We start from the raw sequence: 57,671 nt of genomic DNA, 5'->3' as shown, positions 1-57,671 counted from the left end.
AAATGAAAAGAAGAGATTCTTCGACAGGCTCAGAATGACAAAGTCCGTAATACTTAATAAAACCTATGTTTCTATTGTGGTTAAAGATAGAATTGATAACAAAACGTTAAGCGTATAACGTAAAATATAACAAAAAACCCCTTTCCCAAAAACNNCTCCTTTTAATTTCAAATTCTTAATTTCAAATGTTTTTTTGGATGAGCTACCTGAAGACATATGAATACCGATAATTAGAATACATAAGCTATGAATAAAAAAAGTGACAAAAGATTTCTCGATACCTCGAAATGACATATTGAATGTGATTCTGAGACAAGCTAAGAATGACAAAATCCGTAAAACGTTAAGCCTAGAACATAAACGTAACAAAAACCTATGTTTTTATTGTGGTTAGAGAAATTAAGTGTTAAAAAGTGTTAAATTCCTGTATCGGTGTATATCGAAAATGACACTTTTCTGTATCGGTTGTGTATCCGCTCTGTATCCATTCTGTATCCATTGTATATCCGTTCTGTATGGTTTGTTCGGTGTTCGTGTATCGATATGTAGATATTAGTATTGAGATATTAGAATTGTATTATGTAGTATGTAAAATGTACAAAGTAGATGTTAGAGATGAGATATTAGTATTGAGAGAGGAGGTGAAATGCGAACATTTTTAGTAGAGAGGTTTACAGCCTTGTCTTTTTGGTTACTTTTTAGTCAAGTAAAAAGTGACATTAAAAAAAAGGAATACCTGAGCCACACAGTGGCTCCTCCTCTTAATCTCAAATGTTGTTAAAAGAGAATTTGAATTAAAAAAGAGAAATAAACTATTTATTTCTCTTTTGTTATTTATTTGACTAAATGTGTTAGAATACCTCTGATAATATCGTGTTGTAAGTAAAGGTTTCGCTTGCCTACTTGATACACGTTAAAATACTTTTTTAAGCAATACCTTCGTAAGGTGGATTTTGAAATTTGTAATAAGGTTGTTACTTGATGTTCTTCCATTAAAATGGAATCGCTGAATTGGATAATATTATTTTTCCAATCTTGTTCTAATTCATCTATTTTTTTGATAATAGAATTGAACCATTGAACCGAGAATATAGTTTTATCGTTCATAATTTTTTTGTTTTTAAATTGATTCTTGAAAATCGAGGGGATTAATGTTGTATACCTCACAGAATTCCCTTAGACTTAACATGTCTTCTTTTGATTTACCAACAGTGTTTTTGGCTTTTTGTAATAAACGAAGACTTTGTCTATAACTTCTTCCTGTAGCATTTTGTATGTCTTTTGCATAAATGATAATTCGTTTGTTTTTTTTCATATTTCATTTTTTTTTAGTTGTCGAATTAAATTAAATAGAACTTAATAGCTTGTTGTTCCTGATGGTTTTATTTGTTTAGTTTTTTTAGAAAATGATCTATTTTTCTAAAAATAATTGTTGTTGTATGACAAAAATGTATAAAAATGTTTTTCATTGATTATAAAAGACATATGGTTTGAAGTGATTTGTTTAATATGGAAATAGATTAGAATTTTATGAAAAGTTTATGCAGAAGTGGATGGGCGATTATTAAAATATCTAATGATATCTGTTGTTCCTTTTGAATTAAAATTTGTGAGTTCGAGTTATTTTTTGAAATTATACTTCGATAAACTCAGAACAAGCTTGAGAGAAATTTTACTCAAAATATATTTTTATTTATTAAAACCTTATTCTCGATACGAAATTCTATCAGAATTCCACTCGAATTGACGGTTTTATCAATTAAATAATCAAAATGAATAACCAGATAACAACTAAAAAAAATAGAAAATGGATTTAGTTTTAAAAAGAAAGTATTTATCTGACGGAACCAATGGACAACTTTGGTTACAGCAACAACTGATTTGCATGACAATTGAATTACCATGGAATGATAATTTGAAACGTAAATCATGTATTCCAGAAGGTAAATATCCACTTAAAAAACGTTTCAGTCAACGTTTTGGGTGGCATGTATGGATCGATTTGGTTCCGAATCGATCGTTAATTTTGTTTCATCCAGCGAATGATGCACTGAAGGAGCTGAATGGATGTATAGCTCCTGTTACTTCTCTGCAAGGAGAAGGAAAAGGTATTGACTCTCGTAAAGCATTTGAACGATTGAAAATGGTTGTTTATGAGTATTTACAGAGAGGTGAAGAGGTTTTTTTACACATTCAAAAACAAACGCTATGAATATAGTTGAACGTTTGCAATTACCAACACCCAAATTATTTCAACATATCCGAACAATAGGATTAGTCGCTGCCAGTATAGGTGGTGTATTGATTGCCGCTCCTGTTGTATTACCAACATTATTGGTACAGTTAGGTGGATATTTGGTTGTTACTGGTGGTGTTTTAACGGCTGTAAGTCAATTAACGGTTGATCATGATGCTGTTGATGAATCCGATTCCGCCACACGATCACACAAAATATAGTGTGATTTGCGGAACAATGTGCGGTATGTATGCAAGTATACAATGGCAAGATGTTATTTCAACAATTTTACTTTCGCTTGTAGGAGCGTTAAGTAGTTTTTGTTTATCGTTGCTGTTGCAGAAATTCAAAAATGAAAATTTGTTTTAATCTTTAGAGGCTACCCAAGTAATGGGTAGTTTTTTGTTGGGTAAAAAGTAGATATTAGTATTGAGACGGCTGTGAAATGTACAATGTAAAAATTATGATTTACAATGTTTTAGATGCTAAATAACGAATTATCAAGCTGATTTCATTTTATATGAATACAGAAAATAAAAATAGATAAGAGGTATTAAGGGTAATAATGAATCTGTAAATTATATACATTGTCTTCTAAATTGTGTAATCTTTTGATATAAAGTTATATGAAATTTGTAGAATAATATTTGTAAATTTAAGTGGAGTAAATCGCTCTTCATGTTGATAGAAGTACGATTGAAACACTAAAATCATCTAAAAAAAACTTTTTTTCTATGAAATATACTTGTCCCATGCATCCAGAGATTGCAAGTAATGAAGCTGGAAAATGTCCAAAATGCGGAATGTTTTTGATAGAAATTCCTGAAAATTCAGAAACACCAACAGCTGAAGTTCAATCAGCACAGGATTCAGAATCAAGTTCGCATAAAACAATGGAAAGTGATGCAGCTGAATACTATTGTCCGATGTATTGTGAAGGGGATAAGACCTACAATAAACAAGGTGATTGTCCGGTTTGTGGGATGCATTTGGTAAAAAAGGAAAAAGAGAATTCGGAAACGAAACCCAATGATAATCACGCTTCGTGTTCACATAAAACAGAAGAAATTAAAGAAACGTCAAAGCATGATCACGCGAGTTGTTCGCATGGTCAAGTTAAAGCACCTTTTGCAGCACTTCCTAAGAAAACAACTACTGGCGATGTGTATTATTGTCCGATGCATTGTGAAGGGGATAAAACCTACGATAAACCTGGTAACTGTCCGGTTTGTGGAATGCATTTAATAAAAGAAGAAAAATTGAGTTTAGCAAACGAATATACGTGTCCGATGCACCCCGAAATCATCAAAGATCAACCTGGTTTTTGCCCGATATGTGGGATGGATTTGATTCCTGTTGTACAAACCGATTCGGCTGATGATGTTTATCATCATACCCGAAAAATGTTTTGGATTTCTATGGTATTAACTGTTCCTATTTTTGTATTGGCAATGGGTGAAATGCTTCCAGGTAATCCAATTGGTAAAATTGTAAGTCCACAAGTATCAGCCTATATTCAGTTTGCGTTATGTTTACCAATTGTTTTTTATACATGTTGGTCATTTTTTCAACGTGCTTGGGTTTCTTTCAAAACATGGAATCTTAATATGTTTAGTTTAATTGGGTTGGGTGCTGGTGCAGGCTTTTTGTATTCGGTAGTGGGTTTATTTTTCCCATCTTTATTTCCTGCTGAGTTCAAAACGCATCATGGTCAGGTAGCTTTGTATTTTGAGTCGGTAGCGGTAATTTTAACTTTGGTGATGTTAGGACAAATGTTGGAAGCCAAAGCGCATTCTAAAACGAATTCTGCTTTAAAAGAGTTGATTAAATTATCTCCGAACGAAGCTTTTAGAATCGTTAATGGAAAAGAAGAAAAAGTAAGCATTGATCAGATTCAATTAAATGATATTTTACGTGTAAAACCAGGTGATAAAGTACCTGTAGATGGAATTGTGACCGAAGGTTTTGCAGATATTGACGAAAGTATGATTTCGGGAGAACCAATTCCTGTTTCAAAAACGATTGATGATGAAGTGGTGGCAGGAACCATCAACGGAAGTAAAATGTTCTTAATGAAGGCAACAAAAGTTGGAGGTGAAACTTTATTGGCTCAAATTATTGATATGGTCAATCAGGCAAGTAGAAGTCAGGCTCCAATTCAGAAAGTAGTCGATAAAATCTCCAAAATATTTGTTCCTACTGTGATGGTTATTGCGTTGATAACCTTTTTGGCATGGTGGATTTTTGGCAGCGAAAATCGTGTAGCTTTTGCCATTGCGAATGCATTGGCCGCGCTGATTGTGGCTTGTCCTTGTGCTCTTGGTTTGGCTACGCCTATGTCGGTGATGGTAGCAGTTGGTAAAGGTGCTAAAAATGGGGTTTTGGTGAAAAATGCTGAAGCTTTGGAACGATTGAATAACGTAACGACTTTAACAATTGACAAAACAGGAACGATTACTGAAGGAAAACCAGCGGTAGTGAATATTATTCCGTTTGAAGGATTGAATAAAAATGATGTCTTGCTATTGGCAGCAAGTATGAACCAAAACAGTGGACATCCATTGGCGCAATCTTTTGTTCATGCGGCAGAGAAAGAGAATTTAAACTTGCATTCTATTCGAAATTTTGAAGATATTGCTGGTAAAGGTGTGAAAGGAGAAGTGGATGGAAAAGAAGTGTATTTGGGTAATGAAGGGTTGATGACGTTTGCAGGTATGCAAGTGCCGAAAGTGGATAGTACGAATACGTTGTCTTTTTTGGGTGTAAATGGAAAAGTCTTGGCCGCGTTTGAAATTTCGGACGAAATAAAAGCATCGTCGAATGAAGCGATTCAAAAAATAAAAGAACAAAAAGTAGATGTGATGATGCTGACGGGTGATAATGAGCAAACGGCTCAGAAAGTAGCCAATGAAGTTGGTATAGCACATTTTAAAGCGAAAGTATTGCCGCAAGATAAATTGAATACTATTAAAGATTTGCAGAGTAAACAACAAGTGGTTGCGATGGCTGGTGATGGAATTAATGATGCACCTGCATTAGCACAAGCTGATGTATCGATTGCAATGGGAACAGGAACTGATGTTGCCATAGAAAGTGCAGATATTACTTTGTTGAAAGGTGATTTGATTGGTGTGTATAAAAGTATTGTATTAAGTCATAAAATGATGCGAAACATCAAAGAGAATTTAGTTTTTGCATTTATTTATAATGCATTAGGTATACCTGTTGCAGCAGGATTATTGTATCCTTTTTTCGGAATTTTATTATCTCCAATGGTAGCTGCTGCTGCGATGAGTTTGAGTTCGGTATCGGTGATATTAAATGCTGCTCGATTGAATAGAGCTAGGATTTAGATTTTAGATCTGAGAATTGAGATGTAAAAAGTATTATGTATTAAGTCTTTTGTGATGGATTTGGGAATGTGGAGTTAAGATTTTAAAACGAGTTCAAAATGACAAAATTTGTTATCAAACTAGAATTTGAAATTAAAAAGATAAACTCTAGTGGAGCTTGGGTAATATGTATAATGTTATGATGTAAAGATTAGATTTTTCGATCCCTCGAAATGATAATGAGATGAGAATTTAAAACCTCTATTAAATAACAGAGGTTTTAAACTATATAAGATTATAAATCGAGTTTCAATCCAAGACTAGCAGTGGTACCACTACCTTTTATATAATATCTTCCGTCATTAGTAGCGCCTCTAACTTCGGCATGAATAGGGTAGTAGTCGGCATTGAATAAATTGTTAAAAGAAAGATTAAATGTTATATTCTTTAGCTTATAGCTTGTATATAAATCACATATTGTATAACCAGAAATAGGGTATTTATCATAGTTATATTGTGATTTATCAAAAACATCACGACCTGATAAATTCGTTAACTGAAAAAATACATTCCATTGGTCTGTAATTTTAGTGTCTAAGTTGAAAGATAACTTAAGTGGTGTAAGGATAGAATTATCTAATTTATCTTTAAATTCTCCTTCATTCTTCAAATCTTGACGACCATCCATATATCCCATTATTCCACCAACTTTCAACCATTTTATTGGTTTTACATTAACTACGGCTTCTAAACCGTATATACGTTGTGGAACTTGTGATAATTGATAATTTCCAGGAGCTCCAATTTCGGCGAAAGTTGTTCCGCGATCTGATGTGCTGTAATATCCTGTAAGTTGATAGTCTAATTTCCAGAAATTACCACTTATTCCAGCTTCGTAATTATTAACAGAGACTGGTTTAGGATCAATTGCATCTAAAGCAACATTATTTCGTAATACTAAACCGATATCTCCAATAGAATATCCTTGCGAAAAACTAACGAAAGGTTGTAAATAGCTAAGTTTATTATATCTGGCTGCGATATTGAAAACGAGTGCATTTGAATTATTTTTATCACCGGGTGTAAATTTATTTGCTTTAGTTAAATCACCAACTTTAAATCCTAAAAACTCATGACGTATTCCTGCTTTTACAATCCAGCGTTCGGCCAAGTTAAATTTTGATTGAATGTAATAAGCAAAACTATTTAAATCCATATCAGGAGTAACATGGCTTTTGTCTAATCCTAATTGAACGGCATGATCTTTCAGAAAATCAACCCCATAAATTAAGGTTACTTTACCTGCTTTTCCTAATTCAAAAGGTGTTGTAAAGTTTAAACGTGCTCCTTTATGATCAGAATAAATTTGATTATAGGTTTCGAAAACGGAATTCATATCTTCGTAATAAAGGACTGCATTTGCACTTGTTTTTCCAAATTCACCATCATAACGTAAACTTACATTTTTACTATACGGAGTACCTCCATTTGCAGGATTATCAGTAAGAACTGCTATCGAAGGACTTTCTCCAAAAATACCTTTTGTTCCTTCATACTTACTATCTTGCATACTACGGTAATAATTTCCCATTAACTCGATATGGTGATTGTCACTTATCTGGTATCCAATTTTAAGCAAGGCATTATAACTTTTAGTTTCTCCTATACCATAAAATGGACTATTTATTTCACCATCGGCCGATCTAACCACTCCTGTATTCGCTATTTTGCCTTGAAGCAAATAAGTAAATTTATCTAATTTTCCTGAAAATACTTGTGAAATATTATATCCAAAAGTTTCCTTAGGATTGACTAAGCTTAATGTATTATTGAAATAAGTTGACGAATTAATTTTCTTCTTGTTATTTGCTTTTTTTGTAATGTAATTTACAATTCCACCTGCAGCACCATTTCCGTACATAGAAGACGCGCCTTGTATGACTTCTATATGGTCAATAGCAGAAGCATCTATTGATCTTAAATCTCGACCTCCATTTCGTAAAGGTGTAGATTGTGGAATACCATCGATTAACACAAGAAAATTACGACCTCTAATTTTACCAATAAAATTATTTTGACTTTCTTCACTAGGAGAAATACTAGGAACTTTTTGCATCAAAATATTGGGTAAATTATCATTAATTTGGGATTGTATCTGCATGTCTTTAGCAGAAATATATGTTAATGTAGAAGGAACTTCGTCAATACTTTCGGGCATTCTACTGGCAGTTACAACGACTTCTTTTAACTGATTATCTGTTTTTAATACAATTGATAATGTTGCATTTGTTTGATCAGTAATTGTAACGTCCTGAATTATTTCGTTGTAATTGAAATGATTGATTGTTAGTTCATAAGTTCCTTTTTCAATATCTGTAAAGACAAAAGTTCCATCCGAACTGGTTTTTGTTTTCATTCCATTAGATAACGAAACATAGGCATCTGCAATAGGAGATCCGTCCTCTGTTACTACATAACCATGAATCTCACCTGTTTCTTGGTCATAATTTATTGTGTTTTCCCAATATATTTCGTTTAGATTAGTAACTTTTGCATCAACTTGATTGACCATTAGTACAAGTAAGAATGCTTTTCCTACTGTTTTTAACGAGTAATATTTTTTTCTCATGTGTTCTATTGAGTAAATATTATTTATTTAGACTAATTATTAATAAGTCAAAAATAAATAAATCTCAAAAAACAATGAAGGATTAAACGGTTTATTTTGATTCTATTTGGAGGAGAACTTTTTAAATCAGTAGAATTCTTTTCTCTAATTCATCAAGCTATATTTTTTGATGTATGATCTATTGAGTAAAATGCATTATGTGCAACAAAATATTGATTGGATTTTGAAGAGAAATTTCATTCATTTTCCAATCAAATTAGGATGACTGACTAAAATTTAATGATTATAAATTAATATTTTACGAGTAAAATTAGTTTAATTAATCGTTTAAAGATTTAAATTTACAGACCGAAAACTTTTTACTAACCCAAATTCTTATTTTCTATTTAGACTACGTCTCTAAATTTTTGCAAGTACTACGCTAAATTTTAATTGAATTATACTTCAATTATCATAAATAATCTTAATGCAAATTATTTAAAATGAAAAAAATACTCTTTACTCTTTACATGTTATTTAGTTTTATTACCACCATTGCTCAAGTTGGAATTAATACCTTAACACCCAATTCAACTCTTTCTATAGAAGGTTCTATTGAAAAGGGCTATAGTGAAACTAAAACTAGTTTAACACTTAATAATTCTAACTATTATGTAAGTTATACAGGTACTGAAGCAGGAATCCTGACATTACCCGTTATAGGAAACGACGCAACAGCTTATACAGGAAGACTGTATAAGATTAAGAACTTATCAAATTATAATTTGACCGTTATTCCTTCTTCTGGCAATACTATAAGAAGTGAGAATGTACCTGTAGCTTCCTTTCTTCTTTCACCAGGAGCATATATAGAAATAATAAACAATGCAAATACTTCTAATGGTACATGGGATTTATCTTTTTTAGGAGAATCTATCTCTAGTAATGTAGAAGTTTATGGTAATCAACTCTATATACCTCCTCATGCTACGTTTACTGCTGATTTTGCTTCGCATAACAATTCTTCATACGATTCTAAAGACAAAGATTGGTGGGTAATTAGTAAAACTTCAACTGCATCAGTAGCTAATCAAACAACAGCCCGAATGGTGATCGTGTATGAATATCAAGGAAAACCTTTTGAACTTGATAATATGTATTGTATTTTGTCAACAGGCAATAACAGTAATCTTCCAGATATTTTTACCCCATCTTTTGTTTCTTTAAAAAATGATGGAACTGATGGAAAAACAAGATTAAGTATTTCTGTAGCTAGAATCGATAATCAGGTGAATTCATGGCAAGAGACCTTTCTCTTAAATTTTTTATTAGCAAAAAAAACATATTAAACAATATAAAGGAATCTTTAGATTCTATCAACACTACCAATTATTTCTAAAATAATAAAAATGAAAAAAATTATCTTATTCACTACATCTATTTTATTTCCTAGCGTTTTTTTATTTTCTCAAGTAGGGATAAACACACAAAGTCCAAATTCTACATTATCTATTGAAGGTTCTTTTGAAGCAAATTATCGCGAAGTAAAAACGACAACCACATTAACCAATTTAGACTATTATGTTAGCTATACAGGGAATACTATTGCAACTTTTACACTTCCTGTAGTAGAAAGTGGTACAAAATCATTTTCTGGGAGAATTTACAAAATAAAAAATTTATCTACGAATAATCTCACGTTAACAGCTGCTACAGGAAATACGTTAAGAAGTACAAGTATAGCTATTGATAACTTTATTATTCCGCTTGGATGCTTTGTTGAGGTTGTAAATAATACAAATACTTCTGGTGGAACTTGGGACCTTTCTTTCATTGGTAAACCAGTCAATACAAATGTGGAAATATATGGAACACATTTATACATTCCTCCGCATGGAAGCTCAGTTGCCTCTAGTACTGATAAAGCTGATTTTACAAATCATGCGATAACAAAATATGATACTCCATCTACAAATACTGATGCTGGATGGTGGCTTGTGAATAAAACATCTACAAGCGTAAATACATCTAGCAAAACAAATAGTAGAATGTTATTGGTCTATGAATATCGAGGAAAAGCTTTCAATATTGATAATATGTATCCTATTATTACCGCTGGGAATGATCAAAGTTACCCAGATGTTTTTACTCCATCTTTTGTTAAATTAGAAAATGTAAATAATAAAACTAGGTTAACTATTTCTGTTCGACGCTCTGATGATTATTCGAGCTCTAGTAATTGGGCTGGGACTTTCTTGATGAATATCTTATTAGCTAGAAAAACAAATTAAGATTTATCGTAATACCAATAAAAAGCATCTATATCTTCTGATATAGATGCTTTAAGTTATTAATAATCTGTATTCTGTTCATTATTTGGATTAATTGAAATACGTATGATTATTTTTTTCCTTGATTGAACAAGTGTACACTTGTTTTGCTGATAAGATTAATTAGTTCAAGTTTCGAATAAAGGTGTCTAAATCAATCTCTTTTGATAAATTGAGTTTTTGTTTTAAGCGGTATTTAGTTACACTCACTGTTTTAGGATCTACACTGAGAATAGATGCAATCTGAGAATTATCCATATTCATGTAGATATATGCTGCGTATTTGATATCGAGATTGGTTAATTTAGTTGTCGTCATCTCATTTAATTTCTTGAAAAAATTAGGATGCACTTCTTTTACAATATCATGAATATTGGTTAAATCTTTATCAATAATTAGTTCGTTTTTTAAGTAATTGTTCAAATTAAATTCTTGATTTTTTTTTAAATTTTCTTTTAATTCTTCTAAAAATTTATTCTTTTGTTCTAATTGAATCGTTGTTGCCAAAACTTGTTTCTGATAATGTTCTTGTTTTAAATCAGAAATCTCTTTCTCCATTTTTAGTTTTTGCTTTTCTGATTCGAGTAATTTAGTTTTTTGTTTGGCTTGTTTTTTATGGTTGTAAATTATATAAACTAATAAAACGATACTAAAAGTTGTAATAACAATTAATAAAAGGTAATATTTTCTTTTCTGCTCATAGGTTTTCTGTAATGCTAATTTCTCATCATTATATATCAGAGAAGACGCATTATATACTGTTTCGTTATTTAACCTATTGTTTAATTTAGTGCTTAATTTTTTTTCGAAATAATAGACCGAACTATCCGTTTTGTTGAGTTTTGCATATGCCATCCCTAGTAATTCATCTGAAGTATAAAAAGTTGTACTTGAATTATTTTTTAAAGTATTGATAGCTTTTTGATATTCATTTGTTTTGATGTAATACAAACCTTTTACTCCACTTAAACCTCCTTTAATTGTCAAATACATACGTTTTTCTTGAATAAAATGAATATTGTTTTCAGCAATATTCAGGTATTTTTGAGCGGAATCGATTTTATTCGTTATGAGATAAATCTCTGCAATATTAATACTTGTACCTACTTTATGCATTGTATCTAAGGAATTAAAATTTTTATAATAATTTGATAATGCGTAGTCGTATTTTTCAAGAAGGAAGTTAATATTCGCAATATTAATATTAGATCTGTCAATATATTTTTTGGCTTCCTTTTTCCTTTTTAATTTTTCTGCATATTCTATTACTTTTCTGAATTTTTTTTCAGCTTCATCATAGGAATGTGCTTGAAATAAAATAAGTGCTTTTAAGAATGTAATTTTAACCATTAATTCTGGATTGTCTTGAGCATTTTGTTCAGCTAAGAAAATATATTGGCTTCCTTCATAAGGCATAGATAATTCGTAATAACAATTGGCAGCTTGTAAATAAGCTTCTGATAAACCTTTTGTATAATTTACTTCTTTTCCTTTTTCTATAATTTTCTTGTAAGACGTAAGTGCCTTATTTATTTCTCCTTTTTCATACAACTCTTTTGCTTGATTATTTAAGTTATCGATTTCAGCTATAGAATTGGGTTTATTTTTAATGTCTTGTCCAGATAATAAAATTGATTGTATTAAAACAAAAATAAAAAATAGGTATTTATGCATGTTGATTGGTTTTAACAGGTAGGTATTAGTACGAGAGTATTACAAATATAGTAATAAGTAAAAACTTCATTCATTTTATTTCTTTTTAAAAATATTATTTAAATAATTGGTATATAATTAAATACAATTATTTGTATAGATAATGTATAGGTGGTTTTTTGCTTTGTATAGGTTTTATAGTTGTAAAAATGCAGTGCGAAATTTTTTGAAAATTGAATTTTGTCAAAAGAAAATGATCAACCAAAAATCAATCTATTCTACTCCTTTAGAAATTTCAAAAACAATCAAAATTAAAACCTATGATTAAAAAATTATTTACAATTTCATTAGTACTTATTTCTATTTCGTCTTATTCACAAGTAGGAATTAATACATCAAATCCGCAAGGATTATTGAATGTTGATGGTAAATCATCAACCGCAACTACAAATCCTTTGACAGGAACTCCGACTCCTAAACAAATGGAAGATGATTTTATTGTGACACAATCTGGCGCAACAGGCATAGGAACTACACCTAATCCATATGCGATGCTTGATATTTCATCTAAAAATAAAGGAATGCTGGTCCCAAGAGTTGATTTAACTTCAAATACAATGGATCTTAATTCAGATGGAGATAATGATATTTCTAATCAACCTCAAGGATTATTTATTTATAATACAGGAGCGACTATTCCGAAAGGTTATTACTTTTGGAATGGAAATGAATGGAGAAGCATTGAAGATAATACTTCTGTAAAAGGATCTGCAACAGTAAATTGTATTGCTTCTACAATTGATCCTTCTCAATCTATTGATGGGAATACTCCAAAGCCCATTATTTCAGGAAGTATAATTAAAGTGCCTTATTCTGGAGGTAATGGAGGTAAGTTTGTAGGGGCTTCATTTACTTCGGTTGGTAATCCAAACATTACTGCAACTATAGCCGATGGTAAATTGGAACATGGTTCTGGGTATCTTGTTTTTGCCATTCAAGGGATGCCCAATGCATCACAATCTTCACCAATTGGAATTTCATTTGATTTAACTCCGTTTTTTGCAGCAAATACAGATATAAAAGGTTGTAAAGATGTAACTGTTGGTACCCAAGTAAATGCAGATTACAAAATTGTAGCTGTGATGGATTATATGAAGTTTGTAACAGATCCAGATACTGGCACTAAAGGATTTACTGTGGATGCGACTACTCCAGATGGACTTTATACGATAAAAGTCTTTATGAGACATTCACTTCAGACTGCAGCTGCAACATCCACTAATAATACAACTTCTACTGCTAGTGGTGTTGAGAATAATGTCTTATTAAGAAATAACAGTAATGAAGGTAAAGTACTTATGTGGAATTATTCAACTTTTTATGGAGGGCAAATAACTGATGCAGGAGGTAATTTAAAAGTTCCGTCTAAAACTCCAGGAGGAGGGACAGGAAATACATGGAGAACCTTGACACCTACAGGTTCTACAGGAGCGTGGGGAGACCAAGGAATCTACAATGCTAATAGTGGAGGTCCAGAATATAGATATTATTCGTGGATAGACACATCTTCTATAACAAAGGTTGCATACATAGTAACTGTTATGGCGGGTATGGATCCTACAGCTAACATTACTGATGTAACAAAACAAAAAGTTTTTATTCGTATAGAACAAATTACAGGACAATAATAAAAATGAACTACAAAGACTTTCATATAGGAAATCTAATTGAACTTTTGGTTGCAGAACGAGGTATTGACTTACCTCGTATCTGTAACTTTCTAAAATGTAATGAAACTGAAGTTTTGGAAATGTATCAATCAAAAAGTATCAATACAGATAATTTATTAAGATGGAGTAAACTCTTACAATATGATTTCTTTAGGCTTTATACTCAACATCTTATTTTATTTTCTCCAAAAAATTATGATTCAACGAAATCTGATGAATTATCAACAGTACCTCAATTCCGAAAAAATATTTATACAAAAGAGATCATAAATTTTATTTTAGAACGAATAGAAAAAGGTAAAATGACAAAAACTCAAGTTATCGAAGAATACAAAATACCCAAAACTACCTTATACAAATGGATCAACAAATACCAAAAATAACACCTAACTACAAACAAATATACTTTGATCTAGTGGTGGAGAAGTTTCCAACTAAATTAAAATTTGTGAAAAATTTTTTAGAAAAAGAAAGTTTTTCATCACTAGATATTATACGTGTAAACAAGATTATTTTTAATACTTCGTACAATATTGATCATGAAAATCAAAAACATAGAGCCTATGAAAAATCAGATATTATATATATGTTGAATTATCAAGAAGAGCATAAGTTATCCAATTCAACTGTTGCCAAACATTTTAAAGTAAGTAGAAATTCAATTAGTAAATGGAAAAAGATGTTGAATTTATAGGAATACTTAAAATCTGTTTTAATTATAGTTCTCTATTTCAAGATTTATTTTTATATTGGATTTTCAATAAAATCACAAGTATCATATAAATATGAACAAAGAACTTTTTAAAAATATATTGACAACTCAAATTCCGATTGCATGGATTGCGGGTGTTCGTTTGGAATCGTGGGAAGAAAATAAAGTTTCGACACGAGTAAAATATGGATTCCTTAATCAAAATCCATTCAAAAGTATGTTTTGGGCAGTGCAAGGAATGGCGGCAGAGTTTTCTTCAGGTTTGATGGCAAATGCTAAGATTTCGAAATCAGGAGAAGATATTTCGATGTTGGTTTTGGGAATGCAATCGAAGTATTTGAAAAAAGCTATTGGTAAAATTGTGTTTACTTGCGAAGATGGAGAAAAAATAGATGCGGCTATAAAAGAAGCGATTGAAACCAAGAAAGGTATATCACTAAATGTGACAAGTAGAGGCGTAGATGAAGAAGGAGATGTTGTTTCAGAATTTCAATTTACGTGGACATTCAAGTTGAGAGATAAAAAATAAAATATAAAAGCTGAAATTTATTCAGCTTTTTTTATGATTTCTTGTTTCAAAATTGAAATTACTTCATCTATTTCTTCAAAATTTAGATGAGCAAATCCAAGACGAATTCCAGTTTGATGTTGGGTTTGATATAAAATTGTTTGCGGAATAAACAATTCATTTTTTGCACAATTTCGTTTTAATTCCATCAAATTTATAGGTTGATTAAAATTAATCCAAACCGCTAAACCTCCATTTGGACTCGTAAAACTGATTAGATCGTTTAATTCCGTTTTTAATTTATGACAAAAATAATCACGGCGTTCTCGATAAGTTTTACGATGTTTTTTTAGAATTCGATTAATTTCACCTTCGCTAATCATTTCACCTAAAACTTGCTCGATAAATGGATCAACTTGCTGATCAAGAATAGACAAATGTTTCTTCGCTTCGAGAATTAGATTTTTCGGTGCGACAATAAATCCAATTCGATAACCTGGTGCAAGATAATGACCAAATTTTCCTGTGTAAACAACCATTCCATTTTGATCCGAACTTGCCAAAGGTAAAATAGGATGATTGCTGTAATGGAAATCAAAATCGTAATCATCTTCTACAATTGCAAACCCAAATTCCTGCGAAAGTTGCAGTAATTCAACTCTTCTTTGCGAACTTAGCGTAACCGTTGTTGGATAATGGTGATGGGGTGTAACATATACAATTCGTATTGGAAATTGCTCGCATAATTTTCTTAAATCATCGGTGTCAATTCCAAATTCATCCGTTTTTATTTGTTTGATTTTAGCAAATTGGGTCTGAAAAATCATGTTACTTTTATAATAACTTAAATTTGCGACAGCAACAACATCATTTTGTTTTAGTAGAATTTCAGCAATCAGAAAAAGTGAAATTTCTGAACTTCTCGTTACCAAAATATTCTCTTTCGAAATATGTAAACCTCGTGTCAAGTTGAGATAATTTGCTAAATTCTTTAAAAAGTACTCATTTTTGGACTGATTTACCTTCGAAATTGACGTTTTTCGTTTTAAAATAGCTGAATATAATTTAGCAGGAAGTTTTAGTTCTGCTAACCGATGATCGATTATTCCATCGGTTAAATATAATCGTTGATTAAAATTTTCGTATGGATTATCCAAAAGTATCGATTGTTCAAATTGAAAACCCGTTTTATCAGGATACAAATTGATTGAAAATTGTTTTGGAACAATGGTTTTTTGAAATTTTTGAGAAGTTTGACTTAACACATAACTTCCTTTATTTGGAACGATTTCTATCCAACCTTGAGCTTCAAGTTCCTGAAAACTATTGACAATTGTATTGCGATGAAGCGTTAAAATCTCACTTAATTGCCTCGTTCCAAGTAATTTTGTTCCAGTTGGAATATAGCCTAATTGTATAGCTTTAGCCAGTTGATTCGCTAATTGAAGATAAATCGGTGTATCCGAATTGCGTTCGATTTTGATAAAACTTTTGTATGGTATTTCAGCCGGACTATTCATTATCTGTAAACTGGTATATTATGATAGGTCGGAAAGGTACTACTTTCGCATCAGATTTAACTCAATTAATTAAATAATTAGTCAAAAATGAAGAAGATTACTATGGTATTGTGTTTAGCTGCACAAAGTATTTTTGCACAAAATGCGAATGATACCATTGCAATAGGTGAAGTTTCTATTTTAGATAACCGTCTGAATACGCCACTTTCTAAAGAAAATAGAAACATTTATGTGTTAAGTAAATCAGAAATAAACAAATTACCTGCACGTTCTTTACAGGATGTGTTGCAGTATGCATCTGGAATAGACTTGCGTCAACGAGGACCGTTTGGAACGCAAGCTGATATTTCGATGGATGGCGGAAGTTTTGAGCAAACATTGATTTTGTTGAATGGAGTAAAAATTATGGATCATCAAACGGCTCATAATGCGTTAAATCTTCCCATTCCTCTAGAAGCGATTGACAGAATTGAAGTGGTACGTGGTCCGGCTGCTCGTGTTTACGGAAATAATAGTTTGACAGGTGTTATTAATATTGTCACGCGTCAACCAAAGAAAACGGGCGTTTATGCGAATACCTATTTTGGAACAAATTTTAAGAAAGATACCGAAGATACAGGCGATACCTACACTAGTAGAGGTGTGCAGCTTGGTGCGAATTTGGCAAAAGAAACGCATCAACATCAGTTGTATGTGAGCCATGATTGGGGAAATGGATACCGATACAATACGGCTTACGAGAACAATAAATTATATTATCAAGGAAACTTTCAGTTTGATGATGCCAATAGTTTAGTTGCTTCGTATGGTTATGTAAAAAATGGATTTGGAGCAAATGGTTTTTATGCTTCACCGGGTGATAAAAATTCGAAAGAATTGATTGAAACAACATTAGTTAACATTCAATCTAAGCATCAATTATCGAATCGAATTACGTTAGCACCACGAGTGAGTTATCGTTACAATTTCGATGATTATCGCTATTATAAAAATGATTTGAGCAAAGCTCGTTCTCTGCATTATTCAAATTCTATTTCGGGAGAAGTGAATTCTACGTATCAATTGAATAAAGGGCAAATTGGAGTAGGAGCTGAATACCGAAATGAGCAAATTTCGTCCACAAGTATCAAAAATCATACTCGCGATAATATTGGATTTTATGCGGAATATAAAACGGATATTACACCAAAATTGAATGTAAATGTCGGAACGTATGTTAACTATAATTCGCAATATGGTTGGCAAGCATTTCCGGGAATTGATGCTAGTTATGCGGTAAATTCGAACTTGAAATTGATGGTAAATGCAGGGACAAGTCAGCGAATTCCTTCGTTTACAGATTTATATTTAGATCAGCGACCAGGAAATATAGGAAATGCAAATGTAGAATCTGAGAAGGCTTTTCAAACCGAAATTGGATTCAAATACAACAAGAGAAATTGGACGTTTAATGCCTATTATTTTTATCGTTCGATCACAGATTTTATCGATTGGGTACGTTTAACATCTAACGAACCTTGGGAAGCGCAAAACTTTGGAGACTTGAGAACGAATGGATTTAATACGAAGATTTCGTACTTAGCAAATCTTTCTGCGAATCAAAATTTGAAGTTTTCTTTGAGCTATTCTTATCTTGATCCTGAGTTTAAAAATGTGGATGATCAATACAATTCTAAATATAAAATAGAAAGTTTAAAACATCAGCTAATCAATACAATAGATTACACAATCGGAAGAACTACTTTAAGTTTTGCAAATCGTTATAATACACGTCAATCGTATAAATCTTATTGGATTACTGATGCAAGAATTAATCATTCATTCAAAAATAATTTGAGTATTTATTTTGATGCGCAAAACATTTTTAACACAACATATAACGAAGCTGGAGCAATTCCGTTACCAACAACTTGGATGAGTTTAGGAGTCAAATTTACAGGAATTTAGATGATGACAAACATTTAAAATTCTCTTTAATAGTTTATATTATAAATGCGGTGAGACAACTTTTTTAGGAAAGTTGTCTCTTTTTGATTCCATAAATTTCTTCCTAACTTTGCAAAAATAATTTGTATGATTATCATCGATTCGCCATCTCACGATGCGTATTTCAATATAGCTTTAGAAGAATATTTATTGTACCATTATCCAACGGAAGATATTTTTTTGTTGTACATCAATGCACCGTCAATAATTGTTGGGAAATTTCAGAATACATTGGCCGAAATTAATTTGGATTATGTGACCGAAAATAACATCAAAGTTGTTCGTCGTATGTCGGGTGGTGGAGCTGTTTATCACGATTTAGGGAATCTAAATTTTTCTTTCCATACCTTATTGGGACAGAATGATTTTATGGATTTTTCGACTTTTACAGAACCTGTAGTCAAATTATTAAACGATCTGAATGTTCCTGCAAAATTGGAGGGAAGAAACGATTTGTTGGTTGATGGTAAAAAGTTTAGTGGAAATGCGAAATTGGCTCGTAATGGCAAAATGATTCAACACGGAACGATCCTTTTTAATTCGGATATGTCTGTTTTAGGCGATGCATTAAAAATTAATCCCTTAAAATATGTGGATAAAGCCATAAAATCTAATCGCGCGCGTGTGATTAATTTGATTGAATATTTTCCAAATGAAATGACGACGGATGAACTGAAAGCTTTGTTGATTGATGAACTGTTAGCAACAAATGAAGGAGCAACAATTTATCATTTAACAACCGAAGATTTGAATGGTGTAGCGAAATTGATTGAAGAAAAATACCAAACATGGGATTGGAATTTTGGTTTTTCACCGAAATATAATTTCAAAAATGCGAAGAAAATTCCAGCAGGTTTTATCGAAGTTCATTTGGATGTTGAGCGAGGCGGAACAATAGAAAAAGCTAAAATATTTGGCGATTTCTTTGCTTCAGAACCGATAGAAGTATTAGAAAATAAACTAGTTGGTGTAAAACATAACGACAAAGAGATTGCAAAAGTTCTGAATTCTGTTGATGTAACAGATTATTTTGGAAAGGTTACAATAGACGAGATTTTAGAATTATTTCGATAAAATGATAAGCCAAATTTCTTAGGAAGTTTGGCTTATTTTTATAAAACTTCAATCAATAATCGTGCTCTGTCATAAGGCGTTTCCCAAAATCGTCTAATTGTTGTTACTAAGTTTTTTCGCTTTGTTAACGCATCATCATAGGAGTCTTCTGTGAAGATATCAACATCTGTTGATTCTACTGAAATCGAAATATTTTCAACTTGATCTTCGAAATAATTGTCATTTTTTAGTTCTCGTAAAACGTCTAAACAAAGTAAATCCAAAGCTTTTTTATTCGTTAAGTTAGATTCTTGTTTTAGAAAACTAAAATCCAATTTTCCTTGATATTTTGATGTTTTTGCATTAAACAAGTCATCATAATTGATGTTCTCAGAATCTGTTTTGGTTTTAAAATCATTGAAACTTCCACCAGAAACATTGTAATTTCCATTTTTATCGGTTGAAATTATAACAGAATACAATTGATCGTCATTTTCTGCTGCTTCATTAATTAGTGTATTCAAACTATCTATTAATGCAGTTGTAATTTCAGTTTTACGTTCTAACAAGACTTTAAATGAAGACTCAGTGTTTTGTAGCGCATCAAAATCTGGTAAATCGAACGTTGAAATGGCTTCATGTAACATCTGTTTAAAAGTGGTTTTAAGATCAATCAAAAGGTCATCTTCTAACAAATAAAGTTGTTGCGTTCCGGTATGTGTAACAATTAAATTTTCGGCATATTCATCACCAATTGCAATGAAATTAGTATGTCCAAGTTCTTGAATGAGTTCATTTTGCTCCACAAAATCATCTTCTTCATTAAAAATGCTCCAAAATACGTTTTCATTGAAACCGAAGTATTTAAGATATTCTTTGAAAAAATCGGGGATTTTAGAATTCAACTGATCTTCTAATTCATTGATTTTGACTTTTTCGAGTCCTAAATTATCTTCAAAATAGCCTTGTTTTTTTAATTTTTTGATTAATTCTTTCATCGTTTATAGTGTTTATTTAGTTATATTAGAGATCGTAGAAGAAAGTGAAATTTGTCTTGAGAGTTACTCAACCAAATAATTTTCATCAAACCAAACATCTTCATAACCCTTGCGATCAATGATAACCATCTATTGTTACATTCAAATAATCAAAATCATTGAATATTTCGATGTTTCGTGTTCCGTTTTTATCTGTAAATGTTCCTTGGCAAATTGGCATTTTATGTAATAGTATTGCTAATTTTTTTTGAAATAGAGATGATTTTCTTCATTCGATTTAATATTTTAAGGACTTTTAGATAATGTTATTGTTACCAAATAATATGGAACTTCATTACGATTTACATGAAATTATTTTATCCGTTTTCATTTGTCCGTTTTTAATTGAAAATTGATTGAATAAATATCCGAAATAATTCAATAATATTTATCCCTGATAATAGCGAATTTTTAGATGGATGAAATAATTATTAATGCCAAATTGACATCTTATTACATTGATTTGTAGAGGATTTGTCTTGAACTTAATTTGTTTTGTAATAACTGTCATATCAATGGGTTAATTGGTGATTTGGTTCACATTTTGAATACGTATTTGTACATTAAATCAATACATATGAAAGTTAAAAATATAAATAAAGTTGTAGGCCCAATGCCAATTCGTGATCCATTTATTTTAGGTGCATATCATTACGATTTGTATCCAAAAGGAAATGGAAAAATGGGGGTTGATGCCGAATTATTAAAAGGTAAAAACATTGGTCAAGATTTTGACAGAAATGCAGATTGGCGAATGTATCATGGCGAAACAATTCCAGGTTTTCCACATCATCCACATAGAGGTTTTGAAATTGCAACGATTGTAGAAGAAGGTTTTGCTGATCATTTTGATTCGAAAGGTTCAAAAGGTCGTTATGGAAATGGCGATGTGCAATTGATGAGTGCTGGTTCTGGCGTTTTGCATGGCGAAATGTTTCCGTTGTTGAATGATGAAACTGAAAATCCATTCCGATTATTTCAGATTTGGTTAAATATGCATTCGTCAGATAAATTAACAGAACCAACGTACAAAATGCTTTGGAGTGAAACGATTCCACAAAAAGATGTGAAAGACGAGGAGGGAAGAAACGTGAATGTTCGAGTGGTTTTGGGTGAATATGCAGGTGTAAAATCGCAAGATCCTTTAGCGCATTCGTGGGCGAGAAATCCAAAACATCATGTCGGAATTGCTTTATTGAATATGGATCCTAATGCTTCGTTTACGTTGCCAGCAGTTTCTGAAACGATGAATAGATTTGTGTTTTTTTATGATGGAGTAGATGTAATTTCGATTGATAATTACAAAATTCAGCAAAGACATTTAGCAGACTTGAATGGAAATGAGGAAATTATTATTCAAAATGGAAATTCGCAAGCTAAAGTTTTGATTTTAGAAGGTGAACCTATCAATGAGCCTGTAGCGGCTTATGGACCTTTTGTAATGAATACGGAGCAAGAAATTCGTGATGCTTTTGCAGAGTATCAAAAAACACAATTTGGTGGTTGGCCTTGGGGTGACAAAGAAACCGATATCGTAAATCCGAAAGAAGTGGGACGTTTTGCAAGTTATAATTTTGGAAAAGAGTTGGATGAACCAGCTTTGAAATAAGTTTTAAAAAAAATGATGATGTCAGAAGTTATTCTGACCTTTTTTATTGATTAGTATAAAGAATTTTATAGTTTCTAATCAAAATAAAATATAAATTAGTAGTAAATAAATTACACTTTATGAAACTATTAAAACGACTACTTTGGATTGTTGCAGGACTATTTGTTGTATTAACTATTACGATGTTTGCGATTGGGAAAAAATATCATTTTGAAACAACAAGAGTATTGAATGCGCCTATCGAAAAGGTGTATGAACAAGCGAGTTCTTCAAAGAAATTTAACGAATGGAATCCTTGGATGGATTTAGACCCTAATTTGAAATTAACTTATTCTGGTACGCAAGGACAGCCTGGAGATGAGTATTGCTGGGAAGGAAATGACGATGTTGGACAAGGTTGTCATGTGATTACGGCTTTGGTTCCGAATCAAAAAATTGCAACCAAAATGATGTTCAAAAAGCCTTTTGAAAGTGATGCTACTTCTGATATCGTGGTAACAAAAGAAGGAAACGGAACGAAAATTACGTGGAGTATGGATTGTGAATTGGATTACCCAATGAATTTGATGAAACTGATGATGGATTCGCAAATGGAAAAATCTTATGGAAAAGGTCTTGATAAATTAAAAACTTTAGTAGAAAAATAATCAACAAAAATGGGAAAGCAATTAATCTTTCCCATTTTTTATAGACTATCTTTTTAATATTCTTTTTGCTGCTTCGGAAGTACAAATTAGTCCACCTGCCATCATGATAATATCTTTTATTACTAATCTTCCAGCACCTGATAAATAAGGAAATCCGAATTGTGGAGTAGGGAAGTCGCCTCCCAAATTAAGTACATATACTTCTGGAGTCGTAATTAAAAATGAAAGCGTCACAATGGACATTCCGAAGGTTAATAATCCTCCCCAAAAACCTATTTTCGGAAACCATATTCCCAATAGAACTAATATTCCGATTCCTACAATCACAGCTCCTAAACCATAGGAAAACACATAAGTTCTGTTTTTTGTATGCCAATCAATATTTTTTTGAACTGTTTTTCCTTCTGGATTTTTATATAAAGTATAAGCAGCAACCGTTTTTCCGTTTTCATCTACCGAAGTTTCGTGAACATTTTGATAAAAGAAACTCATAAACGGACTGTTGATTACGAACGGAACAATGCCATCGGCTTCGTATTGAAAAGCTTTCAAGCCACCAATCCAAATCATCACAATAGCGATTGCAATTCGAAGAAAATGAACAAATTTTTGAGAAGAATTCGCGAAAAATAAAAGAAAGTGATTCATAATATTATATATTTAAATCACAAATTTACAGCCAATTAATCTTCAAATGAATGGACAAAAAAGGTTATTCAATGGATTTTTTAGCTACAATTGATACTCCAACTTGTTCTCGAAAAGTTTTTGGTGAAACACCTACTTCTTTTTTAAAATAACGGCTAAAATAAAATTCATCTTCAAAACCTAAATCACGAGCAATTTCTTTGATGCTTTTATAGGTGAGATGAATTTCTTTTTTTGCTTCTAAAATCAATCTTTCTTGAATTAATTTTGAAGGAGTTTTTCCATAATTTTTCTTGATTTTTTTACTAAATGCATCTACAGATAAATGATAATAATCGGCATAGTACGAAACAGATTTTTCGTTAATAAAACTATTCTCTAGAAGATTATAAAAGTTTAACGAATCGGTTATTTTGGTAGAATTTGTTTCGTTCTGAATTTGTTTTTCTCGACTACTCAAAGCCAAAATGAGTTGCAAATAGGTTTTAGAAACTGCGACATTGTATGAAAGTTCGAGGTTTTGTAAAGATTTAAACTTATCAATAATCCATTGAATTTCTTCATATATAGGATCAGAAACTCTAACAAAAGGTGTTTCGTAAATAGAATTGAACAAAATTCCATTACAAGCAACTTCCTTTTTGTGGTATTCGATGCAATAAAAATCCCCATGAAATTTAAGAATTTTTACATCCGTAAAAGCTGTTTTTTTCCATTGCAACAATTGGTATGGCGAAAGAAAAATCAAGGTTTTTCCTGTAGTTGAATATTCATTAAAATCAATTGAAAAATTAGCCATTCCATCCATGATCACAATAAAATAATAAGGAGAAGAAATATCTTTTTTGTTAAAATTTTCTGGATCAAACAATTGCAAATCGATATTCAAAATAGAGTTTTTTACGTTTTGATCAAATTTAGTAAGTTTAAAATTAAATCTTCTATAAATAGATTCTTCAAATCAAATCATTTTTTGATTATCGTATATTTATAATTTATTAAATAATTGAAAGTTATGTATTTAATAGTGTTTTTGTTATGTCGTTAATGAAATAAGTACTAATATAATTAAGACTTGTTAAATCTCTGTTTTTGTCCATACAATTATTAAAATCACTGCACTTACAAATAGTCCAACAATTCCACTTATTAGAAACGAAACAAAATAATAAGTACTTTTTTTCGGTTTATTTTGTATAGTATTGACAATAAGTGCAAGGATGGTATATAAGATTCCTGATCCAAAAAATAGCATTAATACGAGAGAGATTAAAGCGCCTTCTATATTTAAGTTTGCAGATGATAGCATATGGTTGTTAGTTTGGATTTGTGATATTCTTCTTAGTAGACAAATCAAATGATTTTTCAGCTACAAGTTTCAATTTCGGAAGTTTTGAACCTGTGCGTTGCGTGACGCGATCTTCATACAGTTCAATTTTAATTACTTTCGCATTTTTCGGAATCGTATATGATTCCATTTTTGAATAATTATATCCTTGTACCGTTGCACCTTCTTTTCCAGCAATATTGACAATTTCTGTAAAATATTTTAATGTGATGGAATCTCCAATTGGTTCAGATTTTTCGAAACGTATTTTTTTAACTTTATTGATAGAAAGTCCACCAGAACTAATATTTCCTTGTAATTGAAAAATTAGTTTATTATCCGATTGATTTTGCATTAAAATAGCATGTTCCAAACGAGCTGTTTGGGGTACGTATCTTGACTGTGAATAGATTCTGCCCGTTTCAGTATTTTGCGCAGTTACTCTGGCAGGAGCCGCTAATATGGTTTCTATTTTCAGTTTGTTTTGTGCTGAACAGCTCAAAAAAGGGAATAACATCAATATATATAATAATTTCATTTTTGATAAATTATTTATGGTAAACTTTTAAAGCTTTGATTTCATACGTTTCTTTATCAAGTGTATTAACTTTAAGAGAAACGTATTTTTGATTGAACTTATCTAAGTAACTATTAGTGTTTTTGTCATATTTGAATGCTTTATTTAATTCAGATTTTGAGATTATACGTGAAAAATCGTTTTGAAAATTGACTTGATCTAGTTTTGAAACTTCATATTTTTTGAATGAAGTTGAATCATAAAAATTATTCTTTTCGAAATATAAATCCAATCCTAATGATTTGTTAGAGAATTTGTAGGTAATAGTATATAGATTGTAATCGTTTCCGCAATATTCTAAAGTATCATTTGTTTGATAATTGTTTTGAATCGAATCTTTCTCGAATGTGATATGTTTTGTTTTACTAAAATTTTCAAAATCTTTTATTGTTGATTGATTTAATTTTAACCCTTCTATTTCCCAATTTTTATCAATTGAAATTTTATCCGTTTCTGTTTGTAGTTTATTACATGATATAATAACTAAAGAAAAAAACAACAGTACTATTTTCATAATTTAAATAATTAGGAGAATCACTTACTAGCTTAGTTAATAATGATTTATTTTTAATAACTATTTATCAAAATTGCAAAAAATAAAGAAGGAAGAGGTCACTACTTTTAGCTAATTTGTAATAAAAAAATCGCTTAAGTAGAGAACTAAGCGATTTTTCAATAGAATGTAGTTAAGGTAATAAGAATTGGTTAGTAATCTTATTTTGGGTTGTTTAGTCGGTTGAAATATAGGTTGTTATTTCTTTTTCAAAATTGATGAAAATTTTAGAATTAAAATATCCCTATTTATAGGTATTTTTTAAGGTTTTGAAATCAATCCATATTCTATGGCTGATGTGATTGCCGAACTTAAATTTGATGTTTTAAATTTTTCGATCAAATTCTTACGATGGCTGTCAACTGTATGTGTACTGATAAATAATTTATCTGCAATTTGTTGTGTTGTTAATCCTTGCGCAGCTTCAATTAAAACCTCTTTTTCGCGACGTGTCAATTTCGGGATCGTATTCAAACCATCTTTTTCTTTTTTGCTCATCACACTTTTGGTTTGCGAACAAAGAAATTTCTTTCCATCAAAAATAGAATTAATTCCTTCTAATATTTCATCAACAGAAGCGTTTTTCTGAATATAACCAGATGCACCTTCTTCCAAACAACTATTAATCACAGCGTATTCATTGTGCACGCTCAACATAATAATGTGCATTTCAGGATATTTTTTCTTGAAAGGTTTAATCAATTCAATACTATTAGTGTCCGATAAATTGATATCTAATAAAAGAATATCAATTTCTGTGGTTTTTAAAGCTTCTTGTAATTGTTGAGCCGAAGCATAACAATCGACCACTTGTAAATTTGGTTGATTACTCAAAATATTTCGCAAACCTTCTAATAATAATGGATGGTCGTCTGTGATTGCTATTTTTATCATAAGTTATATTTTAGGAAATTGGAACTCTATACTTGTTCCTAAATCGATTTCTGAATGTATATTTAATTGTCCTTTTAAAAATTGGACACGCGACTGAATATTATGTAAACCTGCTGATTGCGTTAGTTTTGTATTATTCATATCAAAACCTTTCCCGTCATCTTCTACAGTGACAGAATAATTGTTTTCATCTTCAACAAATTGAATGATAATTTGTGTTGCATGTGCATGTTTAATGGCATTATTTACTAATTCTTGAATGATACGATAGACCAATAATTGATGCTCTTTGTCAAGTGAATTCGTATAGCTCAAAAATTGAACATCAATATCCAATTGTTCATTCGACATTCGGATTGCATATTCTTTTAAGGCTTCTTCCAAACCATATTTCAACAACAAATCTGGCATTAAATTATGAGCTACGCGACGTAATTCATCAACAGCTCCATCTAATTGTTGAATAGATTTTGCCATGTCCTTTTTAGAATGATCGTCAATTTTATCGTTTAAATGAGTGAGCTGAATTTTTGTTCCAGAAAGTAAACCGCCCAAACCATCGTGTAAATCACGTGCAAGACGAGCTCGTTCTTGTTCTTCACCATTAAGAAGAGCCGTTAAAGTGGATATTTTAGAATTTTGACGTTCTTGTTCGATTTCCAACTTGTATAATTCTTCACGTTGCTTTAGATGTTTGTTACGTTGTTTTAAAGCATAAAGCAATAATCCAAGTAAAGCAATAAAGAAGATGATAGAGAAAATGTAATATTTGTTTAATTTATTCTTGAAATTAAGTTCGGTGATATAATTAACCAATTCATCTTTTCTATTTTTATTTTCGAGTTTAGAAAGCCTTAAATTTTGTTCAGAAATCGTTAATTCTTGAGAACGTTTATCAGATTCTAATCTGGTTAATTTTAATTGCTTACGTTGAAATTCTTCACTTAATCTAGAATTTTCTAATTCTTGTTCTTGTTGAATTCCTAATGAATGCATCAGTTGAATTTGTTGTTCTTTTTTCTCGGCTTCTAATTGCAAACGAATCATTTGTTGTTGTTGACGTTCTTTATCAAACTGAGCTTCCAAACGTTTACTGATTTGCGCTTGCTCGTTATCATAAATTTCTTTGTAAGTGGAAGTGTACAATTTATAATAACGCAAGGCTTCTTTGTAATTTCCTTCACGATCTTCAATATCAGATAAACTCAAATACAGCGAAAGTAGAATATTCTTGTCTGGAATTGTATTTTCATGAACTTTTATAAGCGAATTAAGTAAATAGTTTTTTGCAGTAGAAACTTCATTATTTTGCAAAGATAATTCTGCTAAAATACCATTGGCGGCGGCAACGTGATCGGATTGATTATTTTGTTCTCCAATCTCTTTTGCCAAATAAGCATATTTGATAACTTTTCCTTGATAGTTTTTGGGATAAAATTGAAGATATAAATTGGCTAGATTAATAGCTACAAACGACAAGTCTGTTGCGGTAGCCATTTCATTTTTGTTTTTATAATACGTATTTATGGCGTTAGTATAATATTTTTCGGCTAAATCTCGTACTAAAATATTTTTCTCGTTTTGCATAAATTTTTGCTCATACATGTATCCAATCGACATATAAGAAGCAAAAATTAAATTAGGATTATTTTGTTTAAGTGCTACTTCTAGAGCAAGTTTGCTGTATTTTTCTTGTAATTCATAATCATCCCATCTCGAATAAATTCCAGTCAATTCGTTATAAATAGAACTCATTCGTGTAAGAACAGTTGGCGTAACAGTAGCTTTATCTAGAAATTTAAGACCATCAATAAAGTTTTTTACAGCCTTAGAGTCTTCATTGTTTCTTAAATTCAACCATCCTTCGCAATATTTAACATATCCTTTTGTTGAATAATCAGTTGTGCGTCCGCTGTAATAAATTGCTTTTTGCAAATTATAATTTGTTGCACTCAAATTATCATCAATACGATTATTCATTGCAGAAACAGCATGTAAATATGCAGCATATTTTCCGTCACTCAGTTTTTCGGCGCTAGAAATATTTTGTTTCAAAACAGCGAAAGCTTTTTCTTTTTGATTATTAAACAATAAAGCTTGCGCATATTTTCCTGTTATTTCGTATCGTTCAATAGAATTAGGAGCTGTTTTATTATATTGATTCTCAAAATTAATCAGTACTTCTTGTGCATTAGAAATTCCACTAATAGCAAATAAAATGATGACTATAAGTTGGAAAAAATGAATTTTTAAAGCACTGTTACTTTTTAACATATTGTGATGTTGAGTTTATTTGAGCTAATATAATGTCTTTTGTAGAATCAAAGAAACTAAAACAATCCGCAGACTGTTTTAGTTTACACATAAGTTGAGGTAGGTTGAGGTATAGGTTATTGTTATTTCTTAAAATTAATATGAATGTTAAAGAATTCACCCTTTTGAAGAATTCCGTCTAAATTTCGATCAATAATTAAAGCAATATGTACTTGATCGTTGTCGTAAATATTCCAATCCATTTCAGCGTCGTATTGATAGACACCTTTTAATGTCCATTTGTAGATATCCCAATTTCCTGATGTTCCAATTTTATCCACACGTTTTTCATTATTTGAAACATAATATAAATATTGATGTCCATCATACGATAAAAACGGATAATATATGACTTGGTTTTTCTCTGCAGCAAAACCACTACCAGATTCAAAATATGGAATGCTTTCTATTTTTATTCCTTCTTGAAAATTAACATCAGCCGAACTATCAGTTACTAATGCTTGTGCAGCATAAAACAGATTTTTCTTCTCTTGATAAGGTTTATTTAGATATTCAATACTAAATTCTTCAGGACGAAGCGTAATTATTTGATCAGCTTCATTAATAGTATATGTTTTATTTCCTTGTTTTATTATAAGATTGTTAGTTGTATATTCTTGTGCATTTCCAAAAGAAGCCAAAAGACTACAAACCATTAGAACCATTATTTTTTTCATCTACTTTTCTATTTTGATAGTGCTAAATTATCTCGAAAATTCTTCAAAAAACTCACTATAATTATTGAATTTACTAGATTAAATGGTAAATGAAAGTAATAACGAATTTAGTTTAACTAATGGTACAAGAATAACAACTGTGTACAAATATCAAAAAGTAGATGAAAATACGCTGGAGCTGATAGAATATCGTGATAAAAATAATGATGGAAAAGAAGATAAAGTCTTAAATTATTATGAACGTAAATAACGCAAAAAGACAACTTAATTAGTTGTCTTTTTATTAAAAATTATTTCAATTCTGCGAGAAAACAATATAATTCCCTGCTAATTTATCTTTGTCAATATCAAACAAATGCAATTCAATTTCTTGTTGAATTTTCTTTAAATCTTTAATTGGTATTAATATCGAAGTCTGAAAAATAACTTCTGGTAATTGAGAATCTTCTAAATAATCAATGAAAACTAAATCTCCAACATCTAAATCATTTTCATTTTTAATTTTCTGAATTGCAAAATCTAATTTTGAATACTTCATAGAAGAATATTTTGTTTGATATAAACCAAAATCTCGATTATAACTAATTGTTTTATTATTTATAATAATATTCTCTTTTCCATAAATATTCCACAGAAAATATCGAATAATAAAATAGAAAATAAGGAAGCTGATTATAGAAATTGGAACAATGAAATTTTGTGGATCCGAATCAATTATTGTGATTAAACTAATCGGAATTGAAATCATCAATAAAATGCAAAAGAACAAAAAGAATTTTCTCCTTTTAGAAGGATTAATTTCTAAAGTGACGTACAAGTTAATGTTATCTTTTGCTATTTTATATTGATTTATCATCTATTCAATTCTTTTATCCTTGCTTTGTTTCTTCCGTCCAAAAGTGACGCAACAGCCCAAATTGCTGCGGGCAACCATCCAATTAAGGTGATTTGTAAGATTAAGCAAATAACGCCTTGTATTATTTTTCCTCTTAAAATGAATGATAACCAAGGTAGGAGTACGGCTAATATGATCTTTGTGTTGTATTTATTGAATTAATTATTTCGTTGTAATGTAAAATTGAAACTTTATTTGATGTTGAATGCAAATCATTTTCAATAAGTGATTGTGCAACTTTTTCAGCTTCAATTGATTTATATTTAGATAGGCTTCCTCGCAAAAAGAAATTAATTAAAGGAAAAACTTTTGCACTTATATTCTCAGCCAAACGATATTCCGCTCGATTACCAATTAACAAAGATGGACGATATAAGAATAATTGTTTGATAGTATTCTTTTGCAAAGTTTTTTCGGCTTCGCCTTTCATTTTTAAATAAAAATTAGACGAGTTCGCATTTGCACCAACTGCCGAAATATAATGAAACTTAGTTAATCCTTTTTGATTCCCAAGCTTTGCAAATTGATTCGGAATATCGACTTCAATTTTATGATAAGCATCTAAATCAGGCGTCTTTTTTCGAGTTGTTCCCAAGCACGAAAAAATAGAATCTATTTGCTCAATTTCATCTAAATTAATTTCTGAATTGAAATCAGTTACGATTTCAATTAAATTTGGATCATTGATTTGTTGAGGTTTTCGAACAATTGTGACAATAGTAGAATAATCAGGATGATTGAATAACTTTTTTAAGAGAAGAGAACCAATTAAACCTGAGCTTCCTAAAACCAATGCAGTTTTACTCATTGTCTAAATTTTCATTAACAACCAATACCACGCACCATTTACATCACCTTGTTCCAAAAGTTTTGCTGCAACTTGATGACGTACTTCTGCAGATTTAAATTTCTGAATATCTAATCGTTCTGTCAATTGCTCTTTGAAATTACGAATCATTTCATTAGTTGGTAATTTTTCCACATTTCCTAATTGACCTAAATTGTTACTAGTTAAATAATTAGAATGCTTTACTTCATCTGGAAGTTGATCTATTCCCAAACCAATTGTACGCGTAGGTTTTTCGACTTCGAAGATAGATTCTGGAATAACTCGGCAATAATAATCGCCTCCCATGCGAGCAACTAAATCCAAATCATAAGGCGAAACTTTATCATTTTCATCCAATAAATCCTCTTGCACATGCATGCGCACAATTTCAGCAATCACCAAATTAGCTGCACCTGGTTGATCTGTAACAGAAATTACTTCACGCACTTTACATTCAAACTGAATCGGAGATTCTGCTACACGAGGCGGTTTTACCAACTCTGAAGGTAATTCTGTAAAGCCAGCTTTTACAAATTCATTTACACCTTTTGGATATTCCACACTTGCTAACGATTGTTGCTGAACCATGTTATAATTGACAATATTAATCACACATTCTGGGTGTTCCCAAATGTTTTCTAATGTATGTTTTGTCGATCCATCTCTCATTTTTCGAAGTGGTGAAAACACGCAAATAGGTGGATTTTGTCCCATCATATTGAAGAATGAAAATGGACTCAAATTCACATTCCCATCTTTATCTACCGTACTTGCAAAGCAAATAGGGCGTGGAGAAATGGCGTGTTTGAAAATGTCATCAAATTGACTTGTATTTGGCTCAAAAGATTTTGTATGTTGCATAAGTTGAGTTTATTGGGTATAAAGATGAACAGAATTTACTAATTTTCCTAATCCTGTAACAGACATTTCGATGGTATCATTTGGTTGTAACCATTGTTCTTGATAAGCTGGATTCTGACGTTTCCCAGTGCCATTCAATTCAAGAAAACAACCTGTACCAACAGTTCCAGATCCTATAATATCGCCAGGATAAAGTTTTACACCGTACGAAATACGTTCAATAATTTCCGCGAAAGTCCAATGCATATCTTTGAAATTTCCACGAGAAACTTCGATATTATTAACAGAACAAGACATTTCTAAATCATAGCAATTTCCAATATGTCCTTCTTTAGGCTCAACTTTATATTTTTCGATTTCGGTTGGAGTGACTAGATATGGACCAAACATAGAAGCAAAGTCTTTTCCTTTTGCTGGACCAAGATTCAGTTTCATTTCTTCCATTTGTAATGCACGTGCACTCAAATCATTTAAAACCATAAAACCACCAATATATTCGTCCGCATTTTCTGCTTTGATATTGATGCCTTCTTTTTTGATGACAATAGCCACCTCAAGTTCAAAATCCATTCGATCGAAATGTTTTTCCATTGCATAAACTTTTCCTAGACCTTGAATAGCTTGATGATTAGAAAAATAAAATACAGGAAATTGATCAAACTCAGGAATCATATCCAAACCTCTGTTTAAGCGAGAAGTTTCTACATGTTGTCGAAATGCATACGCATCTCTAAAACTTGCTGGATGAGGTATTGGTGCTAAAATTTGTGGTTCTTTTACCACCGTATTTTTATATTCACCACGTGAAATTTCGTGTGTAATCTGTTGACAGATTAATAGTGAAAACTCGTCATCTGCTAAGATTTCGATTAGAGTAGAAGGTAAGTTGTGATTAATTTTTGTCAAATCATAGATAGCATCTTGCCAAACAAGACCTACTTTTTCTTGCTGATTTTCTAAGAAAGTAACGAATTTCATTATTTGTTGTTTGAAATGTGAAGATACGAAGATGATTTTAATGTTGAGGTAATTTGTATCATTAAAGATTTTAAAAATCATACGGGCTAAAATATTTTTAACGTTATCCGTTGTGCATTTTGATAATTTTAGCAATTAAACCGTCAATTCGAGTGAAATTCTTTTAGAATTTTGTATCGAGAATAAGGTTTTAGAAGATAAAATTCTATTTTCGATACAATTTTTCTTCATTCTTCTACGTCGTTAATTAAAGTATTGTACCGAAAAATCACTCCAATCAACAAACTGCATTTCATGACTATCCTTATACAACTGTATGCTCGCCAAGGTAGATACTGGTACTCGCCATCGCCTTTGTTTCACTATTCAGAAACGCCCAAAAGTTAACCTTTTTGCCATTGTAATAGGTTGGTAAAGCAATATCTATAATCATAGAATTACGATTCTCAATATTTTGAAATACTTCAAACGAATTTAGTTCTTCACAATAGCAAATAACATTCACAAGATCCGAAGGCTGCGCATTGCCTTGCCCAGAATTATCTTCCCAATTCATTTGGAAAGTATCCCCACCAGCCGTATCTATCGTAGGTTGCAAAAAGCCAACCAGATCACCTTTTGATACCAACACACGCTCCAACACAATAACAGGCAAATCATTCACCATGTCCAATGCATTGCTCAGCGTATAAGACGTCGCAATGTTGTAGCGCGATTTTAACCCAACTCTATTCCCAAAATACAGATTAAGAACTGGACGAATTGGTTGCAAGAAACCAATCACTTTCTTGAATTTGATCTGCTGCATCAATTGCAAATCAGTAGGTCGCTTTTTCGATTTTTTTGGTAAACTGCGAATAATGTCTTTGCCACGCCAATTAACGCCTACTACAGTTCCCACTTTTCCTGAGAATCCACCAAGGATTCCTTTTTTAATTTCTGCCATAATTGCAAGTTTTTATTGTTAATATTCATAAAGTTAGCAACAGAAACAACACGATTTACAAAAACGCCATTTTGTGTCCACATTTGTCCGCTTCTGTCCACNNAAACCTCTATTCATCATAGGTAGATAAGATTCGTGTTTTTGGTCGATTTTTAGCTTGTTCGACCATCATTCGACCATTGTTCGACAAATCTTCGGAAAAACGGCATTCTCGTCGAAGAACGGTCGAAGAAAACACGAATGAAAGTGGGAGGAAATTTGGGATATTTTAATTTCACAACAAAGGGTTTGATTGTGATTTTTTTGTAAATTCGTTTTACATTTTACGAAATGTAGACATAGGGATATTTCACGAAACTATACTATATTTTACTTCGTAAAAACAACATTAGTTACAACATAAAACAACCGCACGAATGAAACGAGTTATCTATTTTTTGTCACTATTAATTTGTATAAAAACGTATAGTCAAAATACTGAAAAATTAACTAAACCTATTATTGAAGAGGGAAAGCGACTTTATAAATCGGAAATGTCATCATGGCATGGAACTGATTTATTTTTGTCTAAGTATCAAAATAGAGATAATATAGGTGGTTATTTTTCCTATACTCAAAATGATGAAAATATTAACGTTTTTTTCTCAAAATCTGAAACTCCAAAAATTATTGGAACAATCAAATTTGATGATACTTTTAATTTAGAAAAAGCAAATATTGATTTAACTGAAAGATATTTAACACAAGGAGAAAGTGAAATTTATTTGCTTAGAAATAAAGCATTAAATATCATTCAAAATGATACGATTTTCAAAACTTATCAAAATACAAATTTGAATTTAATACCATTGATTGATAAAAAAGAAAATAAAGTATACGTATTAACTGGACCTTCAGTGAATGGTGTTATTATCTTTGGTAATGATTATCTTTTAACATTTGACAAAAAAAACAACTTAAAATCAGCTAAAGCTCTTCACAAAAATATAATTCCAATCAATTACAAAAAAGGTGATGAAGTTGAAATGACTATGCATTCTCATTTGCCAGATACAGGAGATTTTATTACTGCAACAGATATCTGTACGCTAATGTTATATGGAAAAGCAACTGGCTGGAAACAACACAACGTGATTTCAAAAAATTACATGAGTATTTGGAATATTAACACAGACAATCTATTTGTTTTGACTATGGATGCTGTAAAAAAAATTAATGAATATCAAGAAAAACGAATAAAAGAACGAGAAAAAAGTCCTAATTAAAATGGCTGCATCTAAAATTGTCTTAGCAAAATGCGGAATTATAGGTATAATAGAAAGATTTGTAATATTTACACGCCGCTGCTTTTGAGATTTTACAATTTTGTATGTAGTTTATAATACTTTTTCTCTTAACAACAATTTTATGCGAACAATTCATGAAATAGAACTCTTAAAAGAGATATATGATAACCCTTATCCGTTTATTGGACAAAGAAATTTTAATCTTTTATATTGTTTTATGTGGAATAACTTTGAAAAGAATATTGAGGAGAAAAATTTTGAAAATAAGGACTTTGCAAAAATGCCGAGCTTTAGAGAGTTTGTAGAGAATAAGACTTCGATTAAACTTGCGTTAAGCGAAAATTGGACTTGGGCATTAGGTTTTGGTGTGGAAGATGAAAAAGAACTTTTTTTGAAATTTTATTCATTGCTATTTGAGTATGAAAAAGCATATCCGATTGAATATTCTACTATCGTTGAGAAGGATAAAGTGATTTTGGATATTGATCAAATAAAAGCAATAAGCGAACGACCTGAATTGTTTTGTATCCGTGGAGTTTCGAGTATTCGAGCTTATATAGATGGTGCTATATTTTTTAAAGAAAGGGCAAAGCAAATTTTGACCGAAGAAGAAAAGAAAATATTGGCTTTTATTAATTCATATAAATCACAAATAATTTCGGGAAACAATTTTGAAACTTGGGATAGAGTTCTTCTAAGAAAAAGAATGAATATAAATGAATTTACTTGTGGTAATTATCCAAATTCTTGGGTTATGAGTAGATTTTTTAAAATTTTAGAAGAAGAAACGCAACTAAAATTAAAAAGTTGGGATGAAATAAAAAATCACAGTTAATATGTGTACAAGAGAAAAAATTGAGCTAATTACGTAGTGTTGTTTTTTATATAGTATTTTTCTTATTTTAGAGAATCTGAAAAAGCATCGGCTTGGCTTGGTCTGAACTTTTAGTTTTTTGAAAGCCTGTATTTAGTCAATACTTTTTCCGTTGTACTCAATTTTATATCAATACTCTTACTCTACAAAATGGAAAGAATTAACAGACAGATTTATAATTCTAGAAGATTATTCTCAATAAATGACGAAATTATTAATTGGGATTTAAAAAAGCGTCACGGAATGCAAAAATGGATGGGGCATGACAGATATGGATTCATTGAGCTTAATATTTATGAATTAGAAAATTATAAAAATGAAGTAAATAAAGATTTTTCTTCTTATACTTCAAATATAGATTGGAATGTAGATGAAAGAATTTTCCCAAAAGAACTTTATCAAATTCATATTGAAGAACTAAAAGTATATGCTGATTTTATTAGTTCTTATATGTCTGCTTTAAAGGGAGATGACTTAGATTTTATTTTTGAAATTACATTTGCGGGTTTTCATGTTATTGATAGCTATAGAAAACATACTTATGGAAAAGCATTGATTGAAGCAATTGTTAGTTGTTTCGATGAAGAAAGTTTTAATATAGGAAAAAAACATAAAGAAAATTATCATTCCAATGAAGAAGTAAAATACAGAATATCCCAGTTCAAATAAAAACTGCGTAAACATTTACATTATATTAATAAAATATGGGATTTAAAGTACAATAGAAAAAGTAGAAATATTTAGTCATCGCTATTTATATTGTTTTTTTCTTTAAATTAGTGTAAATGAAAGAGTATTGACTAAATCTTATGAATACTTTTTTAAACATCTACAACCTTAAAAAATGCGTCAATGAAACATGTATTTTATCTTTCTTCGATTTTATTTACGATTTTTTCTTGTTATAAAAATACTACTGAGAATGAAATTCTACGCACAACATCTGATACTATTTTATCTTTCTTCGATTTTATTTACGATTTTTTCTTGTTATAAAAATACTACTGAGAATGAAATTCTACGCACAACATCTGATACTATTTTTATTTTCTAAGACAAAAAATTAGGTAGTAAGCAATCTATTTATAACGATAATAACAAGAATAGTGTTGATTATAAGAAGGTTTCTTATTTTAATTATAATTATTTGAATGATGATACTTATAACTTTTCTTACAATAAATTGAAAGAGGAAGGTGCTACATTTCAATCTCAAAAACCTATTTTGGAGATAAAGAATTGGATTCAACTTCATAGGTACAAAAACGACTATTATGTATATAAATCGTGTGATTTTCTTAATCATCAAATTGCAATAAATGACTCGGCTTTAGTTAATTGGACGATGGAAGGACCTTTTGCAAATAAAATTGTATCACAAAAGAAAGTAGATTCAAACAAATATGAATTTGAGTTGAAGGGTTCTGAGGATTGGAAGATTAAGATTTACCTTATTGATGAGAATAAAAAAATAGCCATTTTTGAGGAAACTTATATGAATGAAAAACCTACATATTCGCTTATGACTGATGCGGATACGATGAATCAATTTCCAATAATCGTAAACAATTGCGAACATCATAAACAATCAGAATTAGATTTTGACACGATTAATTATTTAGAATTGTTGAAGAAGAATGGTTATAAATGATAGTTTGTAGTCATTTTCTTTTTACAATAATATCCTAAGCTATATGAAAACTATATTAATCACAATTGCTCTTTTTTTGATGTCAAATTTTTTGTTTGGTCAGACTATAGAATCTGGAGAATACGAATTTGGATTTAAATTAGCATTTGACCAAAAAACAAAAAAGCTAACTGGTTATTTTGAAGATTACACAGGTTGGAATGAAAAAACAAGCAGGCCTAATTTTTCATATATATTTTACATAGAAGGGCAGGTTACAAATAACAAATTTGTTGTATTGACATATTATCCTGAAGATAAAAAAGAAGATGCAATAAAGGGAGAAATAGAAATTATTGGAGAGAAAGCAATAAGAATTAAGCTTTCTAGTGAACATGGAGGTTGCTGGAATGTTCAACATTTTGCCGATGAGCCTGTCTTGTTTAATATGATGAACCAAACTGAATGGAAGCAAATAAAATATGTGGTGACAGATAAAACCTATTTTTATTCGGAGAAATTAGAAAATAAAAAACTGAAAGCTTATTTAGTTAAAAATGACTTTGTGAGCATTGATAGGATAGAAGGCAATTGGGCTTATTGTACATTTTACGGAAATAGAATAACGAAAGGTTGGATAAAAACGACGGATTTGAATTAAGTTATCAATCAAATCAACAATATTATACTGATTTGTTTAAGTATTTTGTTTAATTTAGATAATCAGAAACTTTCCAAATTCTATGCAAAAGATTTTTACAATATTTTTCTCCGCTTTATCAATTTCACTATTAAGTCAAGAGTATTTAAACAAAACTGAAAAATATGATTTAGAATTATTTAATTACTTGGATAGTATAACTGTAAATAATAAAATTGCAATTGAAACTTATCTAGAGTTTTCTAAACCTTTTTCTAAATGGGATATAAGACCAATTAAATATGAAAAGATATGGGCTTTAGAATCAATTAGAACGTCAAGTGAAGTTACAAATTTCTTTTGGGGTGGTTTTTCACAACGATATGGATTAACAGAATTTGAAGCAAGAGATAAACCGAATCAATTCTTAAGACAGGGACAAACTGATGAAAATTCAAATATTACATTTTTGAATGACAATATCAATAAATTTAAAACATTAGTATCATTAATTGGAAAAAGTAAAAATCAATTATTTCTAAATCAAAATACATTACAAAGAATTGATAACATTTTTAAAGAAAATGATTCTTATTGGTCATTTATAATACCAGACAAATCACCTTTTCCGATTTCAACAAAAGTTAAAATTGAAAAGAAATATAATTTTGATTCTCTTCAAAAACAAATTTTAGAAAAGATGATTGAGATTAATATCTATTCAATTGTAAAAACTGAAAATGGAATTTTCTTTTTAATAGATGGATTTACGGATAATTCTTATGGTTTTTATTTTTCCAAAACAAAAAATATTGAAATGAATAGTCATCTTTTTGAAATAATGATTTCAAAAAAAATAGATGATGAATTCTTTTATTACATCGCAAATTAAGATAATAGATAGCATCATTTTATCAAAACATGTGATTACATAAAACCAAAAAATCCGAGTCAACAACTCGGATTTTTTTATGTTTAAATGTCTAATTATTTCGCTTGTTTATCAATTTCGTTTTGAATGATTTGCCAATCATAAACTTGAAATGTTTTACCGTTACTCATGGCAACAAAGAAACCTTTTGGGAATTTAGTTCCAAAATTGAAGTTAATTGCATCAGCTCCGTCACATTCGATAGTAGAAACTGGGATTTTAGCAATCAATTTGTGTTCATTCGGATTTGAAGCTTCACCTTGTCGTTTGTATACATTAAAATAATTTGCTTGTTGGTCCGAAATTAAGATATAGCCATCTGTTGCATTGGTTTTATAAATTGCAATTCCTTCGTGGTCGCGTTTAAAATCTTTTTGCCCAAAAAATGCAATTTCTTCGTTTCCTTTTTCTGGATCAGCATAATATTTTCTAATTCCTGCTGTTTCGTCAGCGTAATAAATAAAGCCTAATTCTTCATCAACAGCAATGGCTTCAATCTCTTTATTACCCGAATAATTTCCAAATTTGCGTACTAAAGTTGCTTCTATTTTTCCGTTCTTGTTTTCTAATGCATATTGATGTAGGTATTCGCCACTTACACCGTCTTTACGACCAACGATTGCATAAAACTTGTTGTTTTTGCTTTTGTAGAGCGCAATTCCCATTGGGTCTCGTAATGTTTCGTCTTTGAAAACTTCGACTCCGCCATTGTCAATCAATTTAAAATCTGGAAGCGAAACAATTCTAATTTTATTGTTTGCACGTTCGGTAAGCACTGCAATGTCAATGTTTTTTCCATTCAGAGGAAAACCGTACATTACATCTACATTATTTGGACGATTAAGTGGAACGATTTGGTTCACGATTTTACCATTCAAATCATAGGCATATAAACCGCCCGTCTCTTCTTGTTTGTCTGTTCCAATAATAAGTGATTTTTCTGGATTCTGATAATTGATCCAAATTGCAGGATCATCAGTATCATTTGGTGTTTGCTGTGTTGTAACAGTTGGTTTTACTGCATTTGTAGGAATTGGAGCCAGTTTAGAGGATTCACAAGAAAATAGAATAGTGAAGAGTGATAATGTGATGAATATTTTTTTCATAATTGTTTAGAAATCAAACTTTAGACCTAAAGTAAAACGTGGTTGATAATATTCGAGTTGCATTGTTTGACTCGAAACTCCTTGGTAGTAACGTAAAGGTTGATTTGTTAAATTGTTTGCTTCTGCAAAAATTCGTAATTGCTTCGAGAATTTATACGACGCATTTGCATCTAAAAATAATTGTTTGTCATAGTAACTATCCTCGAAAGCATTTCCACCAATCTCGTCTAAATAAGCGGCAGTATAATTAACCGAAACACGTGCAGAAAACTTTTTGTTCTCGAATGCTAACGAACCATTGAACATGTGTGGAGCTGTTTTAGGTAAATCAAGATCTTTTCTCAAATCACCATCTTCATTGGTAATTCCTTTCGCTTTTGAATCGGTGTATGTATAGTTAAGATAAATTCCCAAATGTTTGAAAAATTCGCCTGGAATAAAATCTAATTGACGCTGAAATGCTACCTCAAATCCGAAAACATTCACGTGATCTCCATTTCTAGCTTGTGTCATTTTCCAATTTTCTCCAGCAGGAACTGGGTTTGCTATGTCAGGAAAAAGCGTTTGGAAATCATTTGTTGTAAATGTATTGTTTTTGTAGGTATAGATGAAATCGTTTAATTTTTTGTAGAAAAATCCTCCCGAAACAATTCCGATATTTTCGAAATAGTTTTCAACCATCAAATCATAATTCATGGCATAGGTCGCTTTCAGATTTGGGTTACCTGCAAAAAGCTCTGCATCTTCTTTCAAAACACTTACAAAAGGCGCTAAACTGTAATAATTTGGTCGTGCAATACTTGTTGTGAAAGCTGCTCTCAGAATAAAATCATTTGTAAATTTATGTTTCAAAGAAAGACTTGGTAAAACATTGGTATAATCGTTTTTGTGCTTGATTTCTCCAATTAAATCTTCTTCATCTTGTACATAATTCCCTGTATAATCTATCGAAGTATTTTCGATACGAACACCAACTATTAAAGATGTTTTAGATGATAAATCTTGATCCCAACGAATATATCCTGCCGAAATATATTCTTTCGCTTTATAGTTAGAGGCTAGATATTTAGAAGGCTCTAAGTTAGATTTGAATAGATTTGTATTGTTTAAATCTAAATTTCCTAATTGATGATTTGAATAGAAATATCCAGCTTGATATTTTTTACCAGCATTGAAACGATTGCTTGACCAATTTACAGGATTTTGAGTACTCAAATTTCCCATTCCATCTATGCTTTCGTACGAATAGAAAATATTTTCGCGCTCTTTGTCTTTCAATCGAAGGCGACCACCAAAACGTAAACGTCCTTTCTGATTTGGGATAACACTTAAGGGAACTCTGAAATTAAGCTTTGCACCAAATTCTGTTTCATCTGTATAATTGTGCTGTTCTGATAACGAACTAACTTTGAATTTGGTCAAATCTTCTGCAGAAGTTGTTGTTACATTTGGATATTTTGCATCAGATAAATCTTCATTAAACGTAACACCTTTTGCACGATAATCAATGTAGCGCTCATTTGGTCTGTCTTCGCTCGCTTTTGAGTAAGAAACAGCCCAATCCATATCCATTTTTGGTGATAATAAATGCTCTCCTCGTAACGAAACATTGTAAACACGTTGATCTTCTAAACGCGTATTTTTATTGCGGTTATTATCAATTCCACCTTTTGTTTGGCGACGTATATTTCCTTTGTAAGTTCCTGTTTTTTCATCAAATTCTAAATCGCGATAAGTTACTCTATAACGATTTTCTCGGTCGTCACGCCAATTGTAAATAGCAGAAAGATCAATTCTATTGTTTTCATTAAACTTATAATCTGCCGAAAAAGACGCACTTCTTCTTACGCGTTGAATGTCATATTTACGAATCTGAAATTGTGACAAATAGGTTTTATTTTCATCTTTGTCCCAAACTGCTTCGATATTATCCGAACCAAAATTTTGAACCTGATAACTTCCTGAAACAACCACACCTAATTTCTTGTCAAAGAATCTATTTCCATATAAAAAAGCTGAATTGTACAAGCCTTTTTCGCGAATTGGTGCATAACCACCAGAAGCCGTTATAGAAATACGCTCTTTGTTTGGAACAGCACGCGTAATCAAATTTACAGCTCCACCAATTGCGTCTGCATCCATATCTGGCGTCAAAGTTTTGTTCACTTCTATAGATGAAATCATCTCTGCAGGAATCAAATCCATTTGTACATTTCGGTTATCACCTTCGGCAGACGGAATACGATCACCATTCAACATGACTGAGTTTAATTCAGGCGAAAGACCTCTAATGATAATATTTCTAGCTTCACCTTGATCGTTTTGCATTGTAACTCCAGTGACACGTTTTAACGCATCTCCGATGTTAGAATCGGGAAAACGACCAACTTGATCTGAAGAAATAATATTGGTAATATTTCCGTTATTTTTTTGTTGATTCAATGCTTTTGCTTGTCCTTTTAAATAATCTCCAACTATAACAACTTCATTTAGTTCGTTGTAACCTGCGTTTAGAGAAAAATCAATAACAGCTGTTTTATTTTCGGTAACTTCTATTTGTTTTGAGATGGTTTCGTATCCTAAATAATCAATATAAATGGTATAAATACCAGGCGTAAGATTTAGAAATTGATAATTACCATTTTGGTCAGATACAGTATATTTATTGGAATTCTCGATGCGAATTGTAGCTCCTGGTAACGAAAATTGATCGTTAGAATCTACAACTTTTCCTGAGATAACACCGCTTTGAGCCAAAACGAATGGACCTAGAATGAATAAGGAGAGTTTTAAAAGATGTTTCATTAGAAATTAAATTTCGTCAAAAATACACTTGCTATATATCTTAATTGTTAAATATTTATTAAGAAATATTTAACAATTATAAAATTACTTCAATGATTAGTATGTAATTTGATATTTAATCTAGCTTTTTACTAATTTTAGATGCGTAGTAATTGTTACTTTTGCATGAAATAAAACTTCTGATGTCGATTGCTGAATATTTAAAATTCAATCAAAAAATAAATTATAAAAACGAAATATTAGCCGGCTTAACTGTTGCTATGACAATGATTCCTGAATCGCTTTCGTTTGCAATTTTAGCTGGTTTATCACCTTTAATAGGTTTATATGGTGCATTTATCATGGGAATTGTAACGGCGGTTTTTGGAGGAAGACCAGCGATGGTTGCGGGTGGAGCAGGTGCTACCGTTATCACTTTAATCGCGTTGAATGCTACGTATGGTGAGCAATATATTTTTGCTGCGGTTGCTTTAGCAGGAGTTTTCCAGATAGTAGTTGGTGTTTTCAAATTAGGAAGATTTGTTCGTTTAATTCCTCAACCTGTTATGTATGGCTTTCTAAATGGTTTGGCGGTTGTTATTTTTATGTCACAAATAGAACAATTCAAATCAACTACGAATGGAATAACGAGTTGGTTGAGTGGTACACCTTTTTATACGATGGCTGGATTGACGCTAATTACAGTTCTGATAGTTTATTTCTTTCCGAAATTAACGAAAATTATTCCAGCTTCTTTGGTTGCAATTCTTGTGACTTTTCTATTGGTAATCGGATTTCATATTGATACAAAGACTGTTGGTGATATTGCGAGTATCAAAGGAGAACTGCCAAGTTTTCATATTCCGAGTGTTCCGTTTACGTTAGAAACCTTGAAAATTATTTTGCCTTATTCGATTATTATGGGTTCGGTTGGGTTAATTGAAACTTTGCTAACGCTTACTTTGGTGGATGAGGTGACTGAAACGAAAGGTTCGTCGAATAAAGAATGTTTGGCGCAAGGTGCTGCAAATATTACAAATGGTTTTTTCGGTGGAATGGGAGGTTGTGCAATGATTGCTCAGACATTTGTTAATTTAGATGCAGGTTCTCGTTCGAGATTAGGACCAGCAATTGGTGCAATTACAATCTTGATTATTATTCTAATTGGTGCTCCAGTGATTGAGAAAATTCCAATGGCAGCACTTGTTGGTGTAATGATGATGGTTGCGATTTCGACTTTTAAATGGGGATTTTTTAAATTAATAACAAAAATGCCAAAATCGGATGTGTTTGTAAGTATTTTGGTGGCGATTATCACGATTGTGTTACATAACCTTGCTTTGGCTGTTTTTGTAGGTGTTATCGTTTCGGCTTTGGTTTTTGCTTGGGATAATGCTAAACGTATTCGAGCACGTAAATTTGTTGATGAAAATGGACGAAAAATATATGAGATTTATGGACCACTTTTCTTTGGTTCGACTTCTACTTTTTTAGAGAAATTTGAAATTAATTCTGATCCAAGAATAATTGTTATAGATTTGAAAGAGAGTAGAATAGTTGATATGAGTGCAATTGAATCTTTACATATTATTACATCTAAATATGCACAACAAGATAAAATTGTAATTTTGCGACATTTGAGTAAAGATTCTATTCGATTATTAGAAAATGCAAAAAGCGTTATTGAGGTAAATATCGAAGAAGATCCAACTTATAATGTGATGCCGAAATAAAAAAGTCAGCTTTTTAGAAGCTGACTTTTTTTATAAATATCGTTCATTAATTACATTCATATGATGGATGGAATGACCAGCCATTACATAACCGATTTTCTCAACAGAATACTCTCGATTACCAACTTTTCCTATTTTGTTTAAAGTTTGATCATTAAAAGATTCAAACTGAAAGTAAGTTGCTTTCATCAAATTTGTCCATTCTTTTATCAATTCTTCAGGCTTTCTTTCATTTGCATTTGAAGTCAATACATAGGCATTTTCATCGAAGAAATTTAATGTTTGAGAATCTTCTCTCGCAATATGTTGCGCACGATAAGAAAAAATACGTTCACAATCTATACAATGTTGTATCATTTCTTTGATAGTCCATTTTCCATCTGCGTACGCATAATCCCATTTATCTAATTCTGTTACAATTATTAATGTTTTCTTGATATCAGCAATACGTGTCTGTAAAGCATCTACAACTTCTATTCCATCGTAAATAGAAGTATAATTATAATTGTCGTCGTTTATTGTATTCATTTTTCAGTAATTTTTTACAATTTAAGGATAATTTGATGGAGTTATTTTAAGTATTTGTTAAAAATAAACCTTCATTTTTTTGAATTTATTTCCGATTTTAATAAAAAAATACGATTCTTTTAGAAATTTAGAATCTTGTATCTGATAAATTTATTTTCCTGAAAATCGTTGCTAAGTTTGAGTTGGAAAGTAATTTTAAAAACATAGAATATAAGCACATCATTTCTAACTTATCATACTCAAGTGGGGCATCACAATATCCTCTTTTAGGAGAAACGATTGGCGAAAATTTACGAAATACAGTTGCAAAATATCCGCAGCAAGAGGCTTTGGTTTGCGTTGATCAAAATTATAGAGCGACGTACACAGAGTTTTATTCACAAACTGAACAAATTGCAAAATCATTGATTGCTATTGGTTTGCAAAAAGGTGATCGCGTAGGTATTTGGGCGCCAAATCGTGCAGAATGGACGTTGTTACAATATGCAACGGCTCGTGTGGGAATGATTTTGGTTAATTTGAATCCTGCTTATCGCGAAAATGAACTCGAGTTTGTATTAAATCAAGCAGAAATTTCGGCTGTTTTCGCTGCTTTAAGTTTCAAAACAAGTGAATATAAAGTGATGTTGAACAATGTAAAAGACAATGCGAAATCACTAAAACATATTATCATTTTTGAAGAAAATTGGGATAATTTCTTGATCGAAGGAGAAGAAATTTCGACTTCAGAAGTTCATCAAATAGAGCAAGCTGTTCAGTTTGATGACGCTGTAAATATTCAATATACTTCGGGAACAACTGGCTTTCCAAAAGGTGTAACTTTAACGCATCATAATTTATTGAATAATGGATTTTTTATCGGTGTTCGATTAAATTATACACATCGTGATCGTGTTTGTATTCCTGTTCCGTTTTATCATTGTTTTGGAATGGTAATCGGCAATATGGCATGTACTTCGCATGGCGCTTGTATGGTGATTCCTTCGGATAGTTTTGATCCAGCAAAAACATTAAATGCAGTCGAAATCGAAAAATGTACATCACTTTACGGAGTTCCGACGATGTTTATTGCGGAATTAGAATTACCAAATTTTGATCGTTTCGATTTAACATCTTTGAGAACAGGTGTAATGGCTGGTTCGCCTTGTCCGATTGAAATCATGAAGAAAGTGCAAGCTAAAATGAATATGAAAGAAGTTTCGATTTGTTATGGGATGACAGAAACTTCGCCAGTTTCTACACAAACCATTATTGGAACGCCTTTAGAAAAGCAAGTTTCGACGGTTGGAACGGTTCAAGACCATTTAGAAATTAAGATTATTGATCCGCAAACAGGAGATATTTTACCTCGCGGAATTGCAGGAGAATTTTGTACAAGAGGTTATTCGGTCATGCAAAAATATTGGAATAATCCGGAAGCGACATCACAAGTTATTGATGAGAATAATTGGTTGCATACCGGTGATTTAGCGACAATGGATGTTGATGGTTACATTAATATTACTGGACGCATTAAAGATATTATCATTAGAGGAGGAGAAAATATTTCACCAAAAGAGATTGAAGATTTTTTGTACGAACATGAATCAATTTCTGATGTTCAAATTATTGGTGTTCCAAGTATCAAATACGGAGAAGAGGTAATGGCTTGGGTGAAAGTGAAAGATGGTATTACTATAACCGAAGACGAATTGAAGGCTTATTGTTTATCCATCGCTCATTTCAAACGTCCTAAATATTGGAAATTTGTACAAGAATTTCCAATGACTATTTCAGGAAAAATTCGAAAAATAGAAATGAGAGAAGTTTCTATTAAAGAATTAGGTTTAGAAAATGCACGAAAAGTGAAAACATCTTAAAAAAAGTATTAAAATCTATATCAAAAGTAGACTCAAAAATAATAATTTCAATTATCTTTGAGTCTATTTTAATTTATAAAAATAAACGATCTAAACGATGTCAAATATCTTATTAATCGAAGATGAACAGGCAATCCGCAACGTTTTGAAAAGCATTTTAATGGACGAAAATCCTAAATGGAATGTGGATGAAGCTGAAAACGGAGCTGTTGGGCTTGAAAAAATAAAAGAAAAAGAATACGACTTAATTATAAGTGATATAAAAATGCCATTGAAAGATGGAATGGAGGTTTTGTCAGAAGCGATGGAATATAATCCAGACCTAACAATGGTGATGATTACGGGGCACGGAGATGTTGATTTGGCTGTTGATGCAATCAAAAAAGGTGCGTACGATTTTATTCCAAAACCTCCAGATCTTAATAAATTATTGACGACTGTTCGCAATGCTTTAGACCGTAAATCGTTGATGTCTTCAAATAAAGAATTGAAGAAAGAAAATAAAGCATTAAAGAAAAAAGTTGCGAAGAAATACGAAATGATTGGTGATGCTCCTGCAATTGCAGAAGTGAAACAAATCATTGATAAAGTGGCTGCTACAGACGCTCGCGTATTGATTCTTGGTCCAAATGGAACTGGAAAAGAGTTGGTTGCACATCATTTACACGAAAAAAGTGATCGTAATGTAAAACCTTTGGTTGAAGTGAATTGTGCGGCAATTCCTGCTGAATTAATTGAAAGTGAGTTATTTGGTCACGTAAAAGGTTCGTTTACAGGAGCTGTTAAAGACAAGCAAGGTAAGTTTGAATTGGCAAATGAAGGAACAATTTTCTTAGATGAAATAGGGGATATGAGTCTTTCTGCTCAAGCAAAAGTTTTGCGCGCGCTACAAGAAGGAAAAGTTTCTCCAGTTGGTTCTGAGAAAGAAATTAATGTGAATGTTCGTGTGATTGCGGCAACAAATAAAGACTTACGAAAAGAGATTGAAGAAGGTCGTTTTCGCGAGGATTTATACCATCGTTTGGCGGTAATTATTATTAATGTTCCTGCGCTTAATGATCGTAAAGATGACATTCCTTTGTTGGTAGAACATTTTGTAAAAGATACAACAAGTCAAAAATCTTTTGATAATTCGGCTTATGATGCGCTGAAAGAATTGGATTGGACAGGTAATATTCGTGAGTTGAGAAATGTTGTTGAACGTTTATTGATTTTGGGTGATAATCCAATTTCTAGAAAAGACGTTGAGCAATTCGTGAAAAAATAATTCATCTCAGATGAAAAAAATTGTCTTTCTTCTATTTATCAGCCAATTCTTTTTATTTTCATGTAAAAAGGATAATGTAGAAGTTGATAAAAGTTCGGATGGTTTGTCGCATGAAGATGTATTGTCTTTAGAGAAAAATTCTGTTTTTACGAGCGAAACGCTTATTTACAAAGGAGTTTTTGAAGGAAAATATTTTGGAGATAAAATCGTTCTGAAATTAGCAGATGACAAATTTACTGCTGAGTACAAAGGTCAATCTTATGATGGAGAATTGTTCAAAAAAGACGATGGATCGTTGATGGAAATCGATTCAAAAAAGAAAAAATTACCTTTTCAATTTTTACGTTGGTCAGACAATTCGGAGATTATGATTCTCAATGAAGATGGAATGGCTGATGATAATGGTGAAAATTATTTAACAAGAATTTCAGATAAATGAAAATAAAATTTACGTGGATTTTAAGTCTTATTGCAATTACTTTTTTAGTAAGTTGTAATTCTTCTTCAGCCAGTAAAAATGATGAATTAGGAAAACGTTTTTTCGAAAATTATTCATCTCGAAAAGATTATAAAAAAATGTTATCTTTTTACAACGATAGTTTGGTATATGAAAATGTGGCGCAATATTCAGGAGGTTCTACGGTAGATCCGCGTCATTTATTGAATGATATTATTCGTTGGAGTGATCAAACAATGCAATATGAAAACAATAAATTATTGAAAGTAAATGAATTATTTTCTAACGATTCGATGATTATTGCAAACGGAGAATTTTCGCCTTATACATACAATGGAATGAAATTTCCAGCAATGAAATTCACGACATATTTGTATTTAGATCAAAATTCTAAAATCAAAAAACAAGTCGATTGGTTCAATTATCCGATTGAGGATATTATAGAGTTGTATCAATTGCAACAAGGTCAAGACAAAATAAAATTAGATAAACAATAGTTTTAATAAATCCAGTTAGAGTTTTTTAACTGGATTTTTTTATTTTTAGATATGATAAGAATTGCCGTAGAAAATGATATTCCTGAATTGAAAAGAATGATGATAAAATTGTTACAACATCATCAAGAGTTTAATGCGTTGTATCAGATAGATTTGACTTACAAACATGATATTGATGATTTTTTCAAAGGAATTTTACAACAACAAAACATAAAAGTATTTGTAGACGAAATAGAAAATCAGTTGGCGGGATATATTATTTGTTCGAAACATCTTCGTCCGAAATATTTTGCTATTAAATCAAAAGGAAGAATAGATTCGTTGTATATTGATGCAAATTATCGCAATCAAAATATCGCTTCTAAATTAGTTAAAGAAGCGATAAATTTCTTGAACGATCAAGCCTATATTGAATTAGAATTTACAGCTGAAAATCAATCTGCAAAAGGCTTTTGGCTGAAAAAAGGTTTTGAGATTTTGAATCATCAATGTATTTTAAAATTGAATTAATTACAAGAAAAAAGCCATTGTACAAACCATCAAAGCTGTAATTCCTGTATAAAAAAGTCCGATAATTACAATATAACCCAACTTGCGATGAATCGTTGAAAATCTTCCAGGTAATTGTTTTTTCTTATTTTGATTTTTTGATTTGAAAATTGTAAAAGCCCAAACAATATACGTTAAAACAGCACCAATAATATGCGACCAAAGTGTGGTATGAAAAAATGTTGTCGCTAAATATGGACTCACTTTTACCAAACTACCAGAACCTCCAGAAAAACGAATTGTCAATTCCAAGAAAATAACGCCTGTAACACAAACATAAAATAAGTTTTTTTGAACTTTTATATGTTGCTCATATTTTCCTTGTTTTACTAATTTTACCGCATACAAAGCAATAAAAGGAGCAAATATTGATAAAATTAACATGCCGTAAACGACGATTTGACTAATTGACATCATGAAATAATTTTTATTCAAAAGTATTTGTCACAACGGAATTGGACAATTTTTTTAGACGAACTACAAATTTTTCACGACCAAATTAGTTCACTTTCCAAAAGCTTTTTCGTTACTTCGCTAAAAGTTTTGAAGATGCAAGATTTCGTAAAAAAATATCCTCTTATTTTCCATTTATTGGGATGGATCGGAATTGCATTTATCTTTTTCATCATTTTTCCGCTTACCTATCGCATTAATTTACCACTAGAACACTACGTTTATCATGCAATTTTACTTGTCTTTTTAATGATATTGTATTATTTGAATGTAGGTTTTTTATTGCCAAAAATTAGTTGGAGAAAAAACGGTGTTTTATACATTTTAACGTTAATAATTTTGACTATTTTTCTGATTCTTGTAATGAATCAAGTGGAAGAAATGTTGCAATTAAATCAAAAACTTCATCAAATATTACATCCAAATCAGCCAACAAATGCGAAGCAAAATTCATTTTTCATTTCGATTTATATTTCAATTTTTGCTTTAATTATTTTCGCGATTGGAATTTCATCTCATTTGATTAAAAATTGGAACAAAGAAGAAAAGAAAAAACTTTTGTTGAAAGAAGAAAAAACCAAAGCAGAATTAAGTGTTTTGAAAGCGCAAATTAATCCACATTTCTTTTTCAATACATTAAATACGATTCATTCGTTAACTTATTTTGAAGTTGAGAAGTCGAGAATTGCAATTCAGAAAATGGCTAAAATGATGCGTTTTGTGTTGAATGAAGAGCAAAATGATATAGTTTTGCTGAAAGATGAAATTAGTTTTATCGAGAATTATATTGATTTGATGCGTTTTCGGATTCCAGGAAATTTAACGTTAAAAGTTGAGATTTCTACTTCTGAAAATGAGTTAGAAATTGCACCAATGATATTGTTGACGTTTATAGAAAATGCTTTTCAATATGGAATTTCAACGACGAAAGATTGTGAAATTTGTTTGAAGATTAAAGTTGAAAATGGATTATTAATTTTAGAAACAACAAATGAAATCTTTGAAAATAAACGCGTTAATCGTTCTAAAAATATTGGAATTCAAAATACGATAAAACGTTTAGAAATTATGTATTCATCAAATTATGAATATGTAGTGAAGATAGAATCAAATGTTTACAATTGTTTACTAAAAATTAAGTTGAAATGAAATTAACCTGTATAGCGATTGATGATGAGCCTTTAGCGTTGAAATTATTAGAGAATTTTATTCATCATTCTGATGATTTAGAGTTGCTTGCGTGTTTTAATTCTTCTCAATCTGCCCAATTATTTCTTCTTGAAAATCAAGTTGATTGTATTTTTTTGGATATTGAAATGCCAGAGTTAAATGGAATTGATTTTGTAAAATCGTTGTCAGAAAATAATGTAAAAACGTCAATAGTTTTTGTGTCTGCTTATAGCAATTATGCAATAGAAGGTTTTAAAGTTTCGGCAACAGATTTTTTGCTTAAACCTTATAGTTTTGAAGATTTCGAAAGAACAGTTTCTAAAATAAAACATCAAAAAAATCTTGAAAATTTATTGAAACAAAACGATGATATTTTTATTAAAATTGATGCAAAACAAGTGAAAATAAAGCTTTCGTCTATTTTGTATATCGAAAGTATGAAAGATTATTTGAAAATATATTCTGAGGAAAAGGAGTTACCGTATATTCCGTTGATGACACTGAAAAAAATGAAAGAAAATTTACCAGAAAATTTCATTCAGATTAATCGTTCGCATATTGTCAATTTCAACAAAGTGACTTCTTTTGGGAAAAATCATTTAATAATAGGAAAGAAAGAGTTTAATTTATCAGAGAAATATAAATCTGATTTTGAGAAGTATATCAAATAAAAAAGCTCCAAAATTTTGGAGCTCGTAATTATTATTTAACTATTATTGTTCTGAGTTAAAGTAGACTTTATAATAATACATTTTCTTTTCTTCGTCAAAACCGCGTTCCAAATATTCTTCGGCTGCATCAGGATTTGTCAAATCTAATTTGATGTTAATCTTTGTATCTAATTTAATTTCACTTTTGATTTTCTTTGATTCTTTCATCAAAGTTGGAACCGAAACTTCAAAAGCTTCTACAAATTCAACACGATTATTTTCGCTGTAATCTTTCTTATATTCTTTGAATTCGTCAATAATTTCGAAAGGTTTCAACACTTGATCTTCAAAAATTTCATTTGTTACAACTTCATTCGAATTCAACACATTTATCGAATTTGAGATAAATTCTGCTTGTTGTTTTTTGTCAGTTTTATCCAAAAGAAAATCATTCGAGAAATCTGTAATCAACTCCATATATTTCTTCGTATGGTAATTGTTGTCCTTAATCAAATCAATTTCTAAGAAATTTTTCTTCCAATATTCTGACTCCACATTTTTATCATCGATAGAGTAGACGCGGAAACCTTCGTCGCGATAAGCATCAAGAATAAGACAGGCTTTGTCGATTCCTTCTAACTTATAACCTTTCCAAATGTTGTAATCTAAACCACGCGATTCGTCGAAACGCAAGAATTTTTTCTTATTCTCTAATTTATAAATTCCAATTCCACGACAAGGAATTCCGTCGAACATCATATTCTCGAAAAGCGCAATAAAAACTTCACCACTTTTGATCTGTGGATGCAATGATTTTTCGTATAAATGACTTAAAACTTCTTGCGAAAAATCGATAAAATCTGTTTCTTCATCAAACATTTGCTTGCATTGATTATACAAAACATTAAATTCTAACTTTTCTGTATAATGCGTGAAACGATTAATTTCGAGCGTTTTTTTGAACGGACTTAATAAGAAAGGAACCAATTGTTCTTCCTTAGATTCGTCGTATTCTAGTGTTTTATCGGCAAAAATGTTAGCTTCTTCTCGAACTTTATGTCCAACTTTTTGTAAACTAATAAAGGCGATGTAAGCATTTTTAACGTCAATCATTTTATATAATTTCTTAAAAACAAAAGTAATCAATTCACAAATCAATACAAACGATGTCAGGAATAAAAATATTTAACAAAATTGTCAAACAAAATTGTTAATGCAATTCCTTGAATTTGAATAGCTTATTAATTATTTTGATTATTATAACATTTTCTATGGTTTAAACTTATAATTATGGCACGGAAATAGTATTAGGAGAAATGTCTTAATTTATTAAAAAGTTGGATGATGAAAAAAATTAGATTTACACTTTTAGGAGTAGCTTTTACAGCCATGTTAGCTGTTGGTGTAAATGCTCAAGATAGAGGTCAAAGAGGTGGTGAGAGAAGTTCTTCTTCAAGAGAAGCAACTTCAAGAAGTCAAGGAAATGGACGCTCTGAAATGGCTAGAACAGAAAATAGAACTAGTCGTATTGAAGGAAATAGAACAGAAAGAATAGATCGCGGTAATTCTACGAATGAATCTTGGAAAAACTCTACAAATAGAACAGAACGTGAAACGAGTACACGTATAGATAGAAACAATACAGCGATTGTAAGTAGTAGACCAAGTTCTAACAAAGATTGGAATAATAGTAGAAATAACAGAGAAAATAGCCAAGGAAATCAAGGCAACAGATCTGAGAGTTTAAAAAACAGAGATTTCTACAACAATCCAGTTCGTATAAATTCTAGTTCATACAACAGAGGAAACCGACCAGTTTCTAATGTGAATGTAAGAAACTATAACAAGTATTCGTACAACAGTTATAATTTCTACGGAAACAACGGTATTTACTATCGTCCTTATAACAATGGATATGTGAGATATATGCCATACGTAGGATTTAGAATTAATATTTTACCAGTAGGTTATGTAACAATTAATATTGGTAATAGAAATCCATATTATTTCTACGAAGGAGTTTATTACAGCCCTAATAGAAATTATTATGAAGTAGTTCAAGCTCCTCTAGGTGCTATCGTATATGCTTTACCAGCAGGATATGAAAGAGTAGATTATGGAGGAGAATATCTGTACGAATTTGGAGGTGTTTTGTACCAAAAAATTTACAACAGAGGAACAAGAGCTTATCAAGTAGTAGGTTATTTAGATTAGTATAGGTTTTAGTAGTTAAGTAAAAGCCCAAACAGATCATCTGTTTGGGCTTTTCATTTGTAGCGAAGAGCAGAATCGAACTGCCGACCTCAGGGTTATGAATCCTGCGCTCTAACCATCTGAGCTACCTCGCCTAAATTTTAATTTTTGCAAAGGTAATTTTTTTTTTGATTTTATAACAAAACTTATTTTGATTTTCTTTGGTAGATACAATTCATTTTATATCTTGCGACTTCAATAAAATAGAATTATGCCAAAAAAGAAATATCAAGTAGAATTTTCAATCAAGTCTTCACCGTCTTTGCTATATAACTATATTTCAAACCCTTCAGGTTTATCAGAATGGTTTGCAGATAATGTAAATTCTCGTGGAGAAAAATATACTTTTATTTGGGATGGACACGAAGAATCTGCATTTTTGATGAAATCTAAGCAAGATGGATACGTGCGCTTTCAATGGGAATATGATGAAGATACAAAATATTTCTTCGAATTAACAATTGTAGAAGACGATTTAACGAACGATGTATCATTAGTTATTACAGATTTTGCTGATGAAGACGAAGTAGAAGAATCAAAACAATTGTGGGAAAGTCAAATTGAAGATCTTAAAAAAATCTTAGGATCTGTTTAAAATCTATTATTTTGAAAATTAACTTAGGTGGCGTTATCGTCGAAAAAGCAAATGCAGAAATAGGAATTCAGAACAGAGCTTTTCGTAATGGTGATGCTGTAAAAGAAATTTTACGATTTGTAAATGGTGAAATTATTGATTGGGAAGATCATTATTTCAATCTAATGGCTTCTATGCGCATTTACCGCATGAATATTCCGTTGGATTTTACACCAGAATTTTTTCAAGAACAAATCAATTTATTAGCAGAAGCAAATCAATCGAAATCAGGAAAAGTAGAATTTTTTGCTTTCAGAAATGATGAGGAAGATTATCTAAAAGCATCCATCAATTATTTGATTTCTATCGAAAATAGTGAAAATGATTGGGAGTTTTTACAAGCTGAAAACGAGATTGATGTGTACAAAGATTATGCAATCAATACTGCTTTTTATTCACTTGTGAATACGTATCGTCCAGAAGAAAATATTGCAGAAATCTATCGTTTAGAGAATGATTATGCTGATATTATTTTGCTAAATGCAAACAAAAAAATGGCACGTTCATTACGAGGAAATATTTTTGTGGTGAATGGAGAAACGATTCGTACACCGAAAAAAGAAGAAGGTGTTATTACAAGTGTTTTGAGAAATAATTTCATTACAAAAATTAATAAAGCCGAAGAATTTAAAGTAGAAGAAGTAGAAATTTTTCCATTCGAAATTCAGAAAGCAGAAGAAGTTTTTATTTTGATTGATGGAGTTGGAATTTTACCAATTACCAAAAATCGTAAAAAAGAATACACTTTAAATAAAACAAAATCGATTTTTAAGTATTTATAATCGATTAATTCATAGAAGGATCAGCGGGGGTGTTTAGCCAAATCAAGTTTTCACCTCCAAGCTGTTTCATTAATTTTTTCCACAAATCAGCATCCCAACGCTCAAAAATATCAAAATCCAAATCTGTTACAGCCCACGAATTATCGTTTAATTCATCTTTGATTTGTTTTGGAGCCCAACCACAATATCCAATAAAAAACTTGATTTCATCTTGCGTAATCAAATTCTGATTTACCGCATCGCGTACATCTTCATACACACCAGACCAATATAAATTGTCAGCAATTTTTTCACTATTTCTGATTAAATCAGGTCGTTTGTGAATATAATAGATGTTTTCTTTATCTACAGGTCCACCTTCAAAAACAATAGAAGCAGATTCTATTTCAGATACAAAAATACTAATCGGAATATGAGAAGAATGATTAAGAATAAAACCAATACTTCCAGATTCTAAGTGTTCTGTAATCAAAATAACACTTCGCTGAAAAATATCGTTACTTAATGTTGGTTTTGCGACCAAAATAGCTCCTTTTTTTATACTTTTGATAGACATTTTTGTTTCGGTTTTATTGAGTAAAATCTTAACGAAAGATATGATTAGCGGTTTAAAAATATAAAATAATCATTAATGAAACAAGATTTAAGTTATAAAAGAAAAGTTTACGAAAAACAGTCGATGAATTTTGATTCGTTAAGAGAAAATCCGATCGAACAATTTCGCGATTGGTTTTTGCAAGCTGAAGAATCGGATGGAGTAGATGAAGCAAATGCGATGTCTGTTGCGACGATTGGTGAAGATGGATTTCCGAGAACGCGTGTTGTTTTATTGAAAAGATATACGGACGAAGGTTTTATTTTTTATACGAATTATAACAGCCAGAAAGGAAAAGCTTTGTTAGAGAATCCAAAGGTTTGTTTGTCATTTTTTTGGCCATTTCTCGAAAGACAGATTATTATAAAAGGTGTAGCAGAAAAAACATCGGATAATAATTCGGATGGATATTTCGAAACGCGTCCAAGAAGTAGCCAGTTAGGGGCTTGGATTTCAGCTCAAAGTTCTGTGATTGATGAGCATGAGGATTTAGCAGCAGAAGAATTGGAATTAGAGAAAAAATACGAAGGAAAA

Annotated in this window: 56 protein-coding genes and 1 tRNA gene; 32 read left to right on the top strand and 25 right to left on the bottom strand. The window is 30.9% G+C overall.

From position 1 onward, the window contains the following. Positions 1-1,120: 1,120 nt before the first annotated feature. Positions 1,121-1,315, bottom strand: a complete 195-nt coding sequence (locus B2217_RS11145) for a hypothetical protein (RefSeq protein ID WP_291093348.1) — start codon at positions 1,313-1,315, stop codon at positions 1,121-1,123. A 492-nt stretch (positions 1,316-1,807) separates the two neighbouring features. On the opposite strand from B2217_RS11145, the gene B2217_RS11140 reads away from it, so the two are divergent. The 3 genes from B2217_RS11140 to B2217_RS11130 all read left to right on the top strand — a co-directional run bounded on the left by B2217_RS11140 (position 1,808) and on the right by B2217_RS11130 (position 5,589). Continuing rightward, positions 1,808-2,212: a DUF5675 family protein gene (locus B2217_RS11140; protein ID WP_180904520.1), complete on the top strand. Its 405-nt coding sequence runs from the start codon at positions 1,808-1,810 to the stop codon at positions 2,210-2,212. Continuing rightward, positions 2,209-2,457, top strand: a complete 249-nt coding sequence (locus B2217_RS11135; RefSeq protein ID WP_180904519.1) for a hypothetical protein — start codon at positions 2,209-2,211, stop codon at positions 2,455-2,457. The genes B2217_RS11140 and B2217_RS11135 overlap by 4 nt, the downstream gene beginning before the upstream one ends. 513 nt (positions 2,458-2,970) lie before the next feature. After that, positions 2,971-5,589 (top strand): copper-transporting P-type ATPase, encoded by a 2,619-nt coding sequence (locus B2217_RS11130; RefSeq protein WP_291122575.1) that lies wholly within the window; start codon positions 2,971-2,973, stop codon positions 5,587-5,589. A 274-nt stretch (positions 5,590-5,863) separates the two neighbouring features. On the opposite strand, the gene B2217_RS11125 is transcribed toward B2217_RS11130, so the two are convergent. Continuing rightward, on the bottom strand, positions 5,864-8,197 hold the full coding sequence (locus B2217_RS11125; RefSeq protein WP_291122573.1) for a TonB-dependent receptor: 2,334 nt from the start codon (positions 8,195-8,197) through the stop codon (positions 5,864-5,866). Between the two features lie 482 nt (positions 8,198-8,679). On the opposite strand from B2217_RS11125, the gene B2217_RS11120 reads away from it, so the two are divergent. Continuing rightward, on the top strand, positions 8,680-9,525 hold the full coding sequence (locus B2217_RS11120) for a hypothetical protein (RefSeq protein ID WP_180904516.1): 846 nt from the start codon (positions 8,680-8,682) through the stop codon (positions 9,523-9,525). Positions 9,526-9,585: 60 nt separating this feature from the next. Beyond that, the gene (locus B2217_RS11115; protein WP_180904515.1) at positions 9,586-10,467 is read left to right on the top strand and encodes a hypothetical protein; all 882 of its coding nucleotides are present in this window, start codon (positions 9,586-9,588) and stop codon (positions 10,465-10,467) included. A gap of 162 nt (positions 10,468-10,629) precedes the next feature. Here the strand turns inward: B2217_RS11115 and B2217_RS11110 are convergent, their stop codons facing one another. After that, complete coding sequence (locus B2217_RS11110; protein ID WP_180904514.1) at positions 10,630-12,180, bottom strand: tetratricopeptide repeat protein; 1,551 nt, start codon at positions 12,178-12,180, stop codon at positions 10,630-10,632. 299 nt (positions 12,181-12,479) lie between these two features. On the opposite strand from B2217_RS11110, the gene B2217_RS11105 reads away from it, so the two are divergent. The 4 genes from B2217_RS11105 to B2217_RS11090 all read left to right on the top strand — a co-directional run bounded on the left by B2217_RS11105 (position 12,480) and on the right by B2217_RS11090 (position 15,130). Further along, positions 12,480-13,847, top strand: coding sequence for a hypothetical protein (locus B2217_RS11105; protein WP_180904513.1), 1,368 nt, complete (start codon positions 12,480-12,482; stop codon positions 13,845-13,847). Between the two features lie 5 nt (positions 13,848-13,852). Beyond that, on the top strand, positions 13,853-14,272 hold the full coding sequence (locus tag B2217_RS11100) for a helix-turn-helix domain-containing protein (RefSeq protein ID WP_180904512.1): 420 nt from the start codon (positions 13,853-13,855) through the stop codon (positions 14,270-14,272). Then, complete coding sequence (locus tag B2217_RS11095) at positions 14,248-14,583, top strand: helix-turn-helix domain-containing protein (RefSeq protein ID WP_180904511.1); 336 nt, start codon at positions 14,248-14,250, stop codon at positions 14,581-14,583. Before B2217_RS11100 ends, B2217_RS11095 begins: the two co-directional genes overlap by 25 nt. A gap of 91 nt (positions 14,584-14,674) precedes the next feature. Next, positions 14,675-15,130 carry a DUF4442 domain-containing protein gene (locus B2217_RS11090; RefSeq protein ID WP_180904510.1) on the top strand — a complete coding sequence of 152 codons (456 nt, stop codon included), beginning with the start codon at positions 14,675-14,677 and terminating at the stop codon, positions 15,128-15,130. A gap of 17 nt (positions 15,131-15,147) precedes the next feature. Here B2217_RS11090 and B2217_RS11085 read toward each other — a convergent pair whose 3' ends face one another. Then, the gene (locus tag B2217_RS11085) at positions 15,148-16,629 is read right to left on the bottom strand and encodes a PLP-dependent aminotransferase family protein (protein ID WP_180904509.1); all 1,482 of its coding nucleotides are present in this window, start codon (positions 16,627-16,629) and stop codon (positions 15,148-15,150) included. Positions 16,630-16,716: 87 nt separating this feature from the next. On the opposite strand from B2217_RS11085, the gene B2217_RS11080 reads away from it, so the two are divergent. Next, positions 16,717-18,576, top strand: coding sequence for a TonB-dependent receptor plug domain-containing protein (locus tag B2217_RS11080; protein WP_180904508.1), 1,860 nt, complete (start codon positions 16,717-16,719; stop codon positions 18,574-18,576). 126 nt (positions 18,577-18,702) lie between these two features. After that, the gene (locus B2217_RS11075) at positions 18,703-19,689 is read left to right on the top strand and encodes a lipoate--protein ligase (protein ID WP_180904507.1); all 987 of its coding nucleotides are present in this window, start codon (positions 18,703-18,705) and stop codon (positions 19,687-19,689) included. Positions 19,690-19,727: 38 nt separating this feature from the next. Here B2217_RS11075 and B2217_RS11070 read toward each other — a convergent pair whose 3' ends face one another. Then, on the bottom strand, positions 19,728-20,666 hold the full coding sequence (locus B2217_RS11070; RefSeq protein WP_180904506.1) for a hypothetical protein: 939 nt from the start codon (positions 20,664-20,666) through the stop codon (positions 19,728-19,730). A gap of 616 nt (positions 20,667-21,282) precedes the next feature. On the opposite strand from B2217_RS11070, the gene B2217_RS11065 reads away from it, so the two are divergent. Further along, entirely contained in the window at positions 21,283-22,314 is a 1,032-nt protein-coding gene (locus tag B2217_RS11065) for a pirin family protein (protein WP_180904505.1), read from the top strand. 119 nt (positions 22,315-22,433) lie between these two features. Continuing rightward, a complete protein-coding gene (locus B2217_RS11060) occupies positions 22,434-22,961 on the top strand; it encodes an SRPBCC family protein (RefSeq protein ID WP_244957941.1) in 528 nt (175 codons plus the stop codon). A 45-nt stretch (positions 22,962-23,006) separates the two neighbouring features. Here B2217_RS11060 and B2217_RS11055 read toward each other — a convergent pair whose 3' ends face one another. The 7 genes from B2217_RS11055 to B2217_RS11025 form a co-directional block, all read right to left on the bottom strand. Beyond that, a complete protein-coding gene (locus B2217_RS11055) occupies positions 23,007-23,609 on the bottom strand; it encodes a DUF417 family protein (protein WP_180904504.1) in 603 nt (200 codons plus the stop codon). Positions 23,610-23,673: 64 nt separating this feature from the next. Further along, positions 23,674-24,498, bottom strand: a complete 825-nt coding sequence (locus tag B2217_RS11050; RefSeq protein WP_244957940.1) for an AraC family transcriptional regulator — start codon at positions 24,496-24,498, stop codon at positions 23,674-23,676. Positions 24,499-24,925: 427 nt separating this feature from the next. After that, the gene (locus B2217_RS11045) at positions 24,926-25,474 is read right to left on the bottom strand and encodes a hypothetical protein (RefSeq protein WP_180904503.1); all 549 of its coding nucleotides are present in this window, start codon (positions 25,472-25,474) and stop codon (positions 24,926-24,928) included. 10 nt (positions 25,475-25,484) lie between these two features. Next, positions 25,485-26,027: a hypothetical protein gene (locus B2217_RS11040; protein ID WP_180904502.1), complete on the bottom strand. Its 543-nt coding sequence runs from the start codon at positions 26,025-26,027 to the stop codon at positions 25,485-25,487. 300 nt (positions 26,028-26,327) lie between these two features. Further along, the gene (locus B2217_RS11035) at positions 26,328-26,960 is read right to left on the bottom strand and encodes a response regulator transcription factor (RefSeq protein WP_115000421.1); all 633 of its coding nucleotides are present in this window, start codon (positions 26,958-26,960) and stop codon (positions 26,328-26,330) included. A gap of 3 nt (positions 26,961-26,963) precedes the next feature. Beyond that, positions 26,964-29,234, bottom strand: a complete 2,271-nt coding sequence (locus tag B2217_RS11030) for a sensor histidine kinase (RefSeq protein WP_180904501.1) — start codon at positions 29,232-29,234, stop codon at positions 26,964-26,966. Positions 29,235-29,356: 122 nt separating this feature from the next. After that, positions 29,357-29,950, bottom strand: a complete 594-nt coding sequence (locus B2217_RS11025) for a hypothetical protein (protein WP_180904500.1) — start codon at positions 29,948-29,950, stop codon at positions 29,357-29,359. A gap of 82 nt (positions 29,951-30,032) precedes the next feature. Between B2217_RS11025 and B2217_RS11020 the strand changes: the two genes are divergently transcribed. Next, positions 30,033-30,200 (top strand): hypothetical protein, encoded by a 168-nt coding sequence (locus tag B2217_RS11020; protein ID WP_180904499.1) that lies wholly within the window; start codon positions 30,033-30,035, stop codon positions 30,198-30,200. A 45-nt stretch (positions 30,201-30,245) separates the two neighbouring features. On the opposite strand, the gene B2217_RS11015 is transcribed toward B2217_RS11020, so the two are convergent. The 6 genes from B2217_RS11015 to B2217_RS10990 form a co-directional block, all read right to left on the bottom strand. After that, on the bottom strand, positions 30,246-30,488 hold the full coding sequence (locus tag B2217_RS11015) for a hypothetical protein (RefSeq protein WP_291122571.1): 243 nt from the start codon (positions 30,486-30,488) through the stop codon (positions 30,246-30,248). Positions 30,489-30,802: 314 nt separating this feature from the next. Then, a complete protein-coding gene (locus B2217_RS11010) occupies positions 30,803-30,928 on the bottom strand; it encodes a hypothetical protein (protein ID WP_244958057.1) in 126 nt (41 codons plus the stop codon). Positions 30,929-30,972: 44 nt separating this feature from the next. Beyond that, complete coding sequence (locus tag B2217_RS11005; RefSeq protein WP_180904497.1) at positions 30,973-31,653, bottom strand: NAD-dependent epimerase/dehydratase family protein; 681 nt, start codon at positions 31,651-31,653, stop codon at positions 30,973-30,975. Positions 31,654-31,656: 3 nt separating this feature from the next. Next, positions 31,657-32,535 carry a flavin reductase family protein gene (locus tag B2217_RS11000; protein ID WP_180904496.1) on the bottom strand — a complete coding sequence of 293 codons (879 nt, stop codon included), beginning with the start codon at positions 32,533-32,535 and terminating at the stop codon, positions 31,657-31,659. Between the two features lie 9 nt (positions 32,536-32,544). Continuing rightward, complete coding sequence (locus tag B2217_RS10995) at positions 32,545-33,513, bottom strand: fumarylacetoacetate hydrolase family protein (RefSeq protein WP_180904495.1); 969 nt, start codon at positions 33,511-33,513, stop codon at positions 32,545-32,547. A gap of 304 nt (positions 33,514-33,817) precedes the next feature. After that, positions 33,818-34,414 (bottom strand): DUF6266 family protein, encoded by a 597-nt coding sequence (locus B2217_RS10990; protein ID WP_414647364.1) that lies wholly within the window; start codon positions 34,412-34,414, stop codon positions 33,818-33,820. 461 nt (positions 34,415-34,875) lie between these two features. Here B2217_RS10990 and B2217_RS10985 point away from each other — a divergent pair, with 461 nt between their 5' ends. From B2217_RS10985 to B2217_RS10960, 6 genes are all read left to right on the top strand, one after another. Next, positions 34,876-35,724 carry a hypothetical protein gene (locus B2217_RS10985; RefSeq protein WP_180904493.1) on the top strand — a complete coding sequence of 283 codons (849 nt, stop codon included), beginning with the start codon at positions 34,876-34,878 and terminating at the stop codon, positions 35,722-35,724. Between the two features lie 142 nt (positions 35,725-35,866). Then, positions 35,867-36,580, top strand: coding sequence for a hypothetical protein (locus B2217_RS10980; RefSeq protein WP_180904492.1), 714 nt, complete (start codon positions 35,867-35,869; stop codon positions 36,578-36,580). 189 nt (positions 36,581-36,769) lie between these two features. Continuing rightward, complete coding sequence (locus B2217_RS10975) at positions 36,770-37,288, top strand: hypothetical protein (RefSeq protein WP_180904491.1); 519 nt, start codon at positions 36,770-36,772, stop codon at positions 37,286-37,288. 478 nt (positions 37,289-37,766) lie between these two features. Beyond that, a complete protein-coding gene (locus B2217_RS10970; protein ID WP_180904489.1) occupies positions 37,767-38,270 on the top strand; it encodes a hypothetical protein in 504 nt (167 codons plus the stop codon). Positions 38,271-38,313: 43 nt separating this feature from the next. Beyond that, positions 38,314-38,910 (top strand): hypothetical protein, encoded by a 597-nt coding sequence (locus tag B2217_RS10965; protein WP_291122569.1) that lies wholly within the window; start codon positions 38,314-38,316, stop codon positions 38,908-38,910. Positions 38,911-38,992: 82 nt separating this feature from the next. Further along, positions 38,993-39,781, top strand: coding sequence for a hypothetical protein (locus B2217_RS10960; protein WP_180904487.1), 789 nt, complete (start codon positions 38,993-38,995; stop codon positions 39,779-39,781). A gap of 95 nt (positions 39,782-39,876) precedes the next feature. Here B2217_RS10960 and B2217_RS10955 read toward each other — a convergent pair whose 3' ends face one another. Both B2217_RS10955 and B2217_RS10950 read right to left on the bottom strand, forming a co-directional pair. Further along, on the bottom strand, positions 39,877-40,926 hold the full coding sequence (locus B2217_RS10955) for a phytase (RefSeq protein ID WP_180904486.1): 1,050 nt from the start codon (positions 40,924-40,926) through the stop codon (positions 39,877-39,879). 6 nt (positions 40,927-40,932) lie between these two features. Continuing rightward, positions 40,933-43,731: a TonB-dependent receptor gene (locus B2217_RS10950; RefSeq protein WP_291122567.1), complete on the bottom strand. Its 2,799-nt coding sequence runs from the start codon at positions 43,729-43,731 to the stop codon at positions 40,933-40,935. A gap of 182 nt (positions 43,732-43,913) precedes the next feature. Between B2217_RS10950 and B2217_RS10945 the strand changes: the two genes are divergently transcribed. Then, complete coding sequence (locus B2217_RS10945; protein WP_115000408.1) at positions 43,914-45,443, top strand: SulP family inorganic anion transporter; 1,530 nt, start codon at positions 43,914-43,916, stop codon at positions 45,441-45,443. A gap of 30 nt (positions 45,444-45,473) precedes the next feature. Here the strand turns inward: B2217_RS10945 and B2217_RS10940 are convergent, their stop codons facing one another. Next, positions 45,474-45,971, bottom strand: coding sequence for a DinB family protein (locus B2217_RS10940; protein WP_291067697.1), 498 nt, complete (start codon positions 45,969-45,971; stop codon positions 45,474-45,476). A 221-nt stretch (positions 45,972-46,192) separates the two neighbouring features. Here B2217_RS10940 and B2217_RS10935 point away from each other — a divergent pair, with 221 nt between their 5' ends. From B2217_RS10935 to B2217_RS10915, 5 genes are all read left to right on the top strand, one after another. Beyond that, positions 46,193-47,830 carry an AMP-binding protein gene (locus B2217_RS10935; RefSeq protein ID WP_291122589.1) on the top strand — a complete coding sequence of 546 codons (1,638 nt, stop codon included), beginning with the start codon at positions 46,193-46,195 and terminating at the stop codon, positions 47,828-47,830. A 97-nt stretch (positions 47,831-47,927) separates the two neighbouring features. Then, positions 47,928-49,097, top strand: coding sequence for a sigma-54-dependent transcriptional regulator (locus tag B2217_RS10930; protein ID WP_280061530.1), 1,170 nt, complete (start codon positions 47,928-47,930; stop codon positions 49,095-49,097). Between the two features lie 10 nt (positions 49,098-49,107). Beyond that, positions 49,108-49,536, top strand: coding sequence for a hypothetical protein (locus tag B2217_RS10925; RefSeq protein WP_280048904.1), 429 nt, complete (start codon positions 49,108-49,110; stop codon positions 49,534-49,536). Beyond that, a complete protein-coding gene (locus B2217_RS10920) occupies positions 49,533-50,051 on the top strand; it encodes a hypothetical protein (RefSeq protein WP_291076036.1) in 519 nt (172 codons plus the stop codon). The genes B2217_RS10925 and B2217_RS10920 overlap by 4 nt, the downstream gene beginning before the upstream one ends. Before the next feature lie 51 nt (positions 50,052-50,102). Further along, complete coding sequence (locus B2217_RS10915) at positions 50,103-50,561, top strand: GNAT family N-acetyltransferase (protein ID WP_286476923.1); 459 nt, start codon at positions 50,103-50,105, stop codon at positions 50,559-50,561. Here B2217_RS10915 and B2217_RS10910 read toward each other — a convergent pair whose 3' ends face one another. Beyond that, positions 50,562-51,017 (bottom strand): DUF420 domain-containing protein, encoded by a 456-nt coding sequence (locus B2217_RS10910; protein WP_084106812.1) that lies wholly within the window; start codon positions 51,015-51,017, stop codon positions 50,562-50,564. A 132-nt stretch (positions 51,018-51,149) separates the two neighbouring features. Between B2217_RS10910 and B2217_RS10905 the strand changes: the two genes are divergently transcribed. Together B2217_RS10905 and B2217_RS10900 are read left to right on the top strand one after the other, a co-directional pair. After that, positions 51,150-52,202 carry a sensor histidine kinase gene (locus B2217_RS10905; RefSeq protein WP_038330528.1) on the top strand — a complete coding sequence of 351 codons (1,053 nt, stop codon included), beginning with the start codon at positions 51,150-51,152 and terminating at the stop codon, positions 52,200-52,202. Beyond that, positions 52,199-52,894 carry a LytR/AlgR family response regulator transcription factor gene (locus tag B2217_RS10900; RefSeq protein ID WP_038330530.1) on the top strand — a complete coding sequence of 232 codons (696 nt, stop codon included), beginning with the start codon at positions 52,199-52,201 and terminating at the stop codon, positions 52,892-52,894. Before B2217_RS10905 ends, B2217_RS10900 begins: the two co-directional genes overlap by 4 nt. 42 nt (positions 52,895-52,936) lie before the next feature. Here the strand turns inward: B2217_RS10900 and B2217_RS10895 are convergent, their stop codons facing one another. Then, positions 52,937-53,986 (bottom strand): nucleoid-associated protein, encoded by a 1,050-nt coding sequence (locus tag B2217_RS10895; RefSeq protein WP_280045571.1) that lies wholly within the window; start codon positions 53,984-53,986, stop codon positions 52,937-52,939. Between the two features lie 231 nt (positions 53,987-54,217). On the opposite strand from B2217_RS10895, the gene B2217_RS10890 reads away from it, so the two are divergent. After that, the gene (locus B2217_RS10890) at positions 54,218-55,087 is read left to right on the top strand and encodes a DUF6515 family protein (RefSeq protein ID WP_147279988.1); all 870 of its coding nucleotides are present in this window, start codon (positions 54,218-54,220) and stop codon (positions 55,085-55,087) included. A gap of 60 nt (positions 55,088-55,147) precedes the next feature. Here the strand turns inward: B2217_RS10890 and B2217_RS10885 are convergent. After that, positions 55,148-55,221: transfer RNA gene (locus tag B2217_RS10885), tRNA-Met, on the bottom strand. Between the two features lie 116 nt (positions 55,222-55,337). On the opposite strand from B2217_RS10885, the gene B2217_RS10880 reads away from it, so the two are divergent. Both B2217_RS10880 and B2217_RS10875 read left to right on the top strand, forming a co-directional pair. Beyond that, a complete protein-coding gene (locus B2217_RS10880; protein WP_038330532.1) occupies positions 55,338-55,721 on the top strand; it encodes an START-like domain-containing protein in 384 nt (127 codons plus the stop codon). An 11-nt stretch (positions 55,722-55,732) separates the two neighbouring features. After that, entirely contained in the window at positions 55,733-56,542 is an 810-nt protein-coding gene (locus B2217_RS10875; protein WP_291076028.1) for an aminotransferase class IV, read from the top strand. Positions 56,543-56,546: 4 nt separating this feature from the next. On the opposite strand, the gene B2217_RS10870 is transcribed toward B2217_RS10875, so the two are convergent. Next, the gene (locus B2217_RS10870) at positions 56,547-57,098 is read right to left on the bottom strand and encodes a YqgE/AlgH family protein (RefSeq protein ID WP_180904473.1); all 552 of its coding nucleotides are present in this window, start codon (positions 57,096-57,098) and stop codon (positions 56,547-56,549) included. Between the two features lie 75 nt (positions 57,099-57,173). Between B2217_RS10870 and B2217_RS10865 the strand changes: the two genes are divergently transcribed. Continuing rightward, on the top strand, positions 57,174-57,671 hold a 498-nt coding region (locus B2217_RS10865), incomplete at its 3' end, for a pyridoxine/pyridoxamine 5'-phosphate oxidase (protein WP_291122565.1).

It is taken from the genome of Empedobacter sp. UBA7620 (assembly GCF_002484185.1).
Classification (GTDB): domain Bacteria; phylum Bacteroidota; class Bacteroidia; order Flavobacteriales; family Weeksellaceae; genus Empedobacter; species Empedobacter falsenii_C.
The sequence above is the reverse complement of the archived record's forward strand: the minus strand, read 5'-3'. Positions and strand labels throughout refer to the sequence as shown.

What these genes read in the sequence shown, in the direction of transcription:
- B2217_RS11145 (WP_291093348.1), bottom strand. Translation starts at nt 1,315, where the DNA reads ATGAAAAAAAACAAACGAATTATCATTTATGCAAAAGACATACAAAAT.
- B2217_RS11140 (WP_180904520.1), top strand. Translation starts at nt 1,808, where the DNA reads ATGGATTTAGTTTTAAAAAGAAAGTATTTATCTGACGGAACCAATGGA.
- B2217_RS11135 (WP_180904519.1), top strand. Translation starts at nt 2,209, where the DNA reads ATGAATATAGTTGAACGTTTGCAATTACCAACACCCAAATTATTTCAA.
- B2217_RS11130 (WP_291122575.1), top strand. Translation starts at nt 2,971, where the DNA reads ATGAAATATACTTGTCCCATGCATCCAGAGATTGCAAGTAATGAAGCT.
- B2217_RS11125 (WP_291122573.1), bottom strand. Translation starts at nt 8,197, where the DNA reads ATGAGAAAAAAATATTACTCGTTAAAAACAGTAGGAAAAGCATTCTTA.
- B2217_RS11120 (WP_180904516.1), top strand. Translation starts at nt 8,680, where the DNA reads ATGAAAAAAATACTCTTTACTCTTTACATGTTATTTAGTTTTATTACC.
- B2217_RS11115 (WP_180904515.1), top strand. Translation starts at nt 9,586, where the DNA reads ATGAAAAAAATTATCTTATTCACTACATCTATTTTATTTCCTAGCGTT.
- B2217_RS11110 (WP_180904514.1), bottom strand. Translation starts at nt 12,180, where the DNA reads ATGCATAAATACCTATTTTTTATTTTTGTTTTAATACAATCAATTTTA.
- B2217_RS11105 (WP_180904513.1), top strand. Translation starts at nt 12,480, where the DNA reads ATGATTAAAAAATTATTTACAATTTCATTAGTACTTATTTCTATTTCG.
- B2217_RS11100 (WP_180904512.1), top strand. Translation starts at nt 13,853, where the DNA reads ATGAACTACAAAGACTTTCATATAGGAAATCTAATTGAACTTTTGGTT.
- B2217_RS11095 (WP_180904511.1), top strand. Translation starts at nt 14,248, where the DNA reads ATGGATCAACAAATACCAAAAATAACACCTAACTACAAACAAATATAC.
- B2217_RS11090 (WP_180904510.1), top strand. Translation starts at nt 14,675, where the DNA reads ATGAACAAAGAACTTTTTAAAAATATATTGACAACTCAAATTCCGATT.
- B2217_RS11085 (WP_180904509.1), bottom strand. Translation starts at nt 16,629, where the DNA reads ATGAATAGTCCGGCTGAAATACCATACAAAAGTTTTATCAAAATCGAA.
- B2217_RS11080 (WP_180904508.1), top strand. Translation starts at nt 16,717, where the DNA reads ATGAAGAAGATTACTATGGTATTGTGTTTAGCTGCACAAAGTATTTTT.
- B2217_RS11075 (WP_180904507.1), top strand. Translation starts at nt 18,703, where the DNA reads ATGATTATCATCGATTCGCCATCTCACGATGCGTATTTCAATATAGCT.
- B2217_RS11070 (WP_180904506.1), bottom strand. Translation starts at nt 20,666, where the DNA reads ATGAAAGAATTAATCAAAAAATTAAAAAAACAAGGCTATTTTGAAGAT.
- B2217_RS11065 (WP_180904505.1), top strand. Translation starts at nt 21,283, where the DNA reads ATGAAAGTTAAAAATATAAATAAAGTTGTAGGCCCAATGCCAATTCGT.
- B2217_RS11060 (WP_244957941.1), top strand. Translation starts at nt 22,434, where the DNA reads ATGAAACTATTAAAACGACTACTTTGGATTGTTGCAGGACTATTTGTT.
- B2217_RS11055 (WP_180904504.1), bottom strand. Translation starts at nt 23,609, where the DNA reads ATGAATCACTTTCTTTTATTTTTCGCGAATTCTTCTCAAAAATTTGTT.
- B2217_RS11045 (WP_180904503.1), bottom strand. Translation starts at nt 25,474, where the DNA reads ATGAAATTATTATATATATTGATGTTATTCCCTTTTTTGAGCTGTTCA.
- B2217_RS11040 (WP_180904502.1), bottom strand. Translation starts at nt 26,027, where the DNA reads ATGAAAATAGTACTGTTGTTTTTTTCTTTAGTTATTATATCATGTAAT.
- B2217_RS11035 (WP_115000421.1), bottom strand. Translation starts at nt 26,960, where the DNA reads ATGATAAAAATAGCAATCACAGACGACCATCCATTATTATTAGAAGGT.
- B2217_RS11030 (WP_180904501.1), bottom strand. Translation starts at nt 29,234, where the DNA reads ATGTTAAAAAGTAACAGTGCTTTAAAAATTCATTTTTTCCAACTTATA.
- B2217_RS11025 (WP_180904500.1), bottom strand. Translation starts at nt 29,950, where the DNA reads ATGAAAAAAATAATGGTTCTAATGGTTTGTAGTCTTTTGGCTTCTTTT.
- B2217_RS11020 (WP_180904499.1), top strand. Translation starts at nt 30,033, where the DNA reads ATGGTAAATGAAAGTAATAACGAATTTAGTTTAACTAATGGTACAAGA.
- B2217_RS11015 (WP_291122571.1), bottom strand. Translation starts at nt 30,488, where the DNA reads ATGAAGTATTCAAAATTAGATTTTGCAATTCAGAAAATTAAAAATGAA.
- B2217_RS11005 (WP_180904497.1), bottom strand. Translation starts at nt 31,653, where the DNA reads ATGAGTAAAACTGCATTGGTTTTAGGAAGCTCAGGTTTAATTGGTTCT.
- B2217_RS11000 (WP_180904496.1), bottom strand. Translation starts at nt 32,535, where the DNA reads ATGCAACATACAAAATCTTTTGAGCCAAATACAAGTCAATTTGATGAC.
- B2217_RS10995 (WP_180904495.1), bottom strand. Translation starts at nt 33,513, where the DNA reads ATGAAATTCGTTACTTTCTTAGAAAATCAGCAAGAAAAAGTAGGTCTT.
- B2217_RS10985 (WP_180904493.1), top strand. Translation starts at nt 34,876, where the DNA reads ATGAAACGAGTTATCTATTTTTTGTCACTATTAATTTGTATAAAAACG.
- B2217_RS10980 (WP_180904492.1), top strand. Translation starts at nt 35,867, where the DNA reads ATGCGAACAATTCATGAAATAGAACTCTTAAAAGAGATATATGATAAC.
- B2217_RS10975 (WP_180904491.1), top strand. Translation starts at nt 36,770, where the DNA reads ATGGAAAGAATTAACAGACAGATTTATAATTCTAGAAGATTATTCTCA.
- B2217_RS10965 (WP_291122569.1), top strand. Translation starts at nt 38,314, where the DNA reads ATGAAAACTATATTAATCACAATTGCTCTTTTTTTGATGTCAAATTTT.
- B2217_RS10960 (WP_180904487.1), top strand. Translation starts at nt 38,993, where the DNA reads ATGCAAAAGATTTTTACAATATTTTTCTCCGCTTTATCAATTTCACTA.
- B2217_RS10955 (WP_180904486.1), bottom strand. Translation starts at nt 40,926, where the DNA reads ATGAAAAAAATATTCATCACATTATCACTCTTCACTATTCTATTTTCT.
- B2217_RS10950 (WP_291122567.1), bottom strand. Translation starts at nt 43,731, where the DNA reads ATGAAACATCTTTTAAAACTCTCCTTATTCATTCTAGGTCCATTCGTT.
- B2217_RS10945 (WP_115000408.1), top strand. Translation starts at nt 43,914, where the DNA reads ATGTCGATTGCTGAATATTTAAAATTCAATCAAAAAATAAATTATAAA.
- B2217_RS10940 (WP_291067697.1), bottom strand. Translation starts at nt 45,971, where the DNA reads ATGAATACAATAAACGACGACAATTATAATTATACTTCTATTTACGAT.
- B2217_RS10930 (WP_280061530.1), top strand. Translation starts at nt 47,928, where the DNA reads ATGTCAAATATCTTATTAATCGAAGATGAACAGGCAATCCGCAACGTT.
- B2217_RS10925 (WP_280048904.1), top strand. Translation starts at nt 49,108, where the DNA reads ATGAAAAAAATTGTCTTTCTTCTATTTATCAGCCAATTCTTTTTATTT.
- B2217_RS10920 (WP_291076036.1), top strand. Translation starts at nt 49,533, where the DNA reads ATGAAAATAAAATTTACGTGGATTTTAAGTCTTATTGCAATTACTTTT.
- B2217_RS10915 (WP_286476923.1), top strand. Translation starts at nt 50,103, where the DNA reads ATGATAAGAATTGCCGTAGAAAATGATATTCCTGAATTGAAAAGAATG.
- B2217_RS10910 (WP_084106812.1), bottom strand. Translation starts at nt 51,017, where the DNA reads ATGATGTCAATTAGTCAAATCGTCGTTTACGGCATGTTAATTTTATCA.
- B2217_RS10905 (WP_038330528.1), top strand. Translation starts at nt 51,150, where the DNA reads ATGCAAGATTTCGTAAAAAAATATCCTCTTATTTTCCATTTATTGGGA.
- B2217_RS10900 (WP_038330530.1), top strand. Translation starts at nt 52,199, where the DNA reads ATGAAATTAACCTGTATAGCGATTGATGATGAGCCTTTAGCGTTGAAA.
- B2217_RS10895 (WP_280045571.1), bottom strand. Translation starts at nt 53,986, where the DNA reads ATGATTGACGTTAAAAATGCTTACATCGCCTTTATTAGTTTACAAAAA.
- B2217_RS10890 (WP_147279988.1), top strand. Translation starts at nt 54,218, where the DNA reads ATGAAAAAAATTAGATTTACACTTTTAGGAGTAGCTTTTACAGCCATG.
- B2217_RS10880 (WP_038330532.1), top strand. Translation starts at nt 55,338, where the DNA reads ATGCCAAAAAAGAAATATCAAGTAGAATTTTCAATCAAGTCTTCACCG.
- B2217_RS10870 (WP_180904473.1), bottom strand. Translation starts at nt 57,098, where the DNA reads ATGTCTATCAAAAGTATAAAAAAAGGAGCTATTTTGGTCGCAAAACCA.